At 65.5% G+C, this 55236-nt stretch carries 53 protein-coding genes (1 of these 53 only partly in view); 40 read left to right on the top strand and 13 right to left on the bottom strand.

Going from position 1 to position 55236, the window contains the following annotated elements:
- Positions 1–77, bottom strand: the 5' portion of a protein-coding gene (locus ACLD0W_RS16420) for a hypothetical protein (RefSeq protein WP_410308557.1). 124 nt of this gene lie to the left of the window's left edge; 77 of the gene's 201 nt are visible here — the first part of the coding sequence; its start codon is at positions 75–77; its stop codon lies off the left edge, out of view.
- Between the two features lie 305 nt (positions 78–382).
- Here ACLD0W_RS16420 and ACLD0W_RS16415 point away from each other — a divergent pair, with 305 nt between their 5' ends.
- A complete protein-coding gene (locus ACLD0W_RS16415) occupies positions 383–1396 on the top strand; it encodes an AraC family transcriptional regulator (protein ID WP_410308556.1) in 1014 nt (337 codons plus the stop codon).
- A 7-nt stretch (positions 1397–1403) separates the two neighbouring features.
- On the opposite strand, the gene ACLD0W_RS16410 is transcribed toward ACLD0W_RS16415, so the two are convergent.
- A complete protein-coding gene (locus ACLD0W_RS16410) occupies positions 1404–1799 on the bottom strand; it encodes an MAPEG family protein (protein ID WP_410308555.1) in 396 nt (131 codons plus the stop codon).
- A gap of 213 nt (positions 1800–2012) precedes the next feature.
- On the opposite strand from ACLD0W_RS16410, the gene ACLD0W_RS16405 reads away from it, so the two are divergent.
- The gene (locus tag ACLD0W_RS16405) at positions 2013–2414 is read left to right on the top strand and encodes an HIT domain-containing protein (RefSeq protein WP_410308554.1); all 402 of its coding nucleotides are present in this window, start codon (positions 2013–2015) and stop codon (positions 2412–2414) included.
- Between the two features lie 13 nt (positions 2415–2427).
- Positions 2428–2616, top strand: a complete 189-nt coding sequence (locus tag ACLD0W_RS16400; protein WP_410308607.1) for a CPXCG motif-containing cysteine-rich protein — start codon at positions 2428–2430, stop codon at positions 2614–2616.
- Positions 2617–2634: 18 nt separating this feature from the next.
- Here the strand turns inward: ACLD0W_RS16400 and ACLD0W_RS16395 are convergent, their stop codons facing one another.
- Both ACLD0W_RS16395 and ACLD0W_RS16390 read right to left on the bottom strand, forming a co-directional pair.
- Positions 2635–3228 carry a YajG family lipoprotein gene (locus ACLD0W_RS16395; RefSeq protein WP_410308553.1) on the bottom strand — a complete coding sequence of 198 codons (594 nt, stop codon included), beginning with the start codon at positions 3226–3228 and terminating at the stop codon, positions 2635–2637.
- Positions 3229–3262: 34 nt separating this feature from the next.
- A complete protein-coding gene (locus ACLD0W_RS16390) occupies positions 3263–4234 on the bottom strand; it encodes a polyprenyl synthetase family protein (RefSeq protein ID WP_410308552.1) in 972 nt (323 codons plus the stop codon).
- Between the two features lie 226 nt (positions 4235–4460).
- On the opposite strand from ACLD0W_RS16390, the gene rplU reads away from it, so the two are divergent.
- The 4 genes from rplU (at position 4461) to proB (ending at position 7437) form a co-directional block, all read left to right on the top strand.
- Positions 4461–4772 (top strand): 50S ribosomal protein L21, encoded by a 312-nt coding sequence (gene rplU, locus ACLD0W_RS16385; protein ID WP_203105718.1) that lies wholly within the window; start codon positions 4461–4463, stop codon positions 4770–4772.
- Positions 4773–4799: 27 nt separating this feature from the next.
- Positions 4800–5060: a 50S ribosomal protein L27 gene (gene rpmA, locus ACLD0W_RS16380; protein WP_203105717.1), complete on the top strand. Its 261-nt coding sequence runs from the start codon at positions 4800–4802 to the stop codon at positions 5058–5060.
- A 105-nt stretch (positions 5061–5165) separates the two neighbouring features.
- A complete protein-coding gene (gene cgtA, locus ACLD0W_RS16375) occupies positions 5166–6347 on the top strand; it encodes an Obg family GTPase CgtA (RefSeq protein WP_410308551.1) in 1182 nt (393 codons plus the stop codon).
- Positions 6337–7437, top strand: coding sequence for a glutamate 5-kinase (gene proB, locus ACLD0W_RS16370; RefSeq protein WP_410308550.1), 1101 nt, complete (start codon positions 6337–6339; stop codon positions 7435–7437). The genes cgtA and proB overlap by 11 nt, the downstream gene beginning before the upstream one ends.
- 71 nt (positions 7438–7508) lie before the next feature.
- On the opposite strand, the gene rpsT is transcribed toward proB, so the two are convergent.
- Positions 7509–7775: a 30S ribosomal protein S20 gene (gene rpsT, locus ACLD0W_RS16365; RefSeq protein ID WP_138770834.1), complete on the bottom strand. Its 267-nt coding sequence runs from the start codon at positions 7773–7775 to the stop codon at positions 7509–7511.
- 273 nt (positions 7776–8048) lie between these two features.
- On the opposite strand from rpsT, the gene murJ reads away from it, so the two are divergent.
- The 12 genes from murJ (at position 8049) to ACLD0W_RS16305 (ending at position 21383) form a co-directional block, all read left to right on the top strand.
- A complete protein-coding gene (gene murJ, locus ACLD0W_RS16360) occupies positions 8049–9623 on the top strand; it encodes a murein biosynthesis integral membrane protein MurJ (RefSeq protein ID WP_410308549.1) in 1575 nt (524 codons plus the stop codon).
- A gap of 70 nt (positions 9624–9693) precedes the next feature.
- Positions 9694–10632: a bifunctional riboflavin kinase/FAD synthetase gene (ribF, locus tag ACLD0W_RS16355; protein ID WP_410308548.1), complete on the top strand. Its 939-nt coding sequence runs from the start codon at positions 9694–9696 to the stop codon at positions 10630–10632.
- The gene (gene ileS / locus ACLD0W_RS16350) at positions 10629–13442 is read left to right on the top strand and encodes an isoleucine--tRNA ligase (RefSeq protein ID WP_410308547.1); all 2814 of its coding nucleotides are present in this window, start codon (positions 10629–10631) and stop codon (positions 13440–13442) included. The genes ribF and ileS overlap by 4 nt, the downstream gene beginning before the upstream one ends.
- A complete protein-coding gene (lspA, locus tag ACLD0W_RS16345) occupies positions 13435–14013 on the top strand; it encodes a signal peptidase II (RefSeq protein WP_410308546.1) in 579 nt (192 codons plus the stop codon). The genes ileS and lspA overlap by 8 nt, the downstream gene beginning before the upstream one ends.
- Entirely contained in the window at positions 14006–14476 is a 471-nt protein-coding gene (locus ACLD0W_RS16340) for a peptidylprolyl isomerase (protein ID WP_410308545.1), read from the top strand. Before lspA ends, ACLD0W_RS16340 begins: the two co-directional genes overlap by 8 nt.
- 93 nt (positions 14477–14569) lie before the next feature.
- Positions 14570–15505 (top strand): 4-hydroxy-3-methylbut-2-enyl diphosphate reductase, encoded by a 936-nt coding sequence (ispH, locus tag ACLD0W_RS16335; RefSeq protein ID WP_410308544.1) that lies wholly within the window; start codon positions 14570–14572, stop codon positions 15503–15505.
- Between the two features lie 175 nt (positions 15506–15680).
- On the top strand, positions 15681–16154 hold the full coding sequence (locus ACLD0W_RS16330) for a GspH/FimT family pseudopilin (protein ID WP_410308543.1): 474 nt from the start codon (positions 15681–15683) through the stop codon (positions 16152–16154).
- A 19-nt stretch (positions 16155–16173) separates the two neighbouring features.
- Complete coding sequence (gene pilV, locus ACLD0W_RS16325; RefSeq protein ID WP_410308542.1) at positions 16174–16689, top strand: type IV pilus modification protein PilV; 516 nt, start codon at positions 16174–16176, stop codon at positions 16687–16689.
- 8 nt (positions 16690–16697) lie between these two features.
- Positions 16698–17435, top strand: a complete 738-nt coding sequence (locus ACLD0W_RS16320; protein ID WP_410308541.1) for a PilW family protein — start codon at positions 16698–16700, stop codon at positions 17433–17435.
- On the top strand, positions 17432–17977 hold the full coding sequence (locus tag ACLD0W_RS16315; protein WP_410308540.1) for a PilX N-terminal domain-containing pilus assembly protein: 546 nt from the start codon (positions 17432–17434) through the stop codon (positions 17975–17977). The genes ACLD0W_RS16320 and ACLD0W_RS16315 overlap by 4 nt, the downstream gene beginning before the upstream one ends.
- 11 nt (positions 17978–17988) lie before the next feature.
- Positions 17989–20955 carry a pilus assembly protein gene (locus tag ACLD0W_RS16310; RefSeq protein ID WP_410308539.1) on the top strand — a complete coding sequence of 989 codons (2967 nt, stop codon included), beginning with the start codon at positions 17989–17991 and terminating at the stop codon, positions 20953–20955.
- Positions 20952–21383: a type IV pilin protein gene (locus tag ACLD0W_RS16305; RefSeq protein ID WP_410308538.1), complete on the top strand. Its 432-nt coding sequence runs from the start codon at positions 20952–20954 to the stop codon at positions 21381–21383. Before ACLD0W_RS16310 ends, ACLD0W_RS16305 begins: the two co-directional genes overlap by 4 nt.
- A 4-nt stretch (positions 21384–21387) precedes the next feature.
- Here the strand turns inward: ACLD0W_RS16305 and ACLD0W_RS16300 are convergent, their stop codons facing one another.
- Positions 21388–21882 (bottom strand): GspH/FimT family pseudopilin, encoded by a 495-nt coding sequence (locus ACLD0W_RS16300; protein ID WP_410308537.1) that lies wholly within the window; start codon positions 21880–21882, stop codon positions 21388–21390.
- 207 nt (positions 21883–22089) lie between these two features.
- On the opposite strand from ACLD0W_RS16300, the gene ACLD0W_RS16295 reads away from it, so the two are divergent.
- Entirely contained in the window at positions 22090–23175 is a 1086-nt protein-coding gene (locus ACLD0W_RS16295; protein WP_410308536.1) for an NAD(P)/FAD-dependent oxidoreductase, read from the top strand.
- Here ACLD0W_RS16295 and ACLD0W_RS16290 read toward each other — a convergent pair.
- Genes ACLD0W_RS16290 through ACLD0W_RS16280 form a run of 3 tightly spaced genes read right to left on the bottom strand, consistent with a single transcriptional unit; the run spans position 23139 to position 26330 of the window.
- The gene (locus ACLD0W_RS16290) at positions 23139–24530 is read right to left on the bottom strand and encodes a sigma-54-dependent transcriptional regulator (protein WP_410308535.1); all 1392 of its coding nucleotides are present in this window, start codon (positions 24528–24530) and stop codon (positions 23139–23141) included. The genes ACLD0W_RS16295 and ACLD0W_RS16290 overlap by 37 nt on opposite strands.
- 2 nt (positions 24531–24532) lie before the next feature.
- The gene (locus tag ACLD0W_RS16285) at positions 24533–26080 is read right to left on the bottom strand and encodes a sensor histidine kinase (protein ID WP_410308534.1); all 1548 of its coding nucleotides are present in this window, start codon (positions 26078–26080) and stop codon (positions 24533–24535) included.
- Positions 26070–26330 carry a PP0621 family protein gene (locus tag ACLD0W_RS16280; RefSeq protein ID WP_410308533.1) on the bottom strand — a complete coding sequence of 87 codons (261 nt, stop codon included), beginning with the start codon at positions 26328–26330 and terminating at the stop codon, positions 26070–26072. The genes ACLD0W_RS16285 and ACLD0W_RS16280 overlap by 11 nt, the downstream gene beginning before the upstream one ends.
- Positions 26331–26422: 92 nt before the next feature.
- Between ACLD0W_RS16280 and ACLD0W_RS16275 the strand changes: the two genes are divergently transcribed.
- Positions 26423–28048, top strand: coding sequence for an NAD+ synthase (locus tag ACLD0W_RS16275; protein ID WP_410308532.1), 1626 nt, complete (start codon positions 26423–26425; stop codon positions 28046–28048).
- On the opposite strand, the gene ACLD0W_RS16270 is transcribed toward ACLD0W_RS16275, so the two are convergent.
- Complete coding sequence (locus tag ACLD0W_RS16270) at positions 28049–28867, bottom strand: outer membrane protein assembly factor BamD (protein WP_410308531.1); 819 nt, start codon at positions 28865–28867, stop codon at positions 28049–28051. It lies immediately after the preceding gene.
- A 57-nt stretch (positions 28868–28924) separates the two neighbouring features.
- Here ACLD0W_RS16270 and rluD point away from each other — a divergent pair, with 57 nt between their 5' ends.
- The 3 genes from rluD to clpB all read left to right on the top strand — a co-directional run bounded on the left by rluD (position 28925) and on the right by clpB (position 33377).
- On the top strand, positions 28925–29896 hold the full coding sequence (gene rluD / locus ACLD0W_RS16265) for a 23S rRNA pseudouridine(1911/1915/1917) synthase RluD (protein ID WP_410308530.1): 972 nt from the start codon (positions 28925–28927) through the stop codon (positions 29894–29896).
- A complete protein-coding gene (gene pgeF, locus ACLD0W_RS16260; RefSeq protein WP_410308529.1) occupies positions 29893–30642 on the top strand; it encodes a peptidoglycan editing factor PgeF in 750 nt (249 codons plus the stop codon). Before rluD ends, pgeF begins: the two co-directional genes overlap by 4 nt.
- A 146-nt stretch (positions 30643–30788) precedes the next feature.
- Complete coding sequence (gene clpB, locus ACLD0W_RS16255) at positions 30789–33377, top strand: ATP-dependent chaperone ClpB (protein WP_410308528.1); 2589 nt, start codon at positions 30789–30791, stop codon at positions 33375–33377.
- A 69-nt stretch (positions 33378–33446) separates the two neighbouring features.
- Here the strand turns inward: clpB and ACLD0W_RS16250 are convergent, their stop codons facing one another.
- Together ACLD0W_RS16250 and ACLD0W_RS16245 are read right to left on the bottom strand one after the other, a co-directional pair.
- On the bottom strand, positions 33447–34577 hold the full coding sequence (locus tag ACLD0W_RS16250; protein ID WP_410308527.1) for a sterol desaturase family protein: 1131 nt from the start codon (positions 34575–34577) through the stop codon (positions 33447–33449).
- 6 nt (positions 34578–34583) lie between these two features.
- Positions 34584–35054, bottom strand: a complete 471-nt coding sequence (locus tag ACLD0W_RS16245; protein ID WP_410308526.1) for a DUF4124 domain-containing protein — start codon at positions 35052–35054, stop codon at positions 34584–34586.
- 445 nt (positions 35055–35499) lie between these two features.
- Here ACLD0W_RS16245 and ACLD0W_RS16240 point away from each other — a divergent pair, with 445 nt between their 5' ends.
- The 12 genes from ACLD0W_RS16240 to ACLD0W_RS16185 all read left to right on the top strand — a co-directional run bounded on the left by ACLD0W_RS16240 (position 35500) and on the right by ACLD0W_RS16185 (position 50364).
- Positions 35500–37224, top strand: a complete 1725-nt coding sequence (locus tag ACLD0W_RS16240) for an acetolactate synthase 3 large subunit (RefSeq protein WP_410308525.1) — start codon at positions 35500–35502, stop codon at positions 37222–37224.
- Positions 37224–37715, top strand: a complete 492-nt coding sequence (gene ilvN, locus ACLD0W_RS16235) for an acetolactate synthase small subunit (RefSeq protein ID WP_138770860.1) — start codon at positions 37224–37226, stop codon at positions 37713–37715. The genes ACLD0W_RS16240 and ilvN overlap by 1 nt, the downstream gene beginning before the upstream one ends.
- A gap of 184 nt (positions 37716–37899) precedes the next feature.
- The gene (wecB, locus tag ACLD0W_RS16230) at positions 37900–38970 is read left to right on the top strand and encodes a non-hydrolyzing UDP-N-acetylglucosamine 2-epimerase (protein WP_410308606.1); all 1071 of its coding nucleotides are present in this window, start codon (positions 37900–37902) and stop codon (positions 38968–38970) included.
- A 56-nt stretch (positions 38971–39026) separates the two neighbouring features.
- Positions 39027–40088 (top strand): glycosyltransferase, encoded by a 1062-nt coding sequence (locus ACLD0W_RS16225; protein ID WP_410308524.1) that lies wholly within the window; start codon positions 39027–39029, stop codon positions 40086–40088.
- Positions 40085–42199, top strand: a complete 2115-nt coding sequence (locus ACLD0W_RS16220) for a bi-domain-containing oxidoreductase (RefSeq protein ID WP_410308523.1) — start codon at positions 40085–40087, stop codon at positions 42197–42199. Before ACLD0W_RS16225 ends, ACLD0W_RS16220 begins: the two co-directional genes overlap by 4 nt.
- 18 nt (positions 42200–42217) lie before the next feature.
- On the top strand, positions 42218–43516 hold the full coding sequence (gene wecC / locus ACLD0W_RS16215; protein WP_410308522.1) for a UDP-N-acetyl-D-mannosamine dehydrogenase: 1299 nt from the start codon (positions 42218–42220) through the stop codon (positions 43514–43516).
- Entirely contained in the window at positions 43482–44855 is a 1374-nt protein-coding gene (locus ACLD0W_RS16210) for a lipopolysaccharide biosynthesis protein (RefSeq protein ID WP_410308605.1), read from the top strand. The genes wecC and ACLD0W_RS16210 overlap by 35 nt, the downstream gene beginning before the upstream one ends.
- A gap of 21 nt (positions 44856–44876) precedes the next feature.
- Positions 44877–45845, top strand: a complete 969-nt coding sequence (locus tag ACLD0W_RS16205) for a sulfotransferase family protein (RefSeq protein ID WP_410308521.1) — start codon at positions 44877–44879, stop codon at positions 45843–45845.
- Entirely contained in the window at positions 45842–47719 is a 1878-nt protein-coding gene (locus ACLD0W_RS16200; RefSeq protein WP_410308520.1) for a heparinase II/III-family protein, read from the top strand. The genes ACLD0W_RS16205 and ACLD0W_RS16200 overlap by 4 nt, the downstream gene beginning before the upstream one ends.
- The gene (locus tag ACLD0W_RS16195) at positions 47716–48981 is read left to right on the top strand and encodes a glycosyltransferase family 4 protein (protein ID WP_410308519.1); all 1266 of its coding nucleotides are present in this window, start codon (positions 47716–47718) and stop codon (positions 48979–48981) included. Before ACLD0W_RS16200 ends, ACLD0W_RS16195 begins: the two co-directional genes overlap by 4 nt.
- A complete protein-coding gene (locus ACLD0W_RS16190) occupies positions 48974–49573 on the top strand; it encodes a sugar transferase (RefSeq protein WP_410308518.1) in 600 nt (199 codons plus the stop codon). Before ACLD0W_RS16195 ends, ACLD0W_RS16190 begins: the two co-directional genes overlap by 8 nt.
- On the top strand, positions 49570–50364 hold the full coding sequence (locus tag ACLD0W_RS16185; RefSeq protein WP_410308517.1) for a formyltransferase family protein: 795 nt from the start codon (positions 49570–49572) through the stop codon (positions 50362–50364). The genes ACLD0W_RS16190 and ACLD0W_RS16185 overlap by 4 nt, the downstream gene beginning before the upstream one ends.
- A gap of 9 nt (positions 50365–50373) precedes the next feature.
- On the opposite strand, the gene ilvY is transcribed toward ACLD0W_RS16185, so the two are convergent.
- Positions 50374–51258 (bottom strand): HTH-type transcriptional activator IlvY, encoded by an 885-nt coding sequence (gene ilvY / locus ACLD0W_RS16180; RefSeq protein ID WP_410308516.1) that lies wholly within the window; start codon positions 51256–51258, stop codon positions 50374–50376.
- A 127-nt stretch (positions 51259–51385) separates the two neighbouring features.
- Here ilvY and ilvC point away from each other — a divergent pair, with 127 nt between their 5' ends.
- From ilvC to ACLD0W_RS16160, 4 genes are all read left to right on the top strand, one after another.
- Positions 51386–52402, top strand: a complete 1017-nt coding sequence (ilvC, locus tag ACLD0W_RS16175; RefSeq protein ID WP_410308515.1) for a ketol-acid reductoisomerase — start codon at positions 51386–51388, stop codon at positions 52400–52402.
- Between the two features lie 112 nt (positions 52403–52514).
- The gene (gene pssA / locus ACLD0W_RS16170) at positions 52515–53315 is read left to right on the top strand and encodes a CDP-diacylglycerol--serine O-phosphatidyltransferase (RefSeq protein WP_204428865.1); all 801 of its coding nucleotides are present in this window, start codon (positions 52515–52517) and stop codon (positions 53313–53315) included.
- A 68-nt stretch (positions 53316–53383) separates the two neighbouring features.
- On the top strand, positions 53384–54379 hold the full coding sequence (gene msrP, locus ACLD0W_RS16165; RefSeq protein WP_410308514.1) for a protein-methionine-sulfoxide reductase catalytic subunit MsrP: 996 nt from the start codon (positions 53384–53386) through the stop codon (positions 54377–54379).
- Complete coding sequence (locus tag ACLD0W_RS16160; RefSeq protein ID WP_410308513.1) at positions 54379–54978, top strand: sulfite oxidase heme-binding subunit YedZ; 600 nt, start codon at positions 54379–54381, stop codon at positions 54976–54978. The genes msrP and ACLD0W_RS16160 overlap by 1 nt, the downstream gene beginning before the upstream one ends.
- Positions 54979–55236: the final 258 nt, after the last annotated feature.

Here is a 55236-nt window from a genome sequence, read left to right as displayed (position 1 = left end):
TCCAGCCCGGTGAGCCTGTTGAGATTGTCCAGTGCCGCTTCCGGACACCGCTGTTCCATTCTGATGATTCTGCTCATGTCCGATCCCCCGCCGGCGCTGCGTCGCCCTGGCGACAGTCCATCAAGCGATAATCGTGCCACCCCGGTGCGGCGGTAAAAGTGCTTTTGCATCAAGGGCTTGCTTGGGATTCTCCGGGGTGTGGCGATGCGCCGGGGCGTGCCTCGGCAGGATGTGACCCGCAGCGTCACCCCGGTGCCCGCCGCGTCGCCTGGGGACGCTGGCCGGTGGCGGTCAGGGTAGGGCGCTGCGGCCCTTGCCTTGATGGGAGAGGTATGGGTAAGGTGACGCCGGGCTGGTCATTTTGGGCCATGGGACAATAAGTATGACGATTCTCAAAATGAGTGCGGAGGACTACACCATCTCCGCCGAATATCTGGCGTTGATGCTGGAGTTTCTTGAAAAGCGGGGCGTCAGCGAGGAACGGGCGCTGGCCGGGTTGCCCATCGAGACCGGATGCTGGCGGGACCCCAAGGCGCGCCTCACCGCCGCCGTGTTCGACCGCTTCGCGCGCCGCGCCCTGGCTCTTACCGAAGAGCCCTGGATGGGCTGGGAGCTGGGCGCCTCCATGACGCTCTCCTCCCACGGCTTTCTGGGTTACGCGGCCATGAGCAGCGATACCCTGGGCGATGCCATCGAGCTGGCGGTGAAGTTTTTCCGCACGCGCAGCACCATTATTCAATTGGAAAGCTTCACCGAGGGCGACTGGGCGGTGCTGCAGGTCAATGAAATGCTGGCGTTGGGGGATCTGGCGCCGCTGGTGGTGGAAAGCCTGTTTTCCAGCTTTCACTTCATGGCCATGCAACTGATCCCCGATGTGGAGATCCTGGGCGAGCTGCGCTTTTCCTACCCGGAGCCGGCTTACTTCTCCCGGCTGCGCGGACTGATTCCGGTGCCGGTGTTCTTCGACTGCGCCAATAGCCAGATGCGCTTCCCGCTGGAGCGTCTGCAGCGCCGGCTGCGTTTCGCCGACCCGCGCCTGGCGCAGATGGCCGCCGCCCAGTGCGAGCAGGAGATGGAACAGATCAAGGCGCCGCCGGCGCTGCTGGGCCAGGTGCGGCGCATCATGCTGGCCGGCTCCGGCGGTTTTCCCGGCGTCGAGGATGTGGCCTCGGAGCTGCACATGTCGTCGCGGACCCTGAAGCGCAAGCTGCAGCAGTTGGGCACCAGCTATCAGACTCTGCTGGACGACCTGCGCAAGGGGCTGGCGGTGGAATACCTGACCCAGAGCCCCCGCTCGGTGGACGAGATTGCCCTGGCCCTGGGGTATTCCGACGCCTCCAACTTCGCCCGGGCGTTCCGTCGCTGGACCGGTCGCAGCCCTTCGGACTACCGGTGAAGCCGGCTCAGCGATAGCTCAGGATCAGTTGCGTCACCGCCCCGCCCAGCCCGCCGAGCAACAGGGTCAGGGTGGCCAGGAAACCGAGCAGAAAGCCGCGCCCGCGCTGGCGCGGTTGCTCCAGGTAGGCGTTGAAGTAGAGCTGGCGCCCGACCACGAACAGCAGGCCCAGGGCGGCGCCGGCGCGCGGCTCCAGGTACCAGCCGAACAGCCACAGCGCCGGCAGGAACAGCACCAGTTGCTCCACGGTGTTGCCGTGGGCACGCTGGCAACGCTCGAACAGCTCATGGCCGTGGATGGCCGGGGCGCGGATCTGGTATTTGACCCGGGCCCGCCCCACCACGAAGCTGAACAGCGCGCATTGCAGTACCGCCACGGCGGTGATGACCGCTACCCATTCCATGACCTTCCCCCTTGGTAAGGTGAAATGCCCTCCCTGGTCACGGACCGGCGTTCCTTTTTTCGTCGGGTGTTTTATCGTGTAGTGTGCGCCCGGCGGCGGCGCTCCGGCGCCGGGCTGGCGCTAATTTTTGCGTATCATGTTACGGGACGCCGTCGGTCTTGCCCAGCCGTGTGGTGGCTCTGTGTTTGCGGATATCTGATGGACGATCGATCTATGGCTTCTCTGCATCCCCGTCTGGCCGCCGACACCGGCGCGCTGGGCGAAACCGATCTGTGCTGGCTGCGCTGGATGCGCGACGCCCGTTTCCCCTGGCTGATCGTGGTGCCCAAACGGGATGGCCTGCGCGAGTGGCACCATCTGCCCGCCGCCGATCAGACGCGGCTGCTGGCCACGGTCAATCACCTGGCCGCGGAGCTGGAGCGGGTCACCGGCGCCGATAAGATCAACCTGGGCGCGCTGGGCAACCTGGTGCCGCAGTTGCACGTGCACGTGATCGCCCGTTTCGAGGAGGATGAGTGCTGGCCGGGCCCGGTCTGGGGGCAGGGCACGCCGCGGCCCCTGGAGACCGAGCCGGATTGGCTGGCGCGAGTCCGCCTGCCGCAGGATTCGCCGTGAGGAGGCCCGATTGATGGAATTGATTCCGGTGTCGGTGCAATGTCCGCACTGCTGGGAATACTTCGAGGCGCTGGTGGATCCGTCCCAGGGCGATCAGGAATACGTGGAGGACTGCCACGTGTGCTGCCAGCCCCTGGTGTTCACGGTGACCTGGGCGGACCCGGATACGCCGACGGTGTCGGCGCAGCCGGAAAACCCCTGAGTCGCTGAAGCCGGCGGCTTACGGGGAGGGCAGGGGAGAGTCGTCGCCGGCCAGGAAGTCGAGCATTTCCCGGTCGTTCAGCAGGCGCTCGATGGAGCGGCTGAGGATTTCGTTGACCATGGCCTGGTTGCGTTCCACGTTGGGCGTGAAGGGCAGATCGTGCTGGGTGCTGCTCTTGTAGGTGCCGGTGTGGGTGGTGTCGCCACGCCGTGCCTCGGCCTGCAGGGTCAGGTCCAGATTGACCCGGTTGACCACCGAGCCTTCCTCCGGCACGTAGTCCAGCTGCTCCAGGCGCACTTCCAGGGTGGTGGCGTCGCCGCCCGGGTTGAAGGCGTTGTAGCCCAGGCTCTGCAGGCCGCCGCGCACCGCTTCCTCGATCGCTTCGCGCACGTCGTTGGCGGGCATCACCAGCGCCGTGTCCTTGTAGACGCCGCCCCGGGAACCGAACGCCTTCTGCGACCGCGAATCCACCGCGATCACCTGCACCGGGCTGTTCTGGCCGAAGTTGGCCGGCGTGACCTTGGGTTTGGGTTCGATCTGGATCTGCTGCGGGCTGAGCGCGCAGCCGGTGACCAGCAGCGCCGCGGCGACCAGGACGAGAAGCTGTTTCATGCCATTCTCCATAACAGGTGGTGGAACAGGAGCCTCAATAGGTGCGGCGCAGGGATTCCTCCGCCAAACGTTGCAGTGCTTCCTTGTAACGCGAACCGGGCAGCGGCGCCAGTGCTTCCAGGGCGCGGGCGGTGTGCTCGCCGGCGCGCTCGATGGTGTAGCGCAGGCCGCCGCAATCGTGCACGATCTCGACGATCTCGCGCAGGTGATCCAGGCCGCCGGTGCGAATGGCGTTCTTGATCAGGTCGGCGTGCTGCGGCGCGCCGTGCTGGATGGCGTAGATCAGCGGCAGGGTGGGTTTGCCCTCGGCCAGGTCGTCGCCCACGTTCTTGCCCAGGGCACTCACGTCGCCCTGGTAGTCCAGTACGTCATCGATCAGCTGGAAGGCGATGCCCAGGTGCAGACCGAAGGTGGCGAAATCCGCGCAGCGGTCCGGCTCGGTGCGGGCGCCGAGTACCGCGCCGGTCTCCGCCGCCGCCTCGAACATCTTGGCGGTCTTATGGTGGATCACCCGCATGTAGCTGTCCTCGGTGGTGTCCGGGTCGCGGGTGTTGATGAGCTGCAGCACCTCCCCCTCGGAGATGGTATTGGTGCTCTGCGAGAGGATCTCCAGCAGGCGCTGGTCCTCCAGGGCCACCATCAATTGCAGCGCGCGGGAGATCAGGAAGTCGCCGACCAGCACGCTGGCGGAGTTGCCCCAGACCGCGTTCACCGTGGGCCGCCCCCGGCGCAGGCTGGATTCGTCCACCACGTCGTCGTGCAGCAGGGTGGCGGTATGCAAAAATTCGATCACCGCCGCCACGTCCACGTGCTGTCCGCCGGTATAGCCGGACGCCCGGGCGCTGAGCAGGCCGACCAGGGGGCGCAGCCGTTTGCCGCCGGAATCGACGATGTAGTCGCCCACTTCGCGGATCAGCGGAACTTCCGTGTCCAGGTGATGGGTGATGAAGCGATTCACCGCCTCGAAGTCGTCCGCGACGACGGAACTGATGGCCTTGAAATCCATGGAGCGCTATCCAAAAAAGGGGGCGTGAACAGCGGGCAATGCTAGCAGCGGGGCCCGGTCAGTCAAGAAAAGCCATCCGCCGTGAAGCCGCGGTAAAGGGGCTTGAGCGCGGCGCCGGCTTGGCGTACACTTCGCGACCCAGTTTTTCATCATCCGACGGGCACCGAAAGCGGCTCTCGCCCAACACAGCGAGCCCGCCCGCGAGGATCTATCCGGAGCAAGTAAGATGTACGCAGTCATCAAGACGGGTGGCAAGCAGTACCGCGTTGAAGAGGGTGATACCCTGCGCGTGGAGAAGATCGAAGTGGCCACCGGCGAGACCGTGGAATTCGATCAGGTGCTGCTGGTTGCCGACGGCGACGACGTGAAGGTGGGCCAGCCCCTGCTGGACGGCGCCAAGGTGTCCGCCGAGGTGGTCGAGCAAGGCCGCCACAAGAAGGTGAAAATCGTCAAGTTCCGTCGCCGCAAGCACTCCCGCAAGCAGCAAGGCCATCGCCAGTGGTACACGGCGGTGAAAATCACCGGGATCCAGGGCTGATCCGCAACGCAGCAAGAGGATTGAGACATGGCACATAAAAAAGCCGGTGGTAGTACTCGTAACGGTCGTGACTCCGAAAGTAAACGCCTTGGCGTGAAGCGCTTCGGCGGTCAGGAAGTCAAAGCCGGCGAGATCATCATCCGCCAGCGTGGCACCCGCTTCCATTCCGGTGTGAACACCGGCATGGGCAAGGACCACACCATCTTCGCCACCGAAGCCGGTCGCGTGAAGTTCGAGACCAAGGGCCCGCTGGGCCGCAAGTACGTGGTGATCGAGCCCGTGGCCTGATCCCTCCGGGATCACAAAAAAGCCCCGCGAGGCCCGGCCCGCGGGGTTTTTTTATGGGCCGCCGCGCTAGAATACCTATTCATCCGTTTCTGAAGAGTCGCCCCCATGCAATTCGTCGACGAAGCCACCATTGATGTCCGCGCCGGCAACGGCGGCCACGGCTGCCTGAGTTTCCGGCGCGAAAAGTACGTGGAGTTCGGCGGCCCCGACGGCGGCGATGGCGGCGCCGGCGGGCACGTGTACGTGTTGGCCGATAGCAACCTGAACACCCTGGTGGATTACCGCTACGAGCGCAGCTACAAGGCGCGCAACGGCGAGCCCGGCAAGGGCCGGCAGATGACCGGCAAATCCGCCGACGACATCTATCTGAAGGTGCCGGTGGGCACCACCGTGGTGGATCTGGACACCGACGAGGTGCTGGCGGATCTGACCCGCGACGGCGAGGCGGTGATGGTGGCCAAGGGCGGCCGTGGCGGTCTCGGCAACGTGCACTTCAAGAGCAGTGTGAACCAGGCGCCGCGCAAGACCACCAACGGCACCCCCGGCGAGGTGCGCCGCCTGCGGCTGGAGCTCAAGGTGCTGGCGGACGTGGGGCTGCTGGGCATGCCCAATGCCGGCAAGAGCACCCTGATCCGGGCGATCTCCGCCGCCAAGCCCAAGGTGGCGGATTATCCGTTCACTACCCTGGTGCCCAACCTGGGGGTGGTGAAGGCGGACCGTTACCGCAGCTTCGTGGTGGCCGATATTCCCGGCCTGATCGAAGGGGCCGCCGAGGGCGCCGGCCTGGGCATCCGCTTCCTCAAGCATCTGGCCCGCACCCGCCTGCTGCTGCACGTGGTGGACATCGCGCCCCTGGACGGTGAGCCGGCGGACCAGATCGACGCCATCGCCGATGAGTTGGACCGGTTCTCGCCGGCCCTGGCGGAGCAGGAACGCTGGCTGGTGTTCAACAAGATCGACCTGCTGCCCGACCAGGAAGCCGCCGAGCGCGTCGAGGAGATCGTCGCCGAGCTGGGCTGGCAGGGGCCGGTGTTCCGGCTGTCCGCCGCCGCCGGGGTGGGCTGCGAGGAGCTGGTGTACGCGCTGATGAACGCCATCGAGGGGCGTCGCCAGCGGGAGAAGGAAGATCCGGAGTACGCCGCCGAGCAGCGTTCCCTGCGTGAGCGCCTGGAGCAGGAGGCCCGCGAGAAGATCCAGGAGATCAAGCGCGTCAACCGGGCCGCCCGGGACAACGACGACGATGATGACGACGACGATCACGATGTGGAGATCGTCTATGAGCGCTAGGTGGGTGATCAAGATCGGTAGCGCCCTGCTCACCAATGACGGGCGCGGCCTGGATCGTGATCTGATGCAGGTGTGGGTGGATCAGATGGTGGCGCTGCGGGCCGCCGGCATTGAGCCCATCGTGGTGTCCTCCGGCGCCGTGGCCGAGGGCATGACCCGGCTGGGCTGGGCCCGTCGGCCGGAATCCATCCACCAGCAGCAGGCCGCCGCGGCGGTGGGGCAGATGGGGCTGGTGCAGGCCTGGGAGTCCTGTTTCCGCAAACACGACCTGCACACCGCCCAGGTGCTGCTGACCCACGATGATCTGTCCGACCGCAAGCGCTACCTGAACGCGCGCAGCACCCTGCTGACCCTGCTGGGTTTCTCGGTGGTGCCGGTGGTCAATGAAAACGACACCGTGGTCACCGACGAAATCCGTTTCGGTGACAACGACACCCTGGCGGCGCTGGTGGCCAATCTGGTGGAGGCGGACCGCCTGGTGATCCTCACCGACCAGGAGGGGCTGTTCGACGCGGATCCGCGCCAGAACCCCGCCGCCACCCTGATCCGCGAGGCGCGGGCCTCCGACCCGGCCATCGCGCGAATGGCCGGTGGCGGCGGTTCCGGCCTGGGCCGTGGCGGCATGGCCACCAAGGTGCGCGCCGCCGGGCTGGCGGCACGCTCCGGGACGATGACCACCATCGCTTCGGGTCGTCGTCCGGAGGTGCTCGCCGAGCTGCTGGCCGGCGCCGCGCCCGGCACCACCCTGATGCCGGATACCTCGCCCATGAACGCCCGCAAACAGTGGCTGGCGGGGCACCTGCGCATGCGCGGCCGGCTGGTGCTGGACGCGGGCGCCGCCCGCCGTTTGCGGGAAGCCGGTTCCAGCCTGCTGCCGGTGGGAGTGGTGGATGTCTTCGGGCAGTTTTCCCGGGGCGAGATGGTGGCCTGTGAGGATGAGCACGGCGAGCGGGTCGCCTGCGGGCTGATCAACTACGACGCCGCCGATGCCCGCCGGCTGTGCCGCAAGAAGAGCCACGAGATCGCCGAGGTGCTGGGTTTCATGAACGAAGAGGAGCTGATCCACCGGGACAATATGGTGGTGCTCTAGAGCGGCATGCCGCGGGCGTCAGACATAAAAAAACCGGCCAGAGGCCGGTTTTTTTGAGCGCGTGCGCTGGATCAGGCCGCCATGGCCTTGATCTTGGCGTTCAGGCGGCTCTTGTGGCGCGCGGCCTTGTTCGGGTGAAACTTGCCCTTGCGGGTGGCCTTGTCCAGCACCGAGGTCGCCTTCTGGAACGCTTCCTGGGCGGCGCCTTGGTCGCCGGACGCAATGGCCGCGTTCACCTTCTTGAGGTACGTACGCACCATGGAACGCATCGCGGCGTTGTGCTGACGACGCGTTTCCGCCTGACGCGCGCGTTTGCGTGCTTGCGGTGAGTTAGCCAAGGTCCTGCTCCTGTCTTGTCTCTGACCGGCCCCGAAAAAGGCCGTATCAATCTGCTTGATTCGGTGAAACCGGGACGCACGAAGCCCGTGGGCCGGTTTGAAGGTGCGCAATGATGCCGATCCGTACCTGAGAAGTCAATAATAAACCGCTGATTAAGCCGGTGTCCGGCCGGGTCAGCGTGGCGCCTGACCTGATTGGCCCGCCATGGCCGCTGCTTCTGGCGGGCGGTCGGCGCTTTGGGTACCCTTGGCCGGTTTCACGGAGACCCGGGAATGGACGAGCAGGCGACGAAAGGTAAAAAAGGCGGTTTGCTGGCCTCCACCCTGGTGGTCAGTGCCATGACGCTGCTCTCGCGGGTGCTGGGGCTGGTCCGTGACGTGGTGCTGGCCCGTCTGCTGGGCGCGTCCGCCGGCACCGATGCCTTCTTCGTGGCCTTCCGCATTCCCAACTTTCTGCGCCGCCTGTTCGCCGAAGGGGCCTTCAACCAGGCGTTCGTGCCGGTGCTCAGCGAATACCGCACCCGGGCCCGGGACGAGGGCAGCCTGGCCGCCACCCGGCAACTGATCGACCGGGTCGCCGGTACCCTGGGCGGTACCCTGGCGCTGGTCACCCTGCTGGGGGTGCTGGGCGCGCCGCTGCTGATCTGGGTGTTCGCCCCCGGGTTCGGCGACGACCCCCATAAAAGGGCGCTGGCGGTGGAGATGCTGCGGCTGACCTTCCCCTATCTGTTTTTTATCGCCCTGACCGCCTTTGCCGGTTCCATTCTCAATACCTGGAACCGCTTCGCGGTGCCGGCGTTCACGCCGGTGCTGCTCAACCTGAGCCTGATCGGCAGCGCGCTCTACCTGGCGCCGCACTTCGCCGAGGGGCGCATGGCGGTGGCCCTGGCCTGGGGGGTGCTGATCGCCGGTATCGTCCAGTTGTTGTTCCAACTGCCGTTTCTCGCCCGCCTGAGCCTGATGCCGGTGCCGCGCATGGCCTGGCGCGACCCGGGGGTGCGTCGCATTCTGCGGCTGATGGCGCCGGCCCTGTTCGGCGTGTCGGTGAGCCAGATCAATCTGTTGCTGGACACGGTGCTCGCCTCGTTGCTGCAGACCGGCTCGGTGACCTGGCTGTATTACTCCGACCGGCTGACGGAACTGCCGCTGGGGGTGTTCGCCATCGCCATCGGCACGGTGATTCTGCCGAGCCTGTCCGGCAAGCACGCCGGCGACGACCCGCAGGCGTTCCGGCGCACCCTGGACTGGGCCCTGCGCCTGGTGCTGCTGATCGGGGTGCCCGCGGCCCTGGCCCTGGCGGTGATCGCCGAGCCGCTGCTGGCCACTCTGTTCCGGCACGGCGAGTTCACCGCCAACGATGTACTGCGCTCGGCGGAATCGCTGCGCGCCTACAGCGCCGGGTTGGTGGCGTTCATGTTGATCAAAGTGCTGGCGCCGGGCTATTTCGCCCGCCAGGACACCAAAACGCCGGTGAAGATCGGCGTCATCGCCATGGTCGCCAATATGGTGCTCAACCTGATTCTGGTGTGGCCGCTGCAGCACGCCGGCCTGGCCCTGGCCACCTCGCTGTCGGCCTGGCTCAACGCCGGCTTGTTGTACCTGGGGCTGCGCCGGGGCGGGGTGTTCCAGCCGCTGCAGGGCTGGGGGCGCCACTGGCTGCGGCTGCTGCTGGCCGGCGCCGCCATGGCCGGGTCGATTTATTTTCTGGCCCGGTTCGCCGGTGTCTGGCTGCAGGGGCCCTTGACCGAACGGATACTCTGGCTGGGCCTGATCGTGGTGGCCGGCATGGTGATTTATCTGCTGGTCCTGCTGATTCTTGGCCTCAGACCTCGCCACCTGCGCCGATGATTTCTATAATCGGCCCTCTTTTCTCCCGGACCGGCGGCCACCACGCGGCCGGGAAGGCAATGAGGGCGGAATGCGACTGATTCGCGGCATTCACAATCTGAGGCCGGCGCACCGGGGCTGCGTGGCCACCATCGGCAATTTTGATGGCGTGCACCTGGGGCATCAGCGCATCCTGGCGCAGGTGATCGAAGAGGCCCGTGCCCGCGACAAACTGGCCACGGTGATGCTGTTCGAACCCCAGCCCCAGGAGTTCTTCGCCCCCGAACAGGCCCCGGCGCGTTTGATGAGCCTGCGCGACAAGCTGATCGCGCTGCGCGATCAGGGCGTCGATCAGGTACTCTGTGCCCGGTTCACCGAGGGCTTTCGCAGCCTCACCGCCGAGGCGTTCGTGCGCGATCTGCTGGTGGCCGGGCTGGGCATCGATTATCTGGTGGTGGGTGACGACTTCCGTTTCGGTTGCGGCCGGGACGGCGATTTCGAGTACCTGACCCGGGCCGGCGAGCGCTTCGGGTTCGCGGTCACCGACACCCCCACCTGTCAGGTGGACGGCGAGCGGGTCTCCAGCACCCGGGTGCGCGCCGCCCTGGAGGCCGGTGACTTCGTGCTGGCGGAGCGGCTACTGGGCCGTCCGTACCGTATCAGCGGGCGGGTGCGCCACGGCGACAAGATCGGCCGCACCCTGGATATGCCGACCGTGAACCTGGCCCTGAAACGGCCGGTGTCGCCGCTGCAGGGGGTGTTCGCGGTGCGCGTCAGCGGCGCTGGCCTGGCCCACCACCCCGGCGCCGCCAATCTGGGCACGCGGCCGGCGGTGAACGGCCGTGAGAACCGCCTGGAAGTGCATCTGCTGGACTACAGCGGCGACCTGTACGACGACCACCTGAGCGTGGATTTCCACCATTTCGTGCGCCCGGAAACGAACTTTGACAGCCTGGACCATCTCAAGGCCGCCATGCGGCGGGACCTGGAGCAGGTAAAAGCCTTTTTTGCACAAGACGACGGACTATGACGGACTACAAGGCGACGCTGAATCTTCCCCACACCGACTTTCCCATGAAAGCCGGTCTGGCCACCCGTGAACCGGAGCGGCTGGCGCAATGGCGCCAGCAGGATCTGTACCGGAAGATTCGCGAGACCGCCGCCGGGCGTCCCAAGTTCGTGCTTCACGACGGCCCGCCCTACGCCAATGGCTCGATTCATATCGGCCACTCCATCAACAAGGTGCTCAAGGACATGATCGTCAAGGCGCGCGGCTTTGAAGGCTTCGACGCGCCCTACGTGCCGGGCTGGGACTGCCACGGCCTGCCCATCGAGCACAAGGTGGAGCAGAAGGTGGGCAAGGCCGGCCACAAGGTGGACGCGCGCACCTTCCGGGAGGAGTGCCGGGCCTACGCCGCCGAGCAGCTGGAAGGGCAGAAGCAGGATTTCATCCGCCTGGGCGTGTTCGGCGATTGGGACAACCCCTACCTGACCATGAACTTCGACACCGAGGCGAACATCATCCGCGCGCTCGGCAAGATCGTGGACAAGGGCCTGCTGACCAAAGGCTTCAAGCCGGTGCACTGGTGCCTGGACTGCGCCTCCGCCCTGGCGGAAGCGGAAGTGGAATACCAGGACAAGAAATCGCCGGCCATCGACGTGGCCTTCGCCGCCGTGGACCCGGCGGACTTCGCCGCCCGCACCGGCGTCACCGCCAGCGCCCCGGCGCTGGTGATCTGGACCACCACCCCCTGGACCCTGCCCGCCAACCAGGCGGTGGCGGTGCACCCGGAGGTGGACTACGTGCTGCTCAGCGGCGAACAGGACGGCCGCGCCCGGGAGCTGGTGGTGGCCGAGGCGCTGGCGGACACGGTGATCGAGCGCTACCGCCTGGAGAACGTGGACCGTTCGTCGCCGTTCCAGGGCCAGGTGCTGGAAAACCTGTCCCTGAACCATCCGTTCCTGGACCGCGTGGTGCCGGTGGTGCTGGGCGAGCACGTCACCGTGGACGCCGGCACCGGCTGCGTGCACACCGCGCCGGGCCACGGTGAGGATGACTTCGCCGTGGGCAAGCGCTACGGCCTGGAAGTGGACAGCCCGGTGCAGGACAACGGCGTGTTCCGCGAGGACCTGCCGGTGGTCGGCGGCCTGCACGTGAACAAGGCCAACGGCCCGGTGATCGAGGCGCTCAAGGAACACGACGTGCTGATCGCCAAGCAGAGCATCACCCACAGCTACCCGCATTGCTGGCGGCACAAGACACCGATCATCTTCCGCGCCACCGCCCAGTGGTTCATCGGCCTGGGCGAAAGCGGCCTGCTGGCCCGCGCCCGCGAGGAAGTGAAAAAGGTCACCTGGACCCCGGACTGGGGCCAGGCCCGCATGGAAGGCATGCTGCGCGACCGGCCGGACTGGTGTATCTCGCGGCAGCGCACCTGGGGCGTGCCGATCGCCCTGTTCGTGGACAAGGCCACCTCCGAGCCGCACCCGGACACCCCGCGCCTGATCGAGGAAGTGGCGAAGCGGGTGGAGAAGGAAGGCATCGAGGCTTGGTTCCAGCTCGACCCGGTGGCGCTGCTGGGCGACGACGCCGAGCGCTACAGCAAGGTCACCGATGTGCTGGACGTGTGGTTCGACTCCGGCACCACCCATTTCTCGGTGCTGGAGCAGCGCCCGGAGCTGACCGTGCCGGCGGACCTTTACCTGGAAGGCTCCGACCAGCACCGGGGCTGGTTCCAGTCGTCGCTGCTCACCGGCACCGCGATCCGCGACGCGGCCCCCTACAAGGGCGTGCTCACCCACGGCTTCACGGTGGACGAGCAGGGTCGCAAGATGTCCAAGTCCCTGGGCAACGTGATCGCTCCGCAGGAAGTGTGGAACGAGCTGGGCGCCGACATCCTGCGCCTGTGGATCGCCTCCACGGACTACCGTGGCGAAATGACCGTGTCCAAGAACATCTTCAAGCAGGTGGCGGACAGCTACCGGCGGATCCGCAATACCGCCCGTTTTCTGCTGTCCAACCTGAACGGCTTCGACCCGGCGGCCAACGCGCTGGCGCCGGACAACATGCTGGCGCTGGACCGCTGGGCCGTGGCCCGCGCCGCCCAACTCCAGGACGAGCTGCGTGAGCTGTACAACGGTTACCAGTTCCACCAGGTCTACCAGCGGCTGCACAATTTCTGCGCCAACGAGCTGGGCGGCTTCTACCTGGACATCATCAAGGACCGCCAGTACACCACCCGCGAGGACTCGGTGGCGCGCCGTTCCTGCCAGACCGCCCTGTATCTCATCGCCCAGGCGCTGGTGCGCTGGATGGCGCCGATCCTCAGCTTCACCGCCGAGGAGATCCACGAGCATCTGCCTGGCGACAAGGCCGACTCCGTGTTCCTGACCACCTGGTTCGACGGCCTGTTCGCCCTGCCGGCGGACGCGGACATGGATCTGGCGTTCTGGGAGCGGGTACAGGCGGTCAAGCAGGCGGTCAACAAGGCCATCGAAGAGGCGCGCAACCGCAAGGAACTGCGCGCCAATCTGGCCGCCGACGCTACCCTGTATGTGGACGACGGGCTGCGGGACCTGCTGGCCCGGCTCGGCGACGAGCTGCGTTTTGTCACCATCACCTCCACCGCCACCCTGGCGCCGCTCGGCGAAGCGCCGGCGGACCTGGAGGACAGCGCGGTGGCCGGGCTCAAGGTCCAGGTGGCGCCGTCGCCGTACACCAAATGCGCCCGTTGCTGGCACCATCGCGAGGACGTGGGCGTGGATCCGGCGCACCCGGAGATCTGCGGCCGCTGCGTGACCAACGTGGAAGGCCCGGGCGAGGAGCGCGACTATGCGTGACACCCAGGCGGGGCGTGACACCCAAGGGGGGCGTGACACCCAAGGGGCGCGTGACACCCAGGGAGCCGGCTCCGCCGTGGCGGCCGCCCGGGGCCTGCCCGGCCAGTTGAACTGGCTGTGGCTGACGGTACTGGTGATCGCGCTGGATCAGCTCACCAAGCATTGGATCGTGGCCCGCTTCGAGCTGTACGAGCGCCTGGAGATCCTGCCGGTGTTCAATCTGACCCTGGCCTACAACACCGGCGCCGCGTTCAGTTTTCTGGCCGGTGCCGGCGGCTGGCAGCGCTGGTTCTTCGCGGTGGTGGCCCTGATCGCCGCGGTGCTGATCCTGGGCTGGCTGCGCAAACTCCGCACCGAGCGCATGCAGGGCGCGGCCCTGGCGCTGATTCTCGGTGGCGCCCTGGGCAACCTCTACGACCGGGTGGTGCTCGGCCATGTGGTGGATTTTCTCGATTTCTATTGGGGAAATTATCACTTCCCGGCCTTTAATATCGCCGACAGCGCCATCACCTTGGGGGCCATACTGATCATTCTCGACATGCTGCTGGGAGGGCGTCGCGCCCATGACTGACGACCTGCGGGTCGGCCCGCAAACCCGTGTCACGCTGCATTTCGCGGTGCGTCTGATGGACGGCACCGAGCTGGACAGCACCTTCGACGGCAACCCGGCCACCTTCGCCTGGGGCGATGGTTCACTGCTGCCAGGCTTCGAAAAGGCCATCCTGGGCCTGCGTGCCGGTGACAAACGCAGTGTCTTTATCGACGCCGAGTCCGGGTTCGGTGAGTACAACGAGCAGAACGTGCAGCACTTCAAGCGGGCCACCTTCGCCGCCGAGGAGCTTGAGCCGGGCACGGTGATGAACTTCGCCGACGCCGCCGGCGCCGAGCTGCCCGGCGTGGTCACCGGCCTGGATCAGGACTGGGTGACGGTGGACTTCAATCATCCCCTGGCCGGCCGCGAACTCACCTTTCAGGTGGAAATCGTGGCGGTCGAGCACGACGCCCCCGAACAGGCGGTGAAATTCAGTTCATAGTCGCGCCGCTTGGCTTCCCGCCAGCGGATCGGAGACAATGGACGTCGCCGCCTGTCCGGCAAGCGCTAAACGTCTCTCAATCAGGCCGTTCCTATGGAAATCCGTCTCGCCAATCCCCGCGGCTTCTGCGCCGGCGTGGACCGTGCCATCGAAATCGTCAACCGCGCCCTGGACGTGTTCGGGCCGCCGGTGCATGTGCGTCACGAAGTGGTGCACAACCGCTATGTGGTGGACGGCCTGCGTGAGCGCGGCGCGGTGTTCGTGGAGGAACTCCACGAAGTGCCCGACGACGCCATCGTGATCTTCAGTGCCCATGGTGTTTCCAAGGCGGTGCAGGACGAGGCGGAGCGCCGTGGCCTGCGGGTGTTCGACGCCACCTGCCCGCTGGTCACCAAGGTGCACATGGAAGTGATCCGCTATGCCCGCGAGGGCCGGGAAGCGATCCTCATCGGCCACGAAGGCCATCCGGAGGTGGAGGGCACCATGGGCCAGTACGACACCTCCCGGGGCGGTCGCATGTACCTGGTCGAGGACGAAAAGGACGTGGCCGACCTGGTCGTGACCGACCCGGACAATCTGGCGTTCGTTACCCAGACCACCCTCAGCGTGGACGACACCGCCCGCATCATCGACGCCCTGCGCGCCCGTTTTCCCAATATTCTCGGGCCCAAGCGCGAGGACATCTGCTACGCCACCACCAACCGGCAGGACGCGGTGCGTCAGCTGGCGCTGGAATGCGACCTGGTGCTGGTGGTGGGCTCGGTGAACAGCTCCAACTCCAACCGCCTGCGTGAACTGGCCGAGCGCTGTGGCACCCAGGCCCATCTGCTGGACGATCCCACCATGATCGATCCCGCCTGGCTGGACGGCAAAGGGTCCGTCGGCGTGACCGCCGGGGCCAGCGCCCCGGAAGAACTGGTCCACCAGGTGGTGGCCCGTCTGCGTGACCTGGGCGGCCAGGACGCCCACGAGATCCCCGGCCGTGAGGAAAACATCCGCTTTTCCATGCCCCGCGCCCTGCGGGGCTGAGCGCCCGGAGCGTCCCAGCCTCCGGGAAACTCGCCCCAAACCATGAACTGGGTCACCTCTTGCTCACCGTTTGAGCCGCTCGGGGCGGTGAACGCACCGCTCGTCCAAGTCCCGTTGCCCGCGGTTTTACAATTGATACAGTGTGATCACCGTAATCTGGGAACGGAGTGCCGGGGTGATCGACGCACGCAAGGGACGTAAAGAGCAAGGCTTCACCATCATCGAACTGATGCTGGCGATCGGTCTGGCGGCGGTGCTGCTGGCCATCGCGGTGCCGTCGTTTCAGTCGGTCACCGCCAACAACGCCCTGCGATCCAGCACCGCCGATCTGATCACCGCCATCAACACCGCCCGGGCCCAGGCCGTGAACCGGCGCAAGCCGGTGGTGCTGCGTCATCTGGGCAGTTCCTGGAACGACGGCTGGGAAGTCTTTTACGACGGCGACGACACCGAAGGCGATCAGCGATTCCTGCCCGCCGGCACCGTCACCGTGACCTCGGCGGACGATGAGATCGAATTCCTGCCCTCCGGCCTGATCGCCGCGGACGTGGAATTCCAGGTCTGTGACGACCGCAGCGGGGAAAGCGGCCGGCGCATCCGGGTCGGCCGCTTCGGCGTGATCGACAACGCGGTGATCACCTGTGGGTAAGCAAGGAGGTCCAGGGGGAATGGACAGGGGTAAGCGATACCAGACCGGGGTGGGCATGGTGGAAATTCTGGTCGCCCTGCTGGTGCTCGCCATCGGCGTGCTCGGCTACGCGGGGCTGCAACTGAGCGCCCTGAAGGGCGCGGAAACCGCCCAGACCCGTTCCCAGGCCACCGCCCTGGCCCGCGACGCCCTGGAGCGGGTGCTGGCCAACGGCGCCGCCCGCGACACCTACATGGACCCGGACCAGTGGAGCGGCGACACCGCCGCCTTCGGCGACGCGCCGCCTTCGGACTGTTTCGACAGTGCCTGTGACAGCGACGACATGGCGGCCTGGGACATCGAACAGCTGGAATGGCAGGCCGGGGTGCTGCTGCCCGCCGGTCGTATCCGCATGCAGCCCTGCGGCGCGGCCTCCGGCCCCACCCAATGCGTGGTGGTGGCCTGGCGCGAGCAGGACATCGGCGAGTGCGTACGCAACGGCCAGATCAACGCCGATGAAGGCAGCCAGTGCGTGGTGATGGAGGTGGCGCGATGAACCGGTGCGTGAAACGCCAAGGAATGCACGGCTTCAGCCTGATCGAGTTGATGGTGGCCATGGTGCTCGGCCTGCTGATCACCGCCGCCGCCGTGTCCCTGTTTTCCACCAACCAGCGCACCTTCGCCTTGCAGCAGGCCATGAGCGAGGCCCAGGAACAGGGTCAGCTGGCCATGCGCTTTATCAGCCAGGACCTGAAGCTGACCGGCTATATGAGCGATCAGGTGGCGGCCACCGAACTGGCCGGCATCGTCACCAGCCCCTTCGACAATATGCCGGTGGCGGCGGAAGGCGGTGCCGACAGCGACCGGTTGACCCTCAGCTACCACGGTGAGGCGGATTGCACCGGCAAGACCCTGACGCCGGCGTCGCTCACCGAGATCATCAACAGCTACTGGGTGGACGACGACGGCAACCTGAAATGCCGGGGGAATCTGGCCGCGGACGACGTGATCCTGCTGCAGGGCGTGCGCAGCTTTCAGGTGCTCTACGGCATCGACCAGACGGTGGACGGCGTGGCTTTTCCCGCCCGTTACGTCACCGCCGACGACATCGGTACCTCGCCGGTGGTGGCGGTGAAGGTGGCGATGCTGCTGGAAAAACCCCTGAACAGCATGGACGGCACCGAGCAGGAACAGACCTTCTACCTGCTCGACCATGAGGAAACGGTGGAGGCCGGGCGCACGCTGCGCCGCCAGTTCCAGACCACCGTGGCGATCCGCAACTACCGCTGGAATGAGATATGAAATACCTGGATACCGCCGGCCGCCAGCGCGGTGTGGCGCTGCTGGTGGCGCTGATGATCCTGGTGATCGTGTCCTTGATGGGCATCACCGCCATGAAAACCAGCATGTTCAGTTCCAAGATTTCCACCGGCACCCAGGTGGACGCCATGTCCTTCGAGGGCGCGGAGTCCGCGGTGGAGGAGGCCTACGGCTATCTCTACACCATGAGCAGCGCGGAGTTGCAGCCGTTTTTGAATGGCCAGGTGATGCAGCGTTGCCTGACCGCGTCCGGGGTCAGCCTCGCGGCTTGCCAGAATACCGACCGCATGGATTCCCGTGGCCTGGTTCAGGCCGGATCCCGCACCCGGCAAAAAGGCATGCAGCCGGTATCCGGCGGGCAGGTCAGCATGACCGGCTCCGGCAGCATGATCGTCGACTACACCTTTGAAATCATGGGCGACTCGGAAATCGAACAGTTCGAGGTGGATGACCACCATCTTCAGCAGGCACTCAAGCGCGGCATGGTGGCGTCCTCGGACTTCAACAATATTGGTCAGGAATGATCGGGGGGAGCATGAACAGAATCGTTGTCTTCTTGTGTTTGCTCGGCGCGGTCCTGATGGCGCCCACCTGCCTCTACGCGGACGACACGGAGATCTATTTCGCCCAGGCCGACGCCAGTAACGAGGCCAACGAACAGACCGCCAATGTGCTGTTCCTGATCGATACCTCCGGGAGTATGTGTGACCGGCCCCGAGGCAGCCGCGACTGCTCCCGGTCGGACACCAAGATGTACCAGCTCAAGCAGGCGTTTACCCAGGTGGTGGACGGCCTCAGCGACGGCGTGCGCATCGGTGTCGGCAAATTCAACGGCGGCTACGACAGCAATGGCTATGGCGGCTATGTGTTCTACCCGGTCAGCGATATGGACGACAACGCGCGCCAGGAGGTGAAGAACCTGGTGAACGGCCTGCAGGGCACCTCCAACACGCCCACCATGGAAGCCTATTCGGAAATGGCCCGCTACATGATGGGACTTTCCCCGTCCGATTACGCCAAGCGCGGCGAAGCCGTACAGAACGATCCGCGCCGCTCCGTGAACATCACCTGTTACGGCAACCAGTGTTACACCGCCTCGCAGTACAGCTCGCCCATGAACATGGACAACCAGTGCGAGACCAATCACATCATCGTGATGACCGACGGTGACCCCACCCAGGATTCGGATTACTCCAGCGTGCGCAACCTGGCCGGTGGCTGGTGCAACGGCTCCTATTCCTGCCAGGCGGATCTGGCCCGCTGGCTGATGGACGATGATCGCAACAGCAAGGGCCGGTCGGTGCGCACCTGGCAGGTGGCGTTCGGCGTGGGCGCCAACTCCAGCCAGGTCACCAACATGAACGATGTGGCCAGTAACGGCGGCACCGACACCGTGCGGCTGGCGGACAACGCCGACGAACTGGCCGCCGAGTTCAACGACATTCTCAACCTGATCGCCGAGGACTCCCAGACCATCACCTCGCCCGGCGTATCGGTGAATCAGAACAATCGCCTGGAGCATCTGGACCAGCTTTACTACGCCATGTTCAAACCGGAGAAGACCTCGGTCTGGCCCGGCAACCTGAAGCGTTATCGGCTGGAAGACGGCAAGGTGGTGGACGCCAACGGCAACCGGGCGGTGGATGGGGACACGGGCTATTTCCGTGAGACCTCGAAGAGCTACTGGACCGACGGTGAGCCGGACGGCCCGGATGTGCGCAAGGGCGGTGCCCGGGCGGAGCTTTCCGGTCGCAAGCTGGTGATCGGCAACGTCAACGGCAACGGCTCCTACACCCTGGACGAGGAGCGCCTCGAGGAAATGGACGAAAGCGATTTCGGCATTCCCGATCACGGCGCGGTGCCCGCCTACGACACCAAGGAAGAGGTCTATGCCGCGCTGTTGACGATGTGGGGGGACCCGATGCACAGCGTGCCCCTGCTGGTGAACTACGAGGTGGACAGCAACGGCACCGATGCCGACGACCAGACCAACTATGTGTTCGTCTCCACCAATGGCGGCATGTTGCACGCCATCGACACCGACAACGGCAATGAAAAGTTCGCCTTCATGCCGGACGAGATGCTCAAGCAGGCTTACGACCTGGTGCGCTCGCCACCGCTCAGCGAGGACAATATCCGCAGTCTGTACGGAATGGATGGCAGCTGGGTGGCCTACCGCACCGCCGAGAGCAACGGTGATGCCGACGACGTCTATATCTACGGTGGTATGCGCCGGGGCGGCAGCAATTACTACGCCCTGGACGTCTCCGACATCGATAATCCCAGATTGGAATGGCGCATCCGCGGTGGCTGGATGGCCGACAGTGATGCCGCCGACCCGGACAGTGGCTTCGCCCGGCTCGGGCAGAGCTGGTCCACGCCGACCCTGACCCGGGTGAAGGTGGGCGATACCATCAAACCGGTGCTGGTGTTCGGTGGCGGTTACAGTCCGGATGACCATGACACCGCCGGCAGCCGCGCCAACAAGGATGACCTGGGCAATGCGGTGTACATGGTGGATGCCATGAACGGGGACTTGCTGTGGTCGGTAGGCTCGGACAACGCCACCCACCAGGTGTCGGACATGAAGTGGGGCGTGCCCGGTGGCATCGCGGTGGTGGACCTGAACCTGGACGGGCTGGCTGACTACCTCTATTTCGGCGACCTGGGTGGCCAGCTGTTCCGCATCAATCTGGACAACACCGGCGACAGCAACTCGGATCTGGTGGACGGCGTGGTGCGGCTCGCCAGCCTGGGCGGCACCGGTGCCCAGGATCACCGTCGCTTCTACGAGGCGCCGGCGGTGGGCTACCAGCGCAGCGGCCTGAGCGAAACGCTCTATGTGGCCATCGGGTCCGGCTACCGGGCCCACCCCCTGGACGAAAACACCGACGAAGGCTTCTTCCTGGTCGCCGACCATAATTTCCGCAGCACTAACCAGTCCGCCAATGTGGTCACGCTCAGTGATCTGCCCAATGTGGCCGGCACCAGCCCGCCCACCCTGGACGGGTCCGGCGACGGCTGGCGGGTGGCGTTCCGCCGGTCCGGAGAAAAGGTCATGTCATCACCGACCATTTTCCAGGGCAGTGTCATGTTCACCACCTACAAACCCTCGGACGTGGATCAGGACGCGGATCCCTGCGTGGTTCGCTACGGCAATGCCTACGCTTACCGGGCTGATCTGCTCACCGGCGAGGCGCGCTCGTTCACCAACGACGGCGACGTCTCGGGTGGTGACGGCGATGGCGGTAGCTGGGATGGCGAGGAACTGGATTCCTCCACCATTCCGCCCAGCATCATTCCCATTTTTGAGGGAGGCAACGGCGGCGGCGATGACGATGACGAAGGGCCTGGCAACGGCGAAGTCCAGTTCTGCACCGGCCTGGAGTGCCCCGGTGGCGTCGACCTGCAGTACGCCATGTTCCGCAAGCAACGCTGGTACCCGATGAAGAAAAACGACGCCAACGAATACTTCCCGCCGGCTCAGGAGACGGAACAATGACACAGGCCACAGGACGCAGCCGGGGTTTCACGCTGATCGAGCTGATGATCGTGGTGGTGATCGTGGCGATTCTGGCCGCCATCGCCTACCCGTCGTACACCAACCAGGTGCGCGAAACCCGCCGCTCCGAATACCAGGGCAAGCTGATGGATCTGGCCGCGTCCCTGGAGAGTTACCGGGCGCGCCGCTTTTCCTACAAGGACGCCGGCGGTGCCCTGGGCAGTCTGGCGCCGGATCTGGCCAACAACGACTACTACACCGTGGTCGTCAACGTGACCGATAACAACCAGCGCTACAACGTGGTGGCCACGCCGAAGGGGCCGCAGAGCGGTGACGGTCAGCTGAGGCTGGACAGCGAGGGGCGCACCTGCTTCACCAAGGGCAGCACCTGCACGCTGGGCACCTCGCCGGCCTGGGGAAAACGCTGACCGGTCACCGGCAGCGACCGCCGTCGTCCGGTTCGACGCGGGCGGTGCCCATCACCGTCATCACGATGCGGCGGGCCTGACGGCGGTTGCAGATCAGGAAGTGGCCGTTCTGGTAGTAGAGATTGCCACGGCGGCCATAGCGTAGCGCCTCGCCCCGGAAGCGCCGCCATTCCAGGGTGGTGCCGGTGGGCAGGCGCAGCCGCTCCAGCACGTCGCCCTCGGTGACCCGGCCGTCGTCGTCCCGGTCGGTGGCCAGCAGCAGCCGGTCGGTGGTATCGAAGCGCTCGCAGTGGCTGTGGCCATCGCAGAGCAGCAGCGGTCCGCGGGTAAAGGCCTCCGCCCGGGCCCGGTGCATCAGCCCCAGTACGCCGTTGCTGGCGGCCACCACCCGCTGCGCGGGCATCAACTCCGCGCTCATGTAATGGCCGGCGCCGACCAGAATGGCCGCCACCAGCAGGGCGGTGAGACACTCCACCAGCGTGAATCCTTTGACTTCCATGTCGTTGCCTCCTGGCTGTGGCTTCGCCGCGCGCCCGGGCCGGCATCCTGCCGGTTCTTGATCCGTCGCAAGGCGAGGGCGGTTTGCCCAATATCCGGTTTCAGTTTACGTGCCCGCCGGCGGTTGCCCTGTGTTACCGTTGCTTCCCTTCCTGTCAGCCAAACACCACACAGCACTATGGTCGATGTATTAACGGCGGATGCCCCGATGGACGACGTCCTGATTATTGGCGGAGGCATCGTCGGCTTGCTCAGCGCCCTGGCGCTGGCGGACCGGGGGCGCCGGGTGACGCTGCTGGACGCGCCACGGCGGCACCCGCCGGCGTCCTGGGCCGGCGGTGGCATTCTGTCCCCGCTCTATCACTGGCGTTATCCGGAACCCATGAACCGGCTCACCCTGGACGGTCCGCGGCGCTATCGCGACCTGGTGCGGCGGCTGGCCGGCAACGGGCTGGACCCGTCGGACCTGTGCGAAAGCGGCCTGTGGGTGGAAGCGGACGGCGCGGAGGCGGAGCGTGGCCTGGCCTGGGCGCAGGCCCATGGGCAGCGCTGCCAGGTCGCGCCGCTGAGCGCGCATCTGCCGGAGGGGCGCGCCGGCCAGGGGCTGTGGTTCCCGGAGATCGGTAACATCCGCAACCCTCGCATGCTGAAAGCGCTGCGGGCCGGGCTGCGGGATCGTGGCGTGACCCGGATCGAGGCGCGGGCCACGGCGGTGCGCCCGGGTGAGCAGGGAGGCGAGGTGCGGCTGGACAACGGCGAGCGGCGGCGGGCGTCGACCGTGCTGATCAGCGCCGGCGCCTGGAGCCCGGATCTGCTGGCGTCCCTGGGCGTGACGGTGCCGCTGTTTCCCGCCAAGGGGGAGATGCTGCTGTATCGGCTGGCGCCGGGCCAGGTGCCGGCGACCATCCTCACCGAGCAGGGTTATCTGATTCCCCGGGCCGACGGAGCGGTGCTGGCGGGCTCCACCTTGCGCAAGGATGATGCCTCCACGTCACCCACGGCGGCGGGCCGGCGAACGCTGGAAACCATGGCGGCGGGGATTCTGCCGATGCTGGCGGAGTGCCGGCCGGCCCATCACTGGGCCGGGGTGCGTCCGGGCAGCGAGCGGGACTGGCCCTGGCTGGGCGAGGTGCCGGGCACCCGGGGCGTGTTCGCGGCGGTGGGGCACCACCGCAACGGGCTGGTGTCGGCGCCGGCCAGTGCCGAACTGCTGGCGCAACTGATGTGTGGGGAAAGCCCTTTCCTGGACCCGGCGGATTACGCGTTCGTGTCGTCGTCGGCCTCGTCGTCCTGATCCAGTTCCAGCTTCTTCAGCCGGTAGCGCAGGGAGCGGAACGTCATGCCCAGCTTCTTGGCGGCGGCGGTGCGATTCCAGTGGGTGGCGTCCAGCGCGCGCAGAATTTCCTGCTTCTCGATTTCCTGCAGGTAGTCTTCCAGCGGTAGTTGCGGATGGCGGCCCGCCACCGGCCCGCTTTCCCCGGCGCCGCCACCGCCGACCGCCGGCAGATGCAGGTGCTCCGGTTCGATGCGCCGGTCCTCGCACAGGGTCATGGCGCGCTCCAGAATATTCTCCAGCTCGCGCACGTTCCCCGGGAAGTCGTAGTCACGGAGGGCCGTCATGGCGGCATCGCTGACCGCCGGCGGTGAGGTTTCCCAGGCTTCGCCGAGGCGCTTGAGCACGTGGGCCACCAGGGCGGGCACGTCCTCCGGACGCTCGCGCAGGGGCGGCACATGGGCCTCGATCACATTGAGCCGATAGTAAAGATCCTGGCGGAAGCGGCCGGCGGCCATCTCCGCGCCCAGGTCCCGGTGGGTGGCGCAAAGAATGCGCAGGTTGACCGCCACTTCCCGTGATTCGCCCACCGGACGCACGGTTTTCTCCTGGATGGCGCGCAGCAGTTTCACCTGCATGTGCAGGGGCAGGTCGGCCACTTCGTCGAGGAACAGGGTGCCGCCGTCGGCCTCGCGGAACAGGCCCTTGCGGTCCTCCACGGCGCCGGTGAAGCTGCCCTTGCGGTGGCCGAAGAACTCGCTTTCCATCAATTCGGAGGGAATGGCGCCGCAGTTGACCGCCACGAACGGCTTTTCCCGGCGTGGGCCCAAAGCGTGGATCAGCCGGGCCACCCGTTCCTTGCCGCTGCCGGACTCGCCGCTGATGTAGATCGGCGCCTGGCTGCGCGCCAACTTGCGAATCTGCTCCTTCAGGCCGCGCATGGCGGGGCCCTGGCCGATCAGGCCGTCTTCTCCGTGATCGCCGTCCTCGTCGTCGGCGGCGCGGCTGATGCCCAGGCCGTCCTCGATCAACTGACGCAGCCGGTCCAGGGCCACCGGTTTGGCGATGAAGTCGTAGGCGCCCAGTTTCATGGCCTCGGTGGCCACTTCCATATTGCCGTAGGCGGTGATCACCGCCACCGGCATCCGCGGGGCCCGGGCGGCGGCGTGGCGGATCAGTTCAAGGCCGGTGCCGTCGCCCAGATTCATGTCGGTGAGACACAGGTCGAAGGCGCCGCCGTCGAGCAGACGCCGGCCTTCGTCCAGCGATGCCGCGGCGGTGGCATCCAGCTTCATTCTTCCCAAGGTGATGACGAGCAGTTCCCGCAGGTCCGCTTCGTCATCCACTACCAAAACGCGAGGCGTGTTCTTTTTCATCGTTATTGAAACTGCCGATCCGGGTGGGCACAGGTTATCACAAAGCGCGCGCCCGGGCGGGCGGGCTCATGGTCCAGGGTGGCCTGGTTGGCCTCGCACAGCTGGCGGCAGACATACAGCCCCAGCCCGTTGCCCCGGTCGCTGGTGGTGTAGAAGGGTTCGAACAGATGAGCGGCGGCGGCCTCCGACACCCCCGGCCCGTCATCGCGCACCGCCACCCAGGGCAGGCCGGTTCGCGGGTGCTGGCCGTAGGTGACGATGACCTGGCAGGTTTCGCCGCCGTGGGCGAAGGCGTTGCCGATCAGGTTGTCCACCACCTGCAGGAACTGGCTGCGGTCGAAGCGGATCTCCAGGGTGTCGTCGCCGTGCTCGACCCGCAGCCGGTCGCCGGCGATGCCGCGCTGGTGCCAGCCGGCGGCGAGTTCCGCCAGGGCGGTGGCCACGGGGAAGCGGGCGGCTTGCCCCCGGGGGCGCCGGGACAGGTCCAGCACGTCGCTGATAATGCCGTTCACCCTCTGCACATGGTTGCGGATGATGGTCAGCAGGCGGGCGTCCTCGGCGCTGGCGCCGTCCTCGTCGAGCAGTTCGGCGGCCTGGCTGATGGCGCTCAGCGGGTTACGGATTTCATGGGCCAGGGTGGCGGACAGGCGGCCCAGGGACGCCAGATTCAACTGCTGGGCTTCCTGGGCGATGCGCGCGGTGTCTTCCAGGAACACCAGGGTCAGGGCCTCGTGGCCGGTATCCAGATCGGCGAAGCGGGCGTTCACCTCCGGCGACTGGCGGGACAGGCGCAGCGGCGCCGGCACCAGATGGGGCGCCCCCCGCCAGCGCTGGTGGCGCTCCACCAGAGCCCGGGGCAGATGCTGGCCGGCCATGGCCTGGGCGAAGTAGCCGTCCGCCGACGGGTTCGATTGCAGCACCCGGTGGTCGTCGTCGAACACCATCACGCCGGTGCGCATGCGCGCCACGATCTGCTGATTGAGCGCTTCCAGGCGCTGGATCGCCACCCGCTGGCGGGCGGCGATCACTTCGCTGCGCTCCAGGCGGCTGGCGATCTGCTGGATGATCAGCGACACCATGAAGAAGGCGATGCCGAGCAGCCCCGCTTCGGTCAGCTGGAACGGATCCCGATCGCCGGTCTGGGTGGCGAAATAGAACTGCTCGAACATGGCGGTGAGGGTGGCCAGCGCCGCGATCAGAAAGCCCAGCCGCCCGCGCAGCAGAATGTTGCCGGCGGCCACGTTGACCAGCAGCAGCACCGCCAGGCCGCCCTCCAGCCCGCCGTTGGAGTGCACCACCAAACCCAGCACCAGCACATCGATGACCAGGGCCAGGGGCTGGGCCCAGCCGGGCTTGCGCAGGGTGTGGGCGTAGTCGGCGGCGGAGGACGCCAGGGTCAGAATCAGATAAGCGGTAACGGTGGTTTCGAACAGCCACGGCAGGTGCTGCCCGATCATCCGGTCGCTCAGATAGAACGACGCCAGCAGCACCACGGCGATGACGATGCGATACAGATTGTAGATGCGCGCCGGCGTCCAGTTAGCGTTCATGCCGTTCCAGATACAGCCGCTGGTGCTCCTGGCTGCAGAACGTCAGATGCCGATGCAAAAAGGCTTCGCCTTCCGGCACGTGCACGCCGCATTGATGGCATTTGACCATGCGCTCGCTGCGTGGCGGCGCGTCGGCGCGCCGCCGTCCATGATCGCCCGGGCCGCCGCCGGACGCGCGCAGCAGGCGCTTGACCAGCAGCCAGCCGAAATACACCACCGCCGCCAGAATCAGCAGCCGAATCAACCCCATATGGATCTCCCCTGGTGCCCGACCGGCTCTCATCTGTGAAGGGCGGGCGGCTACAGAGTACAATCACCGCTCCACGGAGAAAAGGCGGTACTATGCGACTCGTAATGGCCCAGCGGAACCCGCTGGTCGGCGACATCGAAGGCAACGCGCGGGCGGTGGTGAGCGCCACCCGGGAAGCACGCAACCTGCTGGGCGCGGAGCTGGTGGTGTTCCCCGAGTTGATGCTGACCGGGTATCCCCCGGAGGATCTGCTGCTGCGCCCCAGCCTCAATACCCGCATCGACGAGGCGCTGGCCGCCATCGGCGCGGAGATCGAGGTGCCGGTGGTGATCGGCTATCCGGCGGTGCGCAACGGCGTGCGCCGCAACGCCGCCGGCGTGCTGTTCCCCGGCGACAGCCGGCCCCGCCACGAGTACTTCAAGCAATGCCTGCCCAATTACCGGGTGTTCGACGAGAAGCGCTATTTCCAGGCCGGCGATCAGGCCTGCGTGTTCGAGCTGGGCGGCGAGCGGCTGGCGCTCACCATCTGCGAGGACATCTGGTTCCCGCAGCCGGCGGCGCGCGCCGCCGAGGCCGGCGCCACCTGCGTGCTCAACCTGAACGCGTCCCCGTTTCGCGCCGGCAAGCAGGACGAACGCATCGAGCAGGTGCAGGCCCGCGCCCGGGAAACCGGCCTGCCGGTGCTGTACTGCAATCTGATCGGTGGCCAGGACGAGCTGGTGTTCGACGGGGCCTCCTTCGTGGTCGACAGCGACGGCCGGCTGCAGGTGCAGGGCGCCAGCTTCGAGGAGGCCCTGGTGCCGGTGGATCTGGCCCACGAAAGCGGCGGCCTGACGCCGCGCGGCGAGATGCTGCCGTTACCGGAGGCCGACGAAAGTCTGTACCGGGCTCTGGTGCTGGCCACCCGCGACTACGTGAACAAAAACGGCTTCAAGGGCGCGCTGCTGGGCCTGTCCGGCGGCATCGATTCGGCGCTGACCCTGGCGGTGGCGGTGGACGCGCTGGGCCCGGAACGGGTGGAAGCGGTGATGATGCCGTTCCGCTATACCGCGCAAATGAGCATGGAGGACGCGGAGCAGCAGGCCCGTGCCCTGCGGGTGCACTACCGGGTGCTGCCCATCGAATCCGCCTTCAATGGTTTCATGGAGATTCTCGAGGAACCGTTCGCCGGTCTGGCCACCGACACCACCGAGGAAAACCTGCAGGCCCGCTGTCGCGGCGTGCTGCTGATGGCGTTGTCCAATAAAGGCGGGTCGGTGGTGCTCACCACCGGCAACAAGAGCGAGATGGCGGTGGGCTACGCCACCCTGTACGGCGACATGGCCGGCGGCTTCTCGGTGCTCAAGGACGTCTTCAAAACCTCGGTGTACCGCATCGCCCGCTGGCGTAATCAGAAGGCCGGCAGCGAGATCATTCCGGAGCGGGTGATTACCCGGCCGCCGTCGGCGGAGCTGGCGCCGGATCAGGTGGACGCGGATTCACTGCCCGGCTACGACGAGCTGGACGCCATCCTGGAACGCTATGTGGAACAGGACATGAGCGCGGAAGCGGTGATTCGCGATGGCTTTGACCGGGAGACCGTGTACCGGGTGGTCAAGCTCACCGACCGCAACGAGTACAAGCGCCGCCAGGCGGCGGTGGGGCCCCGGGTCAGCCGCCGCGCCTTTGGCAAGGACCGGCGTTACCCGATCACCAACGGCTGGCGGCCCGGGGACTGATCAGAGCAGGTCGAAGGTCAGCAGGCTCAGCAGGCCCTTGCCCTCGCGGGGCCACCAGGCCAGGTCCACCTGACCGTCGTCGTCCAGGTACTCGCTGTCCGGGTAGTTCTCCTGCAGCACGCGCCGGCTCTTGGCGGCCAGTTCCGGCTGGTCCAGGCGTTCGTAACCGGCGGTCATCACCGCCAGAGCCTCCGGCACCAGCGGCGTGCGCTGATAATGCTGCACCACGTACTGGGCCCGGTTGATGGCGGCGATGTAGGCGCCACGACGGGCGTAGTAGCGGGCCACGTGCAGCTCGTGGCGGGCCATTTCATTGCGGATGAACACCATGCGGGTGCGCGCGTCCGGCGCGTACTCGCTGTCCGGGAAGCGCGTAACCAGCCGCTCGAAGTCCTCGAAGGAGTCGGTGGCGGAGGTCAGATCGCGGGCGGATTTGTCCGTGGTCATGAAGGAGTCGAAGAAGCTGCGCTCCATGTAGAAATTGGCCAGCCCGCGCATGTACAGCGCGTAGTCCAGGCTCGGATGGGCCGGGTAGCTGCGCATGAAGCGCTGGGCGGCGACCACCGTTTCCGGGTATTCCTGGGACCGGAAGTGGGCATAGATCAGGTCCAGCTGCGCCTGTTCGGCGTAGCGGCCATAGGGAAAGCGGGCCTCCAGTTCCTTAAGCCGGTCGATGGCGGTCAGGTAGTTGTTGGAGTCCATGGCGCTCTGCGCCTCGCGATACTGGGCGGCCTCGGTGCGTTCCGGGCTTTCCTCCGGCTTGCTGGCGCAGGCGCCCAACAACAGGGCGGCCAGCAGCGGCCATATCAGTCTCGGCATTTTTTCCTCGGTACGACGGGGTACAATGGTGCGCCTATTGTAATCACAGGTCGGACTATGGGACATCTTGGCGGCGAGAAAATTCAGCGCACCGAGCAGGTGAGCGAGCAGTACGCCGGGTCAAGGCTGGATCAGGCCGCCGCCGAATTGTTCGACGGCTTCTCCCGATCACGGCTGCAGGGCTGGATCAAGGACGGTGTGCTCACCGTCAACGGCCACCCGGCGCGGCCCAAGGACAAGCTGCTGGGCGGTGAGGCCCTGACCCTGGCGGTGGAGTTGGAACCGGAGATCGACGACCGGCCCCAGGCCATCGAACTGCCGGTGGTCTATGAGGACGAGGACCTGATGGTGATCAACAAGCCGTCCGGTCTGGTGGTGCACCCGGCCGCCGGCCATGCCGACGGCACCCTGCTCAACGGCCTGCTGCACCTGGACCAGCGTCTTTCCGGGCTGCCCCGGGCCGGCATCGTGCACCGGCTGGACCGGGACACCACCGGCCTGATGGTGGTGGCGCGCTCGGTGGAGGCGCACACCGGCCTGGTGGCCCAGCTCCAGGACAAGAGCCTGTACCGCGAGTACGAAGCGGTGGCGGTGGGGGTGATGACCGGCGGCGGTACCGTGGACGCGCCCATGGGGCGCCACCCGGTGGACCGTAAACGGCAGGCGGTGCTGGAGCACGGCGGCAAGAACGCGGTCACCCACTATCGGGTGCTGGACCGCTACCGGGCCCACACCCGGGTGCAGGTGCGCCTGGAAACCGGCCGCACCCACCAGATCCGCGTGCACCTGGCCCACCGCCGTTACCCGCTGGTGGGCGATCCCCTGTACGGTGGGCGTCTGAAGCTGCCCGCCGGCGCCAGCGAACAGCTGCGCGAGACCCTGCGCCGCTTCCCCCGCCAGGCCCTGCACGCCAGAAAACTGGGGCTGGTGCACCCGGCCAGCGGCGAATACCTGGAATTCGAGGCACCCCTGCCGGCGGATTTCCAAGCACTGATCCAGGCCCTGGAGGCGGATCGGGAGACCCCATGACCCTGCCCGACATCAGCCAGTGGCTGCACCCGGAGTGGCGCCCCCACCCCCGGGTGCGCACCCTGGTCACCACCCGGCTGGGGCGGCATTCGCCGCCGCCCTGGCACGGCTTTAACCTGGGCATGAACTGCGGTGACGAACCGGACCGGGTGGAGCAGGCCCGCCGCCACCTGCACAAGCTGCTGGGCACCGACCATCCGCCGGCCTGGCTGCGCCAGGTGCACGGGGACCGGCTGATCGCCGCCGGCGACCCGGACAACCAGGCCGACGGCGTCTGGACCGGCCAGGCCGGCTGGCCCTGCGCGGTGCTCACCGCGGACTGCCTGCCGGTGCTGCTGGCGCGCGCCGACGGCAGCGCGGTGGCGGCGGTGCACGCCGGCTGGCGCGGGCTGCATGCCGGCATTCTGGCGCGGGCGGCGGCCACGCTGGCTCCGACTGGGCAGGCGCTGTCCGCCTGGCTGGGGCCGGCGATTTCCGCCCGCGCCTATCAGGTGGGGGAGGACGTGCACCGGGCCTTCCTCAATCTGGGGCCGGAGTACGGCGGCGCCTTCCAGCACGACAGCCAGCCTGGCCATTGGCGGTTTTCCCTGACCCATGCCGCCACCCTGGCCCTCAACGCCGCCGGCGTGGACGATATCGCCGGCGGTGACCATTGCACCGCGTCGGACCTTCGCCATTTTTATTCCTACCGGGCCGAAGGCCAGACCGGACGCTTCGCCAGTCTGATCTGGCTGGCGCCCGCCTGATCGCTTTTGACGCCGATCAATATCTCGCCGTCCCGCCTCTTGAAACCTTCACGGAAGACCGCATTTTAAGATCAGTTTTTGAACAGTCGGTCGAGGGCCGGCCGCCGATCTCGGGGCCGCCCCGGCGCGCAAGAGGAGTACACGCAATGAGAATGGACAAACTGACGTCCCGGCTTCAGGAAGCCATCGGCGAAGCCCAGTCCCTGGCGGTGGGGCAGAGCCACGCGGCCATCGAGCCGGTGCATCTGCTGCTGGCGCTGCTGCAGCAACAGGGCGGCGTGGCCGCGCCGTTGCTGGAAAAGACCGGCGCCCGGCCGGCGGACGTGATCACCGCCCTGAAAATGGCCCTGGACAAGCTGCCCACCGTGGGTCAGTTCACCGGCGACGTGCAGCTGTCGCAGAACCTGGCGCGGCTGTTGAACCTGGCGGACCGGGAGGCGCAGCAGCGCGGCGACCAGTACATCTCCACCGAGGCGGTGCTGCTGGCGGCCTGCGAGGACACCGGCGAGGTCGGCAAGCTGATGAAGAACGCCGGCGTCAAAAAGAAGGTGCTGGCGGACAAAATCCAGGAAGTGCGCGGTGGGGAGTCGGTCAACGACCCCAACGCCGAGGACAAGATGGAAGCCCTTAAGAAATACACCACCGATCTCACCGAGCGGGCGGAAAGCGGCAAGCTGGATCCGGTGATCGGCCGGGACGACGAAATCCGCCGTACCATCCAGGTGCTGCAGCGCCGCACCAAGAACAACCCGGTGCTGATCGGCGAGCCCGGCGTGGGCAAGACCGCCATTGTCGAGGGGTTGGCCCAGCGCATCGTCAACGGCGAGGTGCCGGAAGGACTCAAGGACAAGCGCGTGCTGTCCCTGGACATGGCCGCCCTGATCGCCGGCGCCAAATACCGGGGCGAGTTCGAGGAACGCCTCAAGGCGGTGCTCAACGAGCTGTCCAAGCAGGAAGGCCGCATCATTCTGTTTATCGATGAGCTGCACACCATGGTCGGCGCCGGCAAGGCGGACGGTGCCATGGACGCGGGCAATATGCTCAAGCCGGCCCTGGCCCGCGGCGAGCTGCACTGCGTGGGCGCCACCACCCTGGACGAGTACCGGCAGCACATCGAGAAGGACGCGGCCCTGGAGCGGCGCTTCCAGAAAGTGCTGGTGGACGAACCCTCGGTGGAGGACACCATCGCCATCCTCCGTGGCCTCAAGGAGCGCTACGAGGTGCACCACGGCGTGGACATCACCGACGGCGCCATCATCGCCGCCGCCAAGCTCAGCCACCGCTACATCACCGACCGGCAGCTGCCGGACAAGGCCATCGACCTGGTGGACGAGGCGGCCAGCCGCATCCGCATGGAGATCGACTCCAAGCCCGAGGAAATGGACCGGCTGGACCGGCGCCTGATCCAGCTGAAGATGGAGCGCGAGGCCCTGCGTAAGGAGTCCGACGACGCCAGCCGCAAGCGCCTGGAAAAACTGGAAGAGGACATCGACGGCCTGGAGAAGGAATACGCCGATCTGGAGGAAATCTGGAACGCCGAAAAGGCGGCCCTGCAGGGCGCCCAGCAGTACAAGGCGGAACTGGAGCAGGCCCGGGTGGACATGGAGCAGGCGCGCCGCGCCGGCGACCTGAACCGCATGTCCGAGCTGCAGTACGGCGTGATCCCGGACCTGGAAACCAAGGTGCGCCAGGCCCAGGAGCGCGAGGAAGCCGCCGGCCCGGTGGAAACCAAGCTGCTGCGTAACAAGGTCTCCGAGGAGGAGGTCGCCGAGGTGGTCTCCAAATGGACCGGCATTCCGGTGTCGAAGATGCTGGAAGGCGAGCGCGACAAACTGCTGCGCATGGAAGACGAGCTGCACAAGCGGGTGATCGGCCAGGACGAGGCGGTCACCGCCGTGGCCAACGCGGTGCGTCGCTCCCGGGCCGGCCTGGCCGACCCCAACCGGCCCAACGGTAGCTTCCTGTTCCTGGGCCCCACCGGGGTGGGCAAGACCGAGCTGTGCAAGGCGCTGGCCGGCTTCCTGTTCGACACCGAGGAAGCCATGGTGCGCATCGACATGTCCGAGTTCATGGAGAAACACTCCGTGGCCCGGCTGATCGGCGCGCCCCCGGGCTACGTGGGCTACGAGGAGGGCGGTTATCTGACCGAGGCGGTGCGCCGCAAGCCCTACTCGGTGGTGCTGCTGGATGAGGTGGAAAAAGCCCACCCGGACGTGTTCAACGTGCTGCTTCAGGTGCTGGAGGACGGCCGCCTTACCGACGGCCAGGGTCGCACCGTGGACTTCCGCAACACGGTGGTGGTGATGACCTCCAACCTGGGCTCGGATCTGATCCAGCGTCTCGCCGGCGACAACAACTACGAAGCCATGAAGGACGCGGTCATGGAGGTGGTGGCCACTCACTTCCGCCCGGAGTTCATCAACCGGGTGGACGAGACGGTGGTGTTCCACCCGCTTGGCCAGGGCCAGCTCAAGGGCATCGCCGCCATCCAGCTGGACTACCTGCGCAAACGTCTGGTGGAGCGCGAGATGGGCCTGGAACTGTCCGACGCGGCCCTGGACAAGCTGGTGGAAGCGGGTTTCGACCCGGTCTACGGCGCCCGGCCGCTGAAAAGGGCGATTCAGTCCCAGCTGGAGAACCCGCTGGCCCAGGCGTTGCTCAAGGGCGAGTTTGTCCCGGGCGACACCATCCGGGTGGACGTGGTCGACGGCAAGCTGAGCTTTACCAAAGCCTGAGGTGCCGCTTCCGGCGGCATCCTGTAAAGGCCGGGTTCGCCCGGCCTTTTTCTTTTATTGCTCCTGCCTTTATTGCTGTTTGCGATCGCGGCGGAACGGGAACGAGAACTGCCGCACCACCCCTTCCGGCACCCGCGTGCTGACCCGGGTGCCGTAGCGGGCGGCCAGCCGGTCCGGCATGAACAGGGTGCCGAACAGCTTGTCGTAGACCGGCAGGAAGGCGGCGTAATTCTTGTCCACCGCCTCATCCTCGGAAGAGTGGTGCCAGTGATGAAACTCCGGAGTGGCGATCAGCCAGCGCACCACCGGGAAGCGGAAGCGCACATTGGCGTGGATAAAAATGGCATGGGAGGAGATGAACACCAGGTAGGCGTACACCGCCGACGGCGCGAAGCCGAACAGAAAAATCGGCAGGTAGCCGGCGAAGCGGTTGGCGATGATCTCCACCAGATGCAGTCTGGAAGAGGCCATCCAGTCCAGTTGCTCGCTGGAATGATGCACGGCGTGGAACTTCCACAGCCAGGGCACCTCGTGGAAGGCCCGGTGGATCCAGTAGCTGGCCAGATCCACCACCACCAGGATTTCAATGAACTGCAGCCACAACGGCTGCGCCGCCACCCATTGCTGGAAACCCACGTGCACGTGGTCGTGCAGGAACACCTGGATCGGGATCACGGTGAAGAAGCTGATCAGCTGCACGCCCACATGGCTGAACAGAAAGTACTTCATATCGGTGATCCAGCCCCGGCGTAGCACCCGCTGATCCCGGTCCTTGGGATACAGCCGCTCCAGGGGGATGAACACCAGCGCCAGCACCAGCAGGGTCAGCACGAAGTAGTCCAGCCCGGCGTACAGGCTGCGCCCCTCCACCGCCGGCACATTGAGGCGCCCGGAGCCGAGCAGGGCGGCCATGCAGGCCAGCACCATGCCCGCCAGACCGTAGCGGGCATCCGGGTGGCGCCAGACACTGACCAGGCCGGCCAGGAACGCGATGCCGATGCCCGCGAACAGGATTCCACGCAGCAACCCGGCGTTATAGAAACCACGGAATTCCGGGGTGGTGAACCATTGGGGAAACAGGAAGCAGAAGCTGGTCAGCAGCGCCAGGCTGCCCAGGGCCACCGCCAGGGTGGCGCTGATCCGGCCCTGGCCGGGGCTCAGGTCCACGTCTTCGAAGCGCTCGCGCAGATATCGACTCATGGCGGTTTACGGTGCCTGGCGACCGTCGCAGAACGCCACCGCGGCGCGGGTGCGTTCCAGCATTTGCGCGCGGCGTTCCTGGTCGATCACTTCCATCTCGCCGCTGTCCGGGTTTTTGACCCGCACCACCGGCTTGTTCCGCAGGGTCTCCAGATTGCGGCGGTACTGCTCGCACTCTTCCTGCCGGACCTGGTCGGGCTGATCCGCCGCTCTCTGCTGGCGGGCCTGGCGCTGCCGCTCCGCCTCGTTGGCGCGGGCTTCCGCCTCGCGCTGCTCGCGCAGGCGTTCCAGGGCCTCGGGCTGGTCGGAGCTGGCGGACTGGCGGGTGCGCACCTCCTCGGCGGAGGTGCCCCGCGGCGGTTGGGTGTCGTAGTGGGTGACGCCGTTTTCATCAACCCATTTGTAGTATTTGGCCCCCAGGGCCGGCGCGGTCAGCGCCACCAGGACGGCGACGAGCAATGCACGGGTGGTGTTCATGGTGGACGGTCCCCTCGAAAAACCCCTTCGGATGCCCGGGGCAGAATGCCCCCGGGGCCCGTTATTGTGCAACCGAAGCGCCCCGCGGGGGTTTGAAAACGGCCGCATTTCTGACAATATTAAGCCCTTTCCGGAGATCGGAACCCGCAGACGCTTACCGGCGCCTGTGTGGCCGGGACCCGGGGCGTCGTTACCGCGGCGTCCTAACGCAGCATCTACTGCACGCTTGTCCCGCCGTTGGAATCTCTTGGGGTTCTGCGCGGCCAGGCGCTCCCCTCCGAGCTTCCCGACCTGTGTCCGCCGTCGGCCACCTCCACGCGGACCCGGAACGCCCAAGTACGGCGTTCTCCCCGCAGGTTATGGGGTACCTGACGTACCCAGGCAACACTCCCGTTCCGCCGCTCGCCGGCGGAGTGAATGCTATTTGTGATTCGAGGTAACCAACGTGGAAATGTTATCCGGCGCGGAAATGGTGGTCCGCGCTCTGCAGGACGAGGGGGTGGAGTACATCTTCGGCTATCCCGGAGGGGCTGTACTGCACATTTACGACGCGCTGTTCCAGCAGGACACGGTCAACCATATTCTGGTGCGCCATGAGCAGGCGGCCACCCACGCCGCCGACGGCTACGCCCGCGCCACCGGCAAGCCCGGCGTGGTGCTGGTGACCTCCGGCCCCGGCGCCACCAATGCCATCACCGGCATCGCCACCGCCTTCATGGATTCCATTCCCATGGTGGTGCTGTCCGGTCAGGTCCGTTCCGACTGGATCGGCGACGACGCCTTCCAGGAAACCGACATGGTGGGCCTGTCCCGGCCGATCGTGAAGCACAGCTTCATGGTGCGTGATCCGCGTCAGATTCCGGACATGATCAAGAAGGCGTTCTACATCGCCAACACCGGCCGGCCCGGCCCGGTGCTGGTGGATATTCCCAAGGACCACACGGCGCCGCACAACACCTTCCCGTACGAGTACCCGAAGAAGGTGAAGATGCGCTCCTACGCGCCGGTGACCCGCGGCCATTCCGGTCAGATCCGCAAGGCCGTGGACGAGCTGCTCAAGGCCAAGCGCCCGGTGATCTACGCCGGGGGCGGCGTGGTGCAGGGCGAAGCCAGCCCGGCGCTCACCGCCCTGGCGCGCAAGCTCAACTTCCCGGTGACCAACACCCTGATGGGGCTGGGCGCCTACCCGGGCTCCGATGAGCAGTTCCTGGGCATGCTCGGCATGCACGGCACCTACGAAGCCAACATGGCGATGCACAACGCGGACGTGATTCTGGTGGCCGGTGCCCGTCTGGACGACCGCGTCACCAATGACGCCCGGAAATTCTGCCCCGGCGCCAAGATCATCCATATCGACATCGACCCGGCCAGCATCTCCAAGAACGTGGCCGCGCACATTCCCATCGTCGGCCCGGTCAAGCAGGTGCTGGAAGAGATGCAGGCCATGCTCGACGAGCAGAGCGAGGTGGGCACCGACACCAAGAGCCTGGAGCGCTGGTGGCAAGAAATCGCCGGCTGGCGGAAAGTGCACGGCCTGCGCTACGAGACCAACGAGCAGGGCCCGATGAAACCGCAGCAGGTGGTGCAGGCGCTCTACAAGGCCACCAAGGGGGAGGCCTATGTCACCTCCGATGTGGGCCAGCACCAGATGTTCGCCGCCCAGCACTACCTGTACGACCGCCCCCGCCAGTGGATCAATTCCGGTGGTCTGGGGACCATGGGTTTCGGTCTGCCGGCGGCCATGGGCGTGCAGTTCGCCCATCCCGACGCGGTGGTGGCCTGTGTCACCGGCGAAGGCTCCATCCAGATGAACATCCAGGAGCTGTCCACCTGTCTGCAGTACGGTCTGCCGATCAAGATCATCAACATCAATAACCAGGCCCTGGGCATGGTGCGGCAGTGGCAGGACATGCAGTACGGCGGTCGTCACAGCCAGTCCTACATGGAATCGCTGCCGGACTTCGTCAAGCTGGCCGAGTCCTACGGTCACGTGGGCATGCTGGTGGAGAAGTTCGAGGATCTGGACGGCGCCATGGAGGAAGCCTTCGCGCTGAAGGATCGCCTGGTGTTCATGGACATCTATGTGGATCCCACCGAGCACGTGTACCCGATGCATATCGCCGACGGGTCCATGCGTGACATGTGGCTGAGCAAGACGGAGCGGACCTGATGCGACGTATCATTTCGATTCTGATGGAAAACGAGCCCGGCGCCCTGTCCCGGGTGGTAGGTCTGTTCTCCCAGCGCGGCTACAACATCGAAACCCTGACGGTGGCGCCCACCGAGGACGAGACCCTGTCGCGCCTGACCATGACCACCACCGGCGACGAGAAGAAGATCGAGCAGATCACCAAGCACCTCAACAAGCTGATCGAGGTGGTGAAACTGGTGGATCTCACCGAAGGCGCCCACATCGAGCGTGAAATCATGCTCATGAAGGTGAAAGCCACCGGTGCCCAGCGCGCCGAGGTGAAACGCACGGTGGATATCTTCCGCGGCCAGATCGTGGACGTCACGGCCACCGTTTACACGGTGCAGCTCACCGGCACCACGGACAAGCTGGAGGCGTTCATCGCCGCCATCGGCGAGACCCAGGTGCTGGAAGTGGTTCGCTCCGGGGTGTCCGGTATCTCCCGTGGCGAGAAGGTGCTCAGTCTCTGAGCCCTTTCCGGCGTACCCCGCCCGGTCCGCCGGGCGTGCCATCCTTCGACGAACCCTGCCCCGTGCGGGGTTCGTCGTATCTGGCTACAATGCATCCTCCCGCGCGGGGGGAGACAAAAGGATTCAGTCAGTGGGCGTAAAACGGATTCTCTGCGTGTTCGGCACCCGACCGGAAGCGATCAAGATGGCGCCGGTGGTGAAGGCGCTGGCGGCGGACAGCCGCTTTGAAAGCCGGGTCTGTGTCACCGCCCAGCACCGTGAAATGCTGGACCAGGTGCTGTCGCTGTTCCACATCCAGCCGGACCATGACCTGGACATCATGGCGCCGGGCCAGGATCTGCATCAGATCACTTCCCGCATCCTGCTCGGCCTGAGCCCGGTGCTGCGCGCAGAGCAACCGGACATGGTGCTGGTGCACGGCGACACCACCACCACCCTGGCCGCCACCCTGGCGGCGTTCTACGAAAAGATTCCGGTGGGCCACGTGGAAGCCGGACTGCGCACCGGCAATCTGCTGTCCCCCTGGCCGGAAGAGGCCAACCGCAAGCTCACCGGCGTGCTGGCCCGGGCCCACTTCGCCCCCACCCACACCGCCCGTGACGCGCTGCTGGCCGAAGGCGTGGCGCCGGCGTCCATTTTGACCACCGGCAATACCGTCATCGACGCGCTGCTGTGGGTGAAGGCGCGCCTGGACCAGGACGAAGCGCTGCGCGCGCAACTGAGTGAACGGTTGCCATTCGGCCTGACCAGACCGATGGTGCTGATCACCGGCCACCGCCGGGAAAGCTTCGGCGGCGGTTTCGAACGCATCTGCCGGGCGGTGGCGCGGCTGGCCGACGCCCATCCGGACACCGATTTCGTCTACCCGGTACACCTGAACCCCAATGTGCAGGAACCGGTGAAGCGATTGTTGGACCGGCGCGATAATGTGCACCTGATCGCGCCCCAGGACTACCTGCCGTTCGTCTGGCTGATGAGCAACGCCCGGGTCATCCTCACCGACTCCGGCGGCATCCAGGAAGAAGCGCCGTCCCTGGGTAAACCGGTACTGGTGATGCGCGACACCACCGAGCGGCCGGACGCCCTGGACGCCGGCACCGTGAAGCTGGTGGGCACCGACGAGACGGCGATCTTCGATGAGACCGACCGCCTGCTCACCGACGCCGCCGCCTGGCAGGCCATGAGCCTGGCCCACAATCCCTATGGCGACGGTCAGGCCGCCCGCCGCATCGCCGACTTTCTGGCGGACTTATGAACGTCGTCTGTCTATTGCCGGTTACCGGTCACCCGCGATACGCCAAACGTATATCCATGCTGAAAGCCGAGGGAATGCAGGTCTCCGCCCTGGCTTTCGAACGTCCTTATCACAAGGGACGACCGGCGGATTGTCCGACGGAGATTATTGGCCGCATTCCCCACGGCCGTTATCTTTATCGTTTATGGGTATATTTCCGTGCACGCACTTTGCTAAGGCGACGCCTGCGTGGCGCGGATGCTGTCTACTGTTTCGGCCTCGATACGTTAATGCTGACGCGCTTGGCGCTGATGGGACGTAATCTGCCCTGTTTTCTTGAAATCGGTGATGTGCGGGATGTTCAGACCGACCCGGGTTTGTCTGGGAAACTCTTTCGCGCGCTGGATCGCTGGTTGGTGCGGTATGCCCGCGGCGCGGTTTTCACCGCGCCGGATTTCTATGAGGTCTACTATCGCCAATGGCTGGGAGAGACGTTTCCTCACCATGTCATTGAGAACAAGATCGATTTTGAACCCGCGCCGGTGCCAACGGTGCCGTTGTCCCGTGATCTTCTACGTATCGGCTATTTTGGGTTGCTTCGTTGTGTCTGGTCGGCGCGTGCGCTGATGGCAATCGCCGATGGTCTGGGTGACCGGGTCCACATCCGGGTGGCGGGATACAGCATGTTGCCCGAAGACATCCTTAATGGGTTGAAGGCGCGCGGCAATATTGATGTGGAAGGCCCCTATCAGTCCCCGACGGACCTGCCCCGGTTATACGGCTCCGTGGATATGGTTTGGGCATGTTATGCCCCGATCCAGGCTGATGATTGGAATCTTCGCTGGGCGCGGACCAATCGGTTTTACGAAGCCTGCGCCTTTGGTCGCCCACTGATTACCCGGGCTGGCAGTAATGATGGGCAGGCGGTCGCGTCCTTGCGCATCGGTCTGGTTCTTGATTGCGTTGAACCGGATCAGGCGGTGGGGGCAATTGCCGGGCTGTCGCCGGAAGCAATTTCCCAATGGGCGGCCAATAGCCGCACCCTGCCGATGTCCGTATACGCCTATACGGATGAACAGGCCAGGTTGGCGGGCGACCTGCATGCCGCCCGGTTGCCTCAGGAGCCCGATACGCGATGAAGCAGATTCTCCAGGACCTTAACAAGGGCGGCACTCTGGTGGCGGAGGCTCCGGCGCCGTCCCTGAAGGCTGGAACCGTGATCAGCGAAACGCGCTGCTCGCTGATTTCCGCCGGCACCGAGCGCATGCTCGTCGATTTCGGGCGCGCCTCCTACTTGGAGAAGGCTCGGCAGCAGCCTGAAAAAGTCAAAATGGTGCTGGAGAAGATGGCCACCGATGGCATCGCCGCCACCGTGGATGCGGTGCGCTCCAAGCTGGGCGAGCCTCTGCCTTTGGGCTACAGCAACGTGGGAGTGGTCACGTCGGTAGGCAGTGGTATCGAGGATATTCGCCCGGGAGACCGCATTGTTTCGAACGGTCCGCACGCTGACCTGGTCAGGGTTGGAAGACATCTGTGCGCCCGTATCCCGGATGCGGTGACTGACGAACAGGCGGCCTTCACGGTGGTTGCCAGTATCGGTTTGCAGGGGATACGTCTGGCTGTACCGACCCTGGGTGAAACGTTCGTGGTGATCGGCGCCGGTTTGATCGGGTTGCTGACCGTACAGCTGCTCCGTGCCCAAGGTTGTCGCGTGCTGGCGGTGGACCTTGATGACGAGAAGCTGACTCTTGCCCGTCAATTCGGCGCGGAGATTTGCAATCCGACGGTCGATGATCCGGTCCGCGCGGGATTACGAGCCAGTGATGGCCGTGGTGTGGATGGTGTATTGATTACCGCCTCTTCGCGGTCCAGCGACCCTGTCACGCAGGCGGCCCGTATGTGTCGGCAACGGGGGCGCATTGTTCTGGTCGGTGTAACCGGGCTGGAACTTAATCGGGCTGATTTCTATGAAAAAGAGCTCTCCTTTCAGGTCTCCTGTTCCTACGGTCCCGGGCGCTACGATTCGGATTACGAAGAGAAAGGTCTCGACTATCCCTATGGATTGGTACGGTGGACGGAACAGCGGAATTTTGAAGCGGTGCTGGCAATGCTGGCCGAAGGGCGATTGGATGTTTCGCCGCTAATCAGCCACCGATTTCCTTTTGAACAAGCGGCGGAGGCCTACCGTACGCTCACTGAGGCCCGCTCCGCATTAGGGTTATTGCTGGAATACGACCCGGGCACCGTCGGACAACGCGCCGTAACCACGGTTTCTTTGACTTCGTCACCAAGCTTTCCGGCCGATCTGCCGGTAGTCGGTTTTATCGGAGCGGGAAACTATGCATCGCGGGTTCTTATTCCCGCCTTTCGGGAAGCTGGAGCGCGGTTCTCATCGTTGGTGACGTCCGGTGGTGTAAACAGTGTGATCCACGGCAAAACATCGGGTTTCGCTACAGCCTCCACCGATGTCGAACGCTTGCTGAACGATTCCGCGACCAACGTGGTGGTGGTGGCAACACGCCATGACAGTCACGCCGAGCTGGTGACGAGAGCTCTGAGTGCCGGGAAGCATGTTTTTGTCGAAAAGCCTTTGGCGTTGACGATAGACCAGCTAGCCGACATCGAGTCGGTGTGGAATGCCGGTCTCGAAAATGGCGAGCCTCGCCAGCTCATGGTGGGCTTTAATCGTCGATTTGCGCCCCATGTCCAAACGATGAGGCGGCTTCTGGGCGAGCAAGGTGCTCCCCGTACCCTTGTGTGTACTGTCAATGCAGGCGAATTGCCCGGTGGGCATTGGACGCGTGATCCTCGGGTGGGTGGCGGCCGTCTGGTCGGCGAGGGGTGTCATTTTATCGATCTGATGCGGCACCTCGCCGGCGCGCCGATAGCCGGAGTAACCGCACAAGGCGGTGATGGAGATAACGTCGTCGTCACCTTGAAGTTTGAGAACGGCTCCATTGGCACGCTGCACTATATAACCAACGGGCATCCGCGCTATCCAAAGGAGAGAATTGACGTTTTTTCCAATGGCCGGATCCTGAGCCTTGATAATTTCCGTAAGCTGCATGTTTTTGGCTGGTCCGGAATCAGCGGCCAAAAGCTGTGGCGACAGGATAAGGGCCAAAAAGCGTGCGCGGCAGCATTCATGCGGGCGGTACAGCAGGGTGGTGAGGCACCCATTCCTGTTCAGGAACTGTTTGAGGTGTCGCGAGCTACGTTAGAAGCAGCGCGACAAGTTCAGCTTGGTTAACGTGAGGGTTTGACTTTGATGACATTCAGTACGGTGTGTGTGGTGGGGCTCGGATACATCGGCTTGCCGACCGCGGCCGTCTTCGCCGGTCGTCGCGTCAATGTGGTCGGCGTCGATGTAAACCGGGAGGCGGTGGAAACCATCAACCGCGGAGAGATTCATATCGTCGAGCCGGAACTGGACATCGCCGTGCATGCGGCTGTCAAGGAAGGTTACCTCCGGGCCACGACGGAGCCGGAACAAGCGGATGCGTTTCTGATTGCTGTGCCCACGCCTTTTAAACGTCAGGCCGATCCGGACGCGGTGCCCGAACCGGACCTGAGTTACATTCAGGCTGCGGCGGAGTCGGTGGCACCGGTGCTTAAACGCGGTGACCTTGTAATTCTCGAATCCACTTCTCCGGTTGGCGCGACGGAGCAGTTGGCGGAATGGCTGGCTGGGGCGAGACCCGATCTCAGCTTCCCCCAGAATGCCGGAGAGGCCGCGGATATTCGGGTGGCGCATTGCCCGGAAAGGGTGCTGCCCGGCCGTATCATGCATGAATTGATCGAAAATGATCGCATCATAGGAGGCATGACGCCGGCGTGTGCGCGTGCGGCGCGGGACCTCTATCGTGGGTTTGTTCGTGGCGAATGTTTGTTGACCACGGCTCGCACGGCGGAGATGGCCAAGCTCACCGAAAACGCCTTCAGGGATGTCAATATTGCTTTCGCGAATGAGCTGTCCATGATTGCCGAACGGCTCGATATCAACGTCTGGGAATTGATCCAGCTCGCCAATCGCCACCCCCGAGTGAATATCCTGCAGCCAGGCCCAGGGGTAGGGGGGCACTGCATTGCGGTCGATCCGTGGTTTATCGTCAGTCAGACACCCGACCAGGCGCGCTTGATCAGGGCGGCCCGCAACGTCAATAGCGGCAAGCCGGACTGGGTAGTGGAGAAGATCAAGGTAGCCGTGGCGGAAGCACTGCAAAGCCGACCCGATGCTCGTGCCGCCGATCTGTCAATTGCGTTCTTCGGGTTGGCTTTCAAGCCGGATATTGATGATCTGCGCGAGAGCCCGGCTCTGGACATTGTGGAGAAGGTCGCCCGAGATCATCCCGGGAAGCTGCTCGCGGTCGAGCCCAACATTAAAACGTTACCAGAGACGCTGAGTGGTACGGGAGCATTACTGGTTAGTACGGAGACCGCGCTTGCTGATGCTGACATCCTGGTCGCGTTGGTGGCGCACCGGTCTTTTGTGGCGATTGATCGTGCTGCTCTTGGAGAGCGCACATTAATTGATGCCTGCGGCCTTTGGTCCGGCAAATCCGCATAACGGCTGCTTTAGTGGTATTGCGACGATGAGCCGTCTCGGGCCCGCACTGATTCGCACGTTCGCCGCTCGTGGCGCGGCGGTGCTGGGCTCGTTATTGCTGATGGCTCTGGTTGGAAGATGGTACGGGCCGGTGGGTGTTGGCGTGCTGGCGTTAGCGCAAAGTCTGCTACTCGGTCTGGCCACGCTGGCGCGATACGGGCTTGGCGGAGCATTGATGAGATATGCGGGACGTGACCCTGATGACCCGCATCTTCGTCGTTATCTGCGCTGGGCATTGCAGACCGCATTGGTTGCCAGTGTCGTTGCGGCACTGGGTTTGGTTCTGCTGCGAACACCACTTACCTGTTTTTTTGATGCTCCAGGCCTGGATCAGGTTCTTCCCGGCATTGCTTTTGCACTGCCTCCATTCACGCTCGCTTTCGTGCTGGCGGGACTGTTTAAAGGACTGCACAGGCCTGCGCTGGCCTCGCTACTGGAGAACGGTGGTGTCGCGCTGGCAACGGTGGTGGTGCTGTGGGGGTTGCAAGAGTGGTGGCCAGGCCGTGGTTTAACATCCCTTGGCAGCGCTTACGCGCTGGCCGCATGGGGATTATTGATATTGGCGCTCTGGCCTCTGATGGGCTGGGTGCGGGGGGCTGCGGACAGCGAAGCCGGGCCTGTGGCACTGACACCACGTGCGTTTTTCGCGACGGGGCAGGCGTTCTTTTTCACCAACCTGGCGATGTTGATGCAATCGGTCCTCGGTGTGTTGCTGGCAGGGTGGTTGCTCGCCAGCGCCGAATTGGGCTTGTTCCGGGCCGCCCAGCAGTTGGGAACCGCCGTCAGCTTCGTTCTGGTTGCGCTTAATGCGGTTTTCCCGCCTCGTTTCGCGGCGCTGTATCATCGTGGCGACCTGGCTGGACTTGGTCGTTTGGCCCGCCAGGGCGCGCTTTTCGGCACGTTGCTGGCGGCGCCCCTGTTGATTTTGCTAATGCTCGCTCCCGAATGGGTTCTGGGATGGCTTGGTGAGGGCTTTGCCGGCGCCGCGCCGCTGTTGCGACTTATCGCCTTGGCGCAGTTGGTGAACGTCCTTTGTGGCTCGGTGGGCTTCGTTCTTAATATGTCGGGACATGAGAAGCTTATGCGTAACATCAGCTTGATCTGTGCCACCTTGAGCCTGACACTGTTCTTCGTACTGATCCCTGGTTTTGGCGCCTTTGGTGCCGCTCTCGCCCTAGCCATCACTCTGGTGGCCCAGAATTTGATGGCGGTTTGGTACGTCTGGCGACGTCTGGGAGTCTGGACCTTGCCGCTACCCAATCCGTTACCCGCCCTTGGCATCAAGCCCGGGGAAGGCTGAATCCAATGACGGGAGGCCACCTTGGCCAGCACCAATCACGCGACCATTTTGTACATCGTTGCCCATGGGCACTCGGGCACAACCTTGCTGGATACTCTTATCGGCAACATGGAGGGAGCAGTATCCACCGGAGAAATCGAGCGAATCGCTCGCTGGGCTTCCTCCGACGACGTGGAACAAATATGCACTTGCGGTGAAGACATCAACGATTGCTCGTTGTGGGGGCCGGTGTGTGATCGTTTAAGAACGAGAGAGGGGCGAGAGGGTGAAAGTCGGCTTTCTTTCTGGTCCGGCTACAAAACCCATTTGGGAAATCTCGGACAAAGGTTTTATGCAGGCTTTTTACTGCCGCTGCTGCTGTTGCTGGGATCGTTGCCTCTGTTTCGTGCGGCCCGATTCAATTCCCATGTCGCCGATGCCTGGCTGGCGACCCTGCGTAGTTGGCGTGTTTTCCAGGCGCTGGAACAGCAGACCGGTTCCCGGTTGATTGTGGACTCGTCGAAATCACCGTTGCGAATGAAAGCGCTGTATATGACTCAGTCGGTGATGGGAGAGGGGCAGTCCCTTCGCGTGGTTCATCTGGTCCGTGACGGCCGTGCCATCGTGGCGTCTTATCAACGCCGCCTACCCCGGTCTGTCGCCCATTACGCGCGTGAGTGGCGTCGCCGCCTGTTTTACAGGCTCGGGATGTTGTTAACGATCAAAGCTGAACACACGCTGACCTTGCGCTACGAAGATCTGGCGACGGAGCCAGTCGCGACGCTGAAGCGCCTTTGTGAATTCGTCGGTTTGCCGGAACAGTGCGCTGACCAGGCGATGCAAAGCAAGGACGGAAAACACAATATCAGCGGTAACCCGGCGCGCCTGGATCGTGAGGGCATCACCCGGGTCAGATTCGACGAGCGTTGGAGGGAGCAACTCAGCAGCGAAGACCTGGCTGAATTTAATCGTTACGCCGGCCGGTTGAACCGAAGGATGGGGTATCGGTGAGCTCTCCGACACTGCTCTTGCGCACCGCCTGGCGCCTTGGGCCGGTCAATATTGCCCGGGTGCTGCTGTACCGGCTCAGCGTGCGCGTCGGGCTGAACCGGGCGGTGCGGCGGCCGCCGGCGGCGGTGTCCGGGCCGTTTTTCCGGGCGCCGGAGCGGTTGCGTCCGGAGCGCACGCCGCGACAGGGCTGGTACCTCTGGCCCGAGGCGTTCGGGCTGCGCGTGGCGCCCTGGGAGGGGGCCATGGCCGAGCCGCCGGAGTGGTCGCGCAGCCTGATCACGGGCGAGGCGGTGGCGGACCCGCGCCGGCCCTGGTGGCGGATCGGCGATTTCGACGCCGGCGTGGGTGACATCAAAGGGGTCTGGGAAGCCTCCCGCTACGACTGGGTGCTGGCCGCCGCCCAGCAGGCGCTGGCGGCGCCGGATCAAGAGCGGCGCGATGAGGCCCTGGCGCGACTCAACCATTGGCTGGCGGAGGCGGCGCGGGCCAATCCGCCCTGGCTGGGCGCCAACTGGAAATGCGGTCAGGAGGCGTCGATCCGGGTGCTGCATCTGGCCATGGCGGCGCTGTTGCTGGGGCAGGTGGAGGCACCGGAACCGGGCCTGGCGGCGCTGATCTCGGCGCATCTGACCCGCATCGCGCCGACGCTCCATTACGCCCTGGCCCAGGACAACAATCACGGCACCTCCGAGGCCGCCGCCCTGTTCGTGGGCGGCAGCTGGCTGGCGGATCTGGGGCTGCCGGGTGGCGCCGCCTGGGAGCGGCGCGGACGGCGCTGGCTGGAAAACCGGGCGGCGCGCCTGATCGGCGAGGACGGCAGTTTCAGTCAGCACTCGGTAACCTACCATCGGGTGTTGCTGGATACTCTGAGCCTGGCCGAGCGCTGGCGCCGGGCGCTGGGACGCCGGCCGTTTTCCGACCGCTTCCTGCGGCGCGCCCGGGCCGCCACCGCCTGGCTCGGCAATCTGACCGATCCCCTCAATGGCGATGCGCCCAACCTGGGGGCCAACGACGGCGCCCGTTTCCTGCCGCTCACCGACACGGACTACCGGGACTTCCGCCCGTCCGTGCAGTTGGCCACCGCGCTGTTCGCCGACGCCCGCGCCTACACCGATTGTCCGGCGGCGGACGAGGTGCTGGCCTGGCTGGATCTGCCGGCGCCGGCCCGCCATCAGCCCTGGGGCCGCAGCGCGCGCTACGCGGACGGCGGTTATCTGGTGGCGCGCACCGGCGGGGTACTGGCGTTGCTTCGTTACCCCCGTTTCCGTTTCCGGCCGGCGCAGAGCGATCTGCTCCACCTGGATCTGTGGCTGCACGGCGAGAACCTGCTGCGCGACGCCGGTACCTACAGCTATAACCCGCCGGCGGATGACGGGCCCGACTGGAACCGGTATTTTCCCGGCGCCGCCGCGCACAATACCGTGCAGTTCGACGACCGTGACCAGATGCCGCGTCTGGGCCGCTTTCTATTCGGCGCCTGGCCACGGGCGAATGCGGTGGAAGGGCCGGACGACGTCGGCTCGGGCGGCGTGGCGATGGCCGCCGGCTATCGGGACTGGCTGGGTGCCGAACATCACCGCCAGCTGCAGGTGGCGCCGAACCGCCTGACCGTGGTGGACCGGGTGGCCGGTTTTCGCCACCGGGCGGTGCTGCGCTGGCGTCTGCCCCCGGGCGAGTGGCGCTGGCGGGATGATGAAACCCTGGTGTGCGGGCCGCGAACCCTGGTGGTCAGCGCCACGGTGCCGGTACGGGAGCGGCGTCTGGTGGAAGGTTGGGAGTCCCGCTATTACAGTCGCAAAAGCCCGCTGCCGGTGCTGGAGATCGAAATCGGCGAGGCGGGCACCTTGACCACGGAGTGGGCGTTTCCGGAATGAAGGTTCTGTATTTCCATCAGCATTTTTCCACCCCCAGCGGGTCGGCCGGCACCCGGTCCTACGAGATGGCCCGGCGGCTGATCGACGCCGGCCATGAAGTGACCATGGTGTGCGGCTCCTACCACGGCGGGCAAACCGGCCTGGACGGGCCATTTCGTCGCGGGCGTCGCGAGGGGCGGGTGGACGGCATCCAGGTGCTGGAGTTCGACCTGGCCTACGCCAACGCCGACAGCTTTCTCAAACGGGCCGGGCTGTTTCTGTTGTTCGCGCTGCGCAGCGTGGCGGTGGCGCTGACCCGGCGCTACGACGTGGTGTTCGCCACCAGCACGCCGCTGACGGCGGGTATCCCCGGCATCGTGGCGCGCTGGTTGCGCGGCAAGACGTTTGTGTTCGAGGTGCGCGATCTGTGGCCGGAGTTGCCCAAGGCCATGGGCGTGATCCGCAACCCGCTGGTGCTGACACTGATGAGCGTGCTGGAGTGGCTGTCCTACCATTCCGCCCAGCGGCTGGTGGCGTTGTCGCCGGGCATGGCGGAAGGCATCCGCCGTCGCGGTATCGCCGACGAACGCATCGCCATGATCCCCAATGGCTGTGACTTCCGCATCTTCGCTAACGTCGGCAAGCCCTGGCGCCCGGAGGGCGTGGGCGAACAGGATCTGATGGCGATTTTCACCGGCACCCACGGCCTCGCCAACGGGCTGGGAGCAGTGCTCGACGCCGCCGCCGAGCTGCGCCGCCGGGGTCGCGACGACATCAAGCTGGTGTTGGTGGGGCAGGGCATGCGCAAGCCGGCGCTGATCGACCGCGCCCATCGGGAAAAACTGGACGCCGCCCAGGGTGGGGCGATGGTGTTCCATGATCCGGTGGGCAAGGCGGACCTGGCCGGGTTGATGGCCGCCGCCGATCTGGGTATGCAGATTCTCGCCAATGTGCCGGCCTTCTACTACGGCACCTCGCCGAACAAGTTTTTTGACTATATTTCCGCCGGCCTGCCGGTGCTGAACAACTACCCTGGTTGGCTGGCCACCATGATCGACGCCAATGGCTGCGGGTTCGCGGTGCCGCCGGACGATCCGGCGGCCTTCGCCGATGCCCTGGAAGCCGCCGCCGACGACCGCGCCGCCCTGGCCGCCCGGGGCGAGGCGGCCCTGGCACTGGCGCGGGCGCGCTTCGACCGGGACGCCCTGGGCCGTGACTTCGTGGGCTGGGTGGTTGAAGGCCGGGCGCCGGCGTGTCCGGCGGAGGAGGCCGCCCATGATTAAACGCTCGATGGATATCGTGATGGCCGGTGGCGCCCTGTTGCTGCTGTCGCCGCTGCTGTTGCTGCTGGCGGTGCTGGTGCGGGTCAAGCTGGGGGCGCCGGTGCTGTTCCGCCAGACCCGGCCGGGGCTGCACGGCAAACCGTTCGAGATGATGAAATTCCGCACCATGACCGACGCCCGCGATGGCAATGGCGACTTGCTGCCGGACGCGGAACGGCTGGTGCCATTCGGCCGCTTTCTGCGCGACAGCAGCCTGGACGAGCTGCCGGAGCTGATCAATGTGCTGCGCGGTGACATGAGCCTGGTGGGCCCGCGCCCGCTGCTGATGAGCTATCTGCCGCTGTACAACGCCCACCAGCGCCGCCGCCACGAGGTGCGCCCCGGGGTCACCGGCTGGGCCCAGGTCAACGGCCGCAACAACATCACCTGGCAGGAAAAATTCGACCTCGACGTGTGGTACGTGGATCACCGTAGCCTGTGGCTGGACCTGCGTATCCTGGCGCGCACCGTGGGCGCCGTCCTCAAGCGCGACGGGGTCGCCAAGGACGGGCACGCCACCACCGATTATTTTCAGGGGAACGATGAACCATGACCCACGACGCTTCCAGAACCCGGGTACTGTTCATGGGCCGCAAGCCGGTGGCCGCCGAGGCGCTGCGCTGGCTGCTGGCCCGCGATGATGTGCAGGTGGTGGGGGTGATTACCGACAGTCACCTGTCGGTGTCGCCCACCAGTGACGTGGCCCGCGCCGCCGGCGTGCCGATTCTCGACCGGGACGACATGGAGGCGAAGGTGGCCGCCGGCGAGCTGCACGTGGACCTGGGCCTGTCCATGCTCTACTGGCAGAAGATCCGCCGGCCGTTGCTGGAGCGCTGCGCCCGGGGCGTGGTCAATTTTCATCCGGCGCCACTGCCGGAGTACAAGGGCACCGCCGGCTATAATCTGGCGATTCTGGAGGACCGGCCTGAGTGGGCGGTGACCGCCCACTATGTGGACGAGGACATCGACACCGGCGCGATCATCGAAGTGCGCACCTTCCCGGTGGACCGGGACCACGAAACCGCGCGCAGTCTGGAAGCCAAATCCCAGCCGCGGCTGCTGGCGGGATTCCAGGCGGTCACCGAGCGCCTGCTGGCGGACCCGGCACCGCTGCCCACCACCCCCAATACCGGCGGTCGCTACGTGAGCCGGGCGGAGATGGAAGCCATGAAGGAAGTGCGCGACGGCGACGACGTGGAGCGCAAGATCCGCGCCTTCTGGTTTCCGCCCTACGACGGCGCCTACCGCATGGTGAACGGGGTCAAATGCACCCTGGTCAGCCGCGCCATTCTGCAATCCCTGGCGGACCCGTCCACCAGCAATCTGTTCACCGACCCGTCCTGAGCCGGCGGCTCAGCGCAGCTGCGACCAGAACGCCTGGATCACCGGGTCGGTGAGGCGTTTCTCCCGGGTGAACAGCCCGACTTCATAGTCCGCCAGGGCGGGCGTGACCTGCAGGGCGCGGGTGCGCTCGGCCAGCGGGCTGCGCTCCAGTACGATGCGTGGCGCCACGCCCACCCCGAACCCGAGACTCACCATGCTGACGATGGCCTCGTTGCCGCTCACCTGGGCATAAATGCGTGGAGCCACGCCCAGGGCGCGGAACCACTGGTCCAGGCGCTGCCGTGACAAGCCCTGTTCCGACAGGATCATGGGCACGTCGCGCCAGGCTTCCGGCCGCGCCGCGCCGGACAGGGAGGCGGCCAGCTCCGGCTGGTCGCTGGGCGCGATGAACAGCAGCGGCGAGCGCAGGATCGGGCGGAACGCCATGCCGCGGGGCAGGGCACCGTCCGGGCGGGCGCCGATGGCGATGTCCTCGCGGCCGGTGAGCACCCGGTCCTGGGCGTGGGCCGGGTCGCCGGTGTGCAGCTTGATTTCGATGCCCGGATAGTCGGTGCGGAAGCGGCTGAGAATGTCGTAGAGGAAGCTGTAGCTGGCGGTCACCGAACAATACAGGCTCAGTTCCCCGTGCAGCACCCGGCCGGCCTCCTGCATGGAATGCCGCAGACTGTCCCATTGGGCCATCGCTTCCCGGGCATAGTCCTGAAAGCGGCGCCCCTCCGGGGTCAGGCGGACGCTGCGGTTGTCGCGCAGGAAAAGGGCCACGCCCAGCTCGTCTTCCAACTGGCGGATGGTGCGGCTCACCGCCGAGGGGCTCATATGGCAGCGGTCGCCGGCGCGACCGAAATGCAGGGTCTCGGCCAGGGCGAGAAACAGGCGAAGGGGGCGGGTGTCCATGGGCTTGTCCCGAAATCCGGCATGCTGTGTTGCGAATATATCATTTTACGCAACGCCGGGCATGGCCTAAGGTGTGGGCCCTTGATTTATTCACCAGCGTTCATTCACCAGCATTCGGGGCAACACCATGCAAGTCTACTACGATAAGGATTGTGACCTTTCCCTCATCCAGGGCAAGAAAGTGGCCATCATCGGCTACGGTTCCCAGGGCCACGCCCACGCCAACAACCTGAAGGAATCCGGTGTCGACGTCGTGGTGGCACTGCGTGAAGGCTCTTCCTCCGCGGCCAAGGCGGAAGGCGCCGGCCTCACCGTGAAGAGCGTGCCGGAAGCGGTGAAAGCCGCCGACGTGGTGATGGTGCTGGCCCCGGACGAGAACCAGGCCGCCATCTACCAGAACGAAATCGAGCCGAACCTGAAGCAGGGTGCCACCCTGGCGTTCGCCCACGGCTTCTGCATTCACTACAACCAGATCGTGCCGCGCAAGGACCTGGACGTGATCATGGTGGCACCCAAGGCACCGGGCCACACCGTGCGCACCGAGTTCACCCGTGGCGGCGGTATTCCCGACCTGATCGCGATCTTCCAGGACGCCTCCGGTCAGGCCAAGGATCTGGCGCTGTCCTATGCCTGCGGCATCGGCGGCGGCCGCACCGGCATCATCGAAACCACTTTCAAGGACGAGACCGAAACCGATCTGTTCGGCGAGCAGGCGGTACTGTGTGGCGGCACCGTGGAACTGGTCAAAGCCGGTTTCGAGACCCTGGTGGAAGCCGGCTACGCGCCGGAGATGGCCTACTTCGAGTGTCTGCACGAACTGAAGCTGATCGTCGACCTGATGTACGAAGGCGGCATCGCCAACATGAACTACTCGATCTCCAACAACGCCGAATACGGTGAATACACCACCGGCAAGGAGATCATCAACGAGCAGTCCCGCGAAGCCATGCGCAACGCGCTCAAGCGCATCCAGAGCGGCGAATACGCGAAGATGTTCATCAGCGAAGGTGGCCTTAACTACCCGAGCATGACCGCCCGTCGTCGTCAGAACGCCGAGCACCCCATCGAGCAGGTGGGCGAGCGTCTGCGTAACATGATGCCGTGGATCCAGGCCAATCAGATCGTCGATAAGTCCAAGAACTGAAGCGCGCCGCCCCGCGGCGGCCTCAAGCTTTGCAAAAACGCGCCCCCGGGCGCGTTTTTTGCGTCCGGCCCCTGGGGTAGACTATCGGCAACGCCCATTACAGTGAGCAACCATGGCCGAGCATCAAGACCGTCCCCAGGACCGTTCTCCCGAGACCGGCGACCGCGCGCCCGACGCCTTCGAGGTGGTGGAAGCCGAACGCACCGGCGCTCGCCACAAGGGCGTCTATCTGCTGCCCAACCTGTTCACCACCGGCGCCCTGTTCGCCGGCTTCTACGCCATCGTGGCGGCCATGAACGGCCTGTTCGAGGCGGCAGCGGTGGGCATCATCGTGGCCGGTATTCTCGATGGCCTGGACGGCGGCGTGGCGCGTCTGACCAACACCCAGAGCAAGTTCGGCGCCGAGTACGACTCGCTCTCGGATTGCGTGGCCTTCGGCGTGGCGCCGGGGCTGGTGGCCTATTCCTGGGGGCTGTCCGAGTTGGGCAAGTTCGGCTGGATGGCCGCCTTCATCTACCTGGCCTGCGCCGCCCTGCGGCTGGCCCGTTTCAATGTGCAGGCCGAAAGTACCGACAAACGCTTCTTCATCGGCCTGCCCAGCCCCACCGGCGCCGGCCTGGTGGCCACCCTGGTGTGGCTGGGCGCCAGCCGTGGCGTTGACGGAAACGACATCTCCTGGCTGGTAGCCTTCACGGTAGCCGGTGCCGGTTTGCTGATGGTGTCCTCGGTGCGCTATCACTCGTTCAAGGAATTTCACATCGGACGGGTGCCGTTCAAGGTACTGCTGGGCGTGATCGTGGCGTTCGCCATCGTGTTCCTGGACCCGCCGCTGGTGCTGCTGACCGTGGCCGTGGTCTATGTGGTCACCGGCCTGTTGCTGAATCTCTGGCGACTGCGCAAGAAGTCCGTGTAACAAAAGCGCGGTTCGCCTCTCTAACAGATTGGCTGCTCGTACCGGGCAGCCGGAAAGGAGATCGAACCGTGCTGATTCGAAAACGTCACCGTAATGATCCGAAAAGCTCCGAAATCACCCCGGAATCCGTTTATCTCAAGCGCCGCGAGCTGATGATCCTGGGCGGGCTGGCGGGCCTGTTCGCCGCCACTCCGGCCTGGGCACGCAGCGTGGACCCGGCCACCGAGGACGGCTCCCGTCCGGCCTGGCTGCGTCAGCAGGTGGCCGGCGCCAAGGACGGTGTGCCCAACACCGACGAAAAGCTCACCCCCTTCGACGACGTCACCCACTACAACAACTTCTACGAGTTCGGCACCGGCAAGGACGACCCGGCGGCCCACGCCGATCGCATGAAAACCCACCCCTGGCAGGTCACCGTGGCCGGCGCCGCCGAACGCACCGGCACCTTCGACCTGGAAGATCTGCTCAAGGGCCTGCCGGTGGAAGAACGTATCTATCGGCTGCGTTGCGTGGAAGCCTGGTCCATGGTGATTCCCTGGGTGGGTATTCCGATGGCGGCGCTGCTCAAGAAGCTGCAGCCCACCAGCAAGGCCCGCTACGTGGCCTTCACCACCCTGGCCGACCCGAAGCAGATGCCCGGGGTGGACTCGCCGTTCACCGGCATCGACTTTCCCTACCGGGAAGGTTTGCGCCTGGACGAGGCCATGCATCCGCTGACCCTGATGGCCATCGGCCTGTACGGGCGCACGCTGCCCAACCAGAACGGCGCGCCGATGCGGCTGGTGGTGCCCTGGAAGTACGGCTTCAAGTCGATTAAATCGATCGTGCGCATCGAATTCACGGAGCAGCGCCCGGAGACCACCTGGAATCTGCTGGCGCCCCGGGAATACGGTTTCTACGCCAACGTGAACCCGGAGGTGGATCACCCGCGCTGGTCCCAGTCCCGGGAGCGCCGCCTGCCCAACTCCCTGTTCAATCCGAACTGGCAGCCCACCGAGCTGTTCAATGGCTACGATCAGGTGGCCGGCCTGTACAAGGGCATGGACCTGAGAAAGAACTACTGATGGCGGCGGGCAAGGGGAAAAACCCCAAGGCCTGGACCTGGATCGCCTGGCCCCTGGGGGCGCTGCCCCTGGCGTGGGTGCTGTGGCAGGGCCTCACCGGCGCCAGCGGCCCGGATCCGGTGGCGGCGCTGGTCAATGCCCTGGGCTGGTGGGCGCTGGTGCTGTTGTTGGTGTGCCTGACCATGCGGCCGGCCGCCCGGCTGCTGAATATTCCCGCTCTGGTGATCTGGCGGCGCACCTTCGGGCTGTGGATGTTCATCTACGCCAGTCTGCACTTTCTGGCCTGGGCCACGCTGATTCTGGGCTGGGACCCGGGACGGCTGGCCACTGAACTGAGCAAGCGCCCCTATATCATCGTCGGCGCCGCTGCCTGGCTATCGCTGTGGCCGCTGGCGCTGACCAGCACCCGCAAGGCGCGTCGCAGGATGGGGCAGCGGTGGGTGAAATTGCACAGGCTGATCTTTCTGGCCCTGCCGTTGGCGCTGGTTCATCAGTTCTGGGTGCAGAAATCCGGTTTCGGTGAATCGCTGGCGTTTCTGGCGGTGGCACTGGTGCTGGTGGGGTACCGATTGCGAGGGCGGTTTTTGCCTGGAAAATGAGCGGTTTCGGCCAGGAAAGCTGCTTTTTCCACCGTCATGATCAAGTTCTGACCGTTTGATGAATCCGTGATGAAAAAAGTGTTGACGGCTCTCCGCAAATCCCTAGAATGCGCTCCCACAACGACGGCGGACGCAGCCAAGCAGCAGCGGCCGGGTCGGGAAGCCAAGCGCTTCCAAACGTTCTTTAACAATCAGGCAAGCAAACGTGTGGGACCTGTTCGGAGTAGATGTCTCGATAGACATCGGCTTTGAACAAGT

It is taken from the genome of Alloalcanivorax sp. C16-1, from assembly GCF_046507805.1.
In the GTDB taxonomy this organism is placed as follows: domain Bacteria; phylum Pseudomonadota; class Gammaproteobacteria; order Pseudomonadales; family Alcanivoracaceae; genus Alloalcanivorax.
This window is presented reverse-complemented; position numbering and strand designations above follow the sequence as displayed.

What these genes read in the sequence shown, in the direction of transcription:
- ACLD0W_RS16415 (WP_410308556.1), top strand. Translation starts at nt 383, where the DNA reads ATGACGATTCTCAAAATGAGTGCGGAGGACTACACCATCTCCGCCGAA.
- ACLD0W_RS16410 (WP_410308555.1), bottom strand. Translation starts at nt 1,799, where the DNA reads ATGGAATGGGTAGCGGTCATCACCGCCGTGGCGGTACTGCAATGCGCG.
- ACLD0W_RS16405 (WP_410308554.1), top strand. Translation starts at nt 2,013, where the DNA reads ATGGCTTCTCTGCATCCCCGTCTGGCCGCCGACACCGGCGCGCTGGGC.
- ACLD0W_RS16400 (WP_410308607.1), top strand. Translation starts at nt 2,428, where the DNA reads ATGGAATTGATTCCGGTGTCGGTGCAATGTCCGCACTGCTGGGAATAC.
- ACLD0W_RS16395 (WP_410308553.1), bottom strand. Translation starts at nt 3,228, where the DNA reads ATGAAACAGCTTCTCGTCCTGGTCGCCGCGGCGCTGCTGGTCACCGGC.
- ACLD0W_RS16390 (WP_410308552.1), bottom strand. Translation starts at nt 4,234, where the DNA reads ATGGATTTCAAGGCCATCAGTTCCGTCGTCGCGGACGACTTCGAGGCG.
- rplU (WP_203105718.1), top strand. Translation starts at nt 4,461, where the DNA reads ATGTACGCAGTCATCAAGACGGGTGGCAAGCAGTACCGCGTTGAAGAG.
- rpmA (WP_203105717.1), top strand. Translation starts at nt 4,800, where the DNA reads ATGGCACATAAAAAAGCCGGTGGTAGTACTCGTAACGGTCGTGACTCC.
- cgtA (WP_410308551.1), top strand. Translation starts at nt 5,166, where the DNA reads ATGCAATTCGTCGACGAAGCCACCATTGATGTCCGCGCCGGCAACGGC.
- proB (WP_410308550.1), top strand. Translation starts at nt 6,337, where the DNA reads ATGAGCGCTAGGTGGGTGATCAAGATCGGTAGCGCCCTGCTCACCAAT.
- murJ (WP_410308549.1), top strand. Translation starts at nt 8,049, where the DNA reads ATGGACGAGCAGGCGACGAAAGGTAAAAAAGGCGGTTTGCTGGCCTCC.
- ribF (WP_410308548.1), top strand. Translation starts at nt 9,694, where the DNA reads ATGCGACTGATTCGCGGCATTCACAATCTGAGGCCGGCGCACCGGGGC.
- ileS (WP_410308547.1), top strand. Translation starts at nt 10,629, where the DNA reads ATGACGGACTACAAGGCGACGCTGAATCTTCCCCACACCGACTTTCCC.
- lspA (WP_410308546.1), top strand. Translation starts at nt 13,435, where the DNA reads ATGCGTGACACCCAGGCGGGGCGTGACACCCAAGGGGGGCGTGACACC.
- ACLD0W_RS16340 (WP_410308545.1), top strand. Translation starts at nt 14,006, where the DNA reads ATGACTGACGACCTGCGGGTCGGCCCGCAAACCCGTGTCACGCTGCAT.
- ispH (WP_410308544.1), top strand. Translation starts at nt 14,570, where the DNA reads ATGGAAATCCGTCTCGCCAATCCCCGCGGCTTCTGCGCCGGCGTGGAC.
- pilV (WP_410308542.1), top strand. Translation starts at nt 16,174, where the DNA reads ATGGACAGGGGTAAGCGATACCAGACCGGGGTGGGCATGGTGGAAATT.
- ACLD0W_RS16315 (WP_410308540.1), top strand. Translation starts at nt 17,432, where the DNA reads ATGAAATACCTGGATACCGCCGGCCGCCAGCGCGGTGTGGCGCTGCTG.
- ACLD0W_RS16310 (WP_410308539.1), top strand. Translation starts at nt 17,989, where the DNA reads ATGAACAGAATCGTTGTCTTCTTGTGTTTGCTCGGCGCGGTCCTGATG.
- ACLD0W_RS16305 (WP_410308538.1), top strand. Translation starts at nt 20,952, where the DNA reads ATGACACAGGCCACAGGACGCAGCCGGGGTTTCACGCTGATCGAGCTG.
- ACLD0W_RS16300 (WP_410308537.1), bottom strand. Translation starts at nt 21,882, where the DNA reads ATGGAAGTCAAAGGATTCACGCTGGTGGAGTGTCTCACCGCCCTGCTG.
- ACLD0W_RS16295 (WP_410308536.1), top strand. Translation starts at nt 22,090, where the DNA reads ATGGACGACGTCCTGATTATTGGCGGAGGCATCGTCGGCTTGCTCAGC.
- ACLD0W_RS16290 (WP_410308535.1), bottom strand. Translation starts at nt 24,530, where the DNA reads ATGAAAAAGAACACGCCTCGCGTTTTGGTAGTGGATGACGAAGCGGAC.
- ACLD0W_RS16285 (WP_410308534.1), bottom strand. Translation starts at nt 26,080, where the DNA reads ATGAACGCTAACTGGACGCCGGCGCGCATCTACAATCTGTATCGCATC.
- ACLD0W_RS16280 (WP_410308533.1), bottom strand. Translation starts at nt 26,330, where the DNA reads ATGGGGTTGATTCGGCTGCTGATTCTGGCGGCGGTGGTGTATTTCGGC.
- ACLD0W_RS16275 (WP_410308532.1), top strand. Translation starts at nt 26,423, where the DNA reads ATGCGACTCGTAATGGCCCAGCGGAACCCGCTGGTCGGCGACATCGAA.
- ACLD0W_RS16270 (WP_410308531.1), bottom strand. Translation starts at nt 28,867, where the DNA reads ATGCCGAGACTGATATGGCCGCTGCTGGCCGCCCTGTTGTTGGGCGCC.
- rluD (WP_410308530.1), top strand. Translation starts at nt 28,925, where the DNA reads ATGGGACATCTTGGCGGCGAGAAAATTCAGCGCACCGAGCAGGTGAGC.
- pgeF (WP_410308529.1), top strand. Translation starts at nt 29,893, where the DNA reads ATGACCCTGCCCGACATCAGCCAGTGGCTGCACCCGGAGTGGCGCCCC.
- clpB (WP_410308528.1), top strand. Translation starts at nt 30,789, where the DNA reads ATGAGAATGGACAAACTGACGTCCCGGCTTCAGGAAGCCATCGGCGAA.
- ACLD0W_RS16250 (WP_410308527.1), bottom strand. Translation starts at nt 34,577, where the DNA reads ATGAGTCGATATCTGCGCGAGCGCTTCGAAGACGTGGACCTGAGCCCC.
- ACLD0W_RS16245 (WP_410308526.1), bottom strand. Translation starts at nt 35,054, where the DNA reads ATGAACACCACCCGTGCATTGCTCGTCGCCGTCCTGGTGGCGCTGACC.
- ilvN (WP_138770860.1), top strand. Translation starts at nt 37,224, where the DNA reads ATGCGACGTATCATTTCGATTCTGATGGAAAACGAGCCCGGCGCCCTG.
- wecB (WP_410308606.1), top strand. Translation starts at nt 37,900, where the DNA reads ATGGCGCCGGTGGTGAAGGCGCTGGCGGCGGACAGCCGCTTTGAAAGC.
- ACLD0W_RS16225 (WP_410308524.1), top strand. Translation starts at nt 39,027, where the DNA reads ATGCTGAAAGCCGAGGGAATGCAGGTCTCCGCCCTGGCTTTCGAACGT.
- ACLD0W_RS16220 (WP_410308523.1), top strand. Translation starts at nt 40,085, where the DNA reads ATGAAGCAGATTCTCCAGGACCTTAACAAGGGCGGCACTCTGGTGGCG.
- wecC (WP_410308522.1), top strand. Translation starts at nt 42,218, where the DNA reads ATGACATTCAGTACGGTGTGTGTGGTGGGGCTCGGATACATCGGCTTG.
- ACLD0W_RS16210 (WP_410308605.1), top strand. Translation starts at nt 43,482, where the DNA reads ATGCCTGCGGCCTTTGGTCCGGCAAATCCGCATAACGGCTGCTTTAGT.
- ACLD0W_RS16195 (WP_410308519.1), top strand. Translation starts at nt 47,716, where the DNA reads ATGAAGGTTCTGTATTTCCATCAGCATTTTTCCACCCCCAGCGGGTCG.
- ACLD0W_RS16190 (WP_410308518.1), top strand. Translation starts at nt 48,974, where the DNA reads ATGATTAAACGCTCGATGGATATCGTGATGGCCGGTGGCGCCCTGTTG.
- ACLD0W_RS16185 (WP_410308517.1), top strand. Translation starts at nt 49,570, where the DNA reads ATGACCCACGACGCTTCCAGAACCCGGGTACTGTTCATGGGCCGCAAG.
- ilvY (WP_410308516.1), bottom strand. Translation starts at nt 51,258, where the DNA reads ATGGACACCCGCCCCCTTCGCCTGTTTCTCGCCCTGGCCGAGACCCTG.
- ilvC (WP_410308515.1), top strand. Translation starts at nt 51,386, where the DNA reads ATGCAAGTCTACTACGATAAGGATTGTGACCTTTCCCTCATCCAGGGC.
- pssA (WP_204428865.1), top strand. Translation starts at nt 52,515, where the DNA reads ATGGCCGAGCATCAAGACCGTCCCCAGGACCGTTCTCCCGAGACCGGC.
- ACLD0W_RS16160 (WP_410308513.1), top strand. Translation starts at nt 54,379, where the DNA reads ATGGCGGCGGGCAAGGGGAAAAACCCCAAGGCCTGGACCTGGATCGCC.